59 protein-coding genes and 1 pseudogene (2 of these 60 only partly in view) are annotated in these 56,068 nt (G+C 52.4%); 34 read left to right on the top strand and 26 right to left on the bottom strand.

Annotated features, from left to right (window positions below; genetic code table 11):
* A protein-coding gene (locus V8L73_RS08580; protein WP_027273365.1) for an MAPEG family protein crosses the window boundary here: on the bottom strand, window positions 1–69 show its 5' end (the start). The gene continues 327 nt to the left of window position 1, outside the view; only the first 69 of its 396 coding nucleotides appear in the window; it begins with the start codon at window positions 67–69; the stop codon falls past the left edge of the window.
* A gap of 373 nt (window positions 70–442) precedes the next feature.
* Here V8L73_RS08580 and V8L73_RS08585 point away from each other — a divergent pair, with 373 nt between their 5' ends.
* The 7 genes from V8L73_RS08585 (at window position 443) to ruvB (ending at window position 6,415) form a co-directional block, all read left to right on the top strand.
* Window positions 443–703 (top strand): FmdB family zinc ribbon protein, encoded by a 261-nt coding sequence (locus V8L73_RS08585; protein WP_071783254.1) that lies wholly within the window; start codon window positions 443–445, stop codon window positions 701–703.
* A 12-nt stretch (window positions 704–715) separates the two neighbouring features.
* The gene (aspS, locus tag V8L73_RS08590; RefSeq protein ID WP_347254636.1) at window positions 716–2,485 is read left to right on the top strand and encodes an aspartate--tRNA ligase; all 1,770 of its coding nucleotides are present in this window, start codon (window positions 716–718) and stop codon (window positions 2,483–2,485) included.
* A gap of 1 nt (window position 2,486) precedes the next feature.
* A complete protein-coding gene (nudB, locus tag V8L73_RS08595; protein ID WP_261831064.1) occupies window positions 2,487–2,930 on the top strand; it encodes a dihydroneopterin triphosphate diphosphatase in 444 nt (147 codons plus the stop codon).
* A 355-nt stretch (window positions 2,931–3,285) separates the two neighbouring features.
* A complete protein-coding gene (locus V8L73_RS08600) occupies window positions 3,286–4,029 on the top strand; it encodes a YebC/PmpR family DNA-binding transcriptional regulator (RefSeq protein ID WP_027273362.1) in 744 nt (247 codons plus the stop codon).
* Entirely contained in the window at window positions 4,029–4,553 is a 525-nt protein-coding gene (gene ruvC / locus V8L73_RS08605) for a crossover junction endodeoxyribonuclease RuvC (protein WP_027273361.1), read from the top strand. The genes V8L73_RS08600 and ruvC overlap by 1 nt, the downstream gene beginning before the upstream one ends.
* Window positions 4,554–4,756: 203 nt before the next feature.
* Complete coding sequence (gene ruvA, locus V8L73_RS08610; protein WP_027273360.1) at window positions 4,757–5,368, top strand: Holliday junction branch migration protein RuvA; 612 nt, start codon at window positions 4,757–4,759, stop codon at window positions 5,366–5,368.
* A gap of 39 nt (window positions 5,369–5,407) precedes the next feature.
* Window positions 5,408–6,415 carry a Holliday junction branch migration DNA helicase RuvB gene (gene ruvB, locus V8L73_RS08615; protein ID WP_027273359.1) on the top strand — a complete coding sequence of 336 codons (1,008 nt, stop codon included), beginning with the start codon at window positions 5,408–5,410 and terminating at the stop codon, window positions 6,413–6,415.
* A 61-nt stretch (window positions 6,416–6,476) separates the two neighbouring features.
* On the opposite strand, the gene V8L73_RS08620 is transcribed toward ruvB, so the two are convergent.
* Window positions 6,477–6,746: a GrxA family glutaredoxin gene (locus tag V8L73_RS08620; protein ID WP_027273358.1), complete on the bottom strand. Its 270-nt coding sequence runs from the start codon at window positions 6,744–6,746 to the stop codon at window positions 6,477–6,479.
* Window positions 6,747–7,206: 460 nt separating this feature from the next.
* On the opposite strand from V8L73_RS08620, the gene nfsA reads away from it, so the two are divergent.
* Entirely contained in the window at window positions 7,207–7,929 is a 723-nt protein-coding gene (nfsA, locus tag V8L73_RS08625; protein ID WP_347254637.1) for an oxygen-insensitive NADPH nitroreductase, read from the top strand.
* Here nfsA and V8L73_RS08630 read toward each other — a convergent pair.
* On the bottom strand, window positions 7,919–8,116 hold the full coding sequence (locus tag V8L73_RS08630; RefSeq protein WP_347254638.1) for a DUF4250 domain-containing protein: 198 nt from the start codon (window positions 8,114–8,116) through the stop codon (window positions 7,919–7,921). The two genes, nfsA and V8L73_RS08630, sit on opposite strands and share 11 nt — an antisense overlap.
* 115 nt (window positions 8,117–8,231) lie before the next feature.
* Here V8L73_RS08630 and V8L73_RS08635 point away from each other — a divergent pair, with 115 nt between their 5' ends.
* Both V8L73_RS08635 and rlmC read left to right on the top strand, forming a co-directional pair.
* The gene (locus V8L73_RS08635; protein WP_027273355.1) at window positions 8,232–8,726 is read left to right on the top strand and encodes a YbjN domain-containing protein; all 495 of its coding nucleotides are present in this window, start codon (window positions 8,232–8,234) and stop codon (window positions 8,724–8,726) included.
* A gap of 25 nt (window positions 8,727–8,751) precedes the next feature.
* Complete coding sequence (gene rlmC, locus V8L73_RS08640; protein WP_347254639.1) at window positions 8,752–9,909, top strand: 23S rRNA (uracil(747)-C(5))-methyltransferase RlmC; 1,158 nt, start codon at window positions 8,752–8,754, stop codon at window positions 9,907–9,909.
* Between the two features lie 6 nt (window positions 9,910–9,915).
* Here rlmC and V8L73_RS08645 read toward each other — a convergent pair whose 3' ends face one another.
* From V8L73_RS08645 to znuC, 7 genes are all read right to left on the bottom strand, one after another.
* Window positions 9,916–10,410 (bottom strand): methylated-DNA--[protein]-cysteine S-methyltransferase, encoded by a 495-nt coding sequence (locus V8L73_RS08645; protein WP_347254640.1) that lies wholly within the window; start codon window positions 10,408–10,410, stop codon window positions 9,916–9,918.
* 108 nt (window positions 10,411–10,518) lie between these two features.
* Window positions 10,519–11,250 carry an arginine ABC transporter substrate-binding protein gene (gene artJ, locus V8L73_RS08650; protein WP_027273352.1) on the bottom strand — a complete coding sequence of 244 codons (732 nt, stop codon included), beginning with the start codon at window positions 11,248–11,250 and terminating at the stop codon, window positions 10,519–10,521.
* A gap of 196 nt (window positions 11,251–11,446) precedes the next feature.
* Window positions 11,447–12,766, bottom strand: a complete 1,320-nt coding sequence (gene rimO, locus V8L73_RS08655) for a 30S ribosomal protein S12 methylthiotransferase RimO (RefSeq protein ID WP_347254641.1) — start codon at window positions 12,764–12,766, stop codon at window positions 11,447–11,449.
* 134 nt (window positions 12,767–12,900) lie between these two features.
* On the bottom strand, window positions 12,901–13,470 hold the full coding sequence (locus V8L73_RS08660; RefSeq protein WP_027273350.1) for a DUF1523 family protein: 570 nt from the start codon (window positions 13,468–13,470) through the stop codon (window positions 12,901–12,903).
* Window positions 13,471–13,829: 359 nt separating this feature from the next.
* The gene (locus V8L73_RS08665) at window positions 13,830–15,515 is read right to left on the bottom strand and encodes an aspartate:alanine antiporter (RefSeq protein ID WP_027273349.1); all 1,686 of its coding nucleotides are present in this window, start codon (window positions 15,513–15,515) and stop codon (window positions 13,830–13,832) included.
* 212 nt (window positions 15,516–15,727) lie between these two features.
* Window positions 15,728–16,516, bottom strand: coding sequence for a zinc ABC transporter permease subunit ZnuB (gene znuB, locus V8L73_RS08670; protein WP_027273348.1), 789 nt, complete (start codon window positions 16,514–16,516; stop codon window positions 15,728–15,730).
* Entirely contained in the window at window positions 16,516–17,271 is a 756-nt protein-coding gene (gene znuC, locus V8L73_RS08675) for a zinc ABC transporter ATP-binding protein ZnuC (protein WP_347254642.1), read from the bottom strand. The genes znuB and znuC overlap by 1 nt, the downstream gene beginning before the upstream one ends.
* A gap of 120 nt (window positions 17,272–17,391) precedes the next feature.
* Between znuC and znuA the strand changes: the two genes are divergently transcribed.
* From znuA to lpxM, 3 genes are all read left to right on the top strand, one after another.
* Window positions 17,392–18,363 carry a zinc ABC transporter substrate-binding protein ZnuA gene (znuA, locus tag V8L73_RS08680; protein ID WP_027273346.1) on the top strand — a complete coding sequence of 324 codons (972 nt, stop codon included), beginning with the start codon at window positions 17,392–17,394 and terminating at the stop codon, window positions 18,361–18,363.
* 20 nt (window positions 18,364–18,383) lie between these two features.
* Window positions 18,384–19,715 carry a murein DD-endopeptidase MepM gene (gene mepM, locus V8L73_RS08685; protein ID WP_027273345.1) on the top strand — a complete coding sequence of 444 codons (1,332 nt, stop codon included), beginning with the start codon at window positions 18,384–18,386 and terminating at the stop codon, window positions 19,713–19,715.
* A 274-nt stretch (window positions 19,716–19,989) separates the two neighbouring features.
* The gene (gene lpxM, locus V8L73_RS08690; protein ID WP_027273344.1) at window positions 19,990–20,970 is read left to right on the top strand and encodes a lauroyl-Kdo(2)-lipid IV(A) myristoyltransferase; all 981 of its coding nucleotides are present in this window, start codon (window positions 19,990–19,992) and stop codon (window positions 20,968–20,970) included.
* 67 nt (window positions 20,971–21,037) lie between these two features.
* Here lpxM and pyk read toward each other — a convergent pair whose 3' ends face one another.
* Both pyk and V8L73_RS08700 read right to left on the bottom strand, forming a co-directional pair.
* Entirely contained in the window at window positions 21,038–22,480 is a 1,443-nt protein-coding gene (gene pyk, locus V8L73_RS08695) for a pyruvate kinase (protein ID WP_347254643.1), read from the bottom strand.
* Window positions 22,481–22,728: 248 nt separating this feature from the next.
* Window positions 22,729–23,565, bottom strand: a complete 837-nt coding sequence (locus V8L73_RS08700) for a MurR/RpiR family transcriptional regulator (RefSeq protein WP_347254644.1) — start codon at window positions 23,563–23,565, stop codon at window positions 22,729–22,731.
* Window positions 23,566–23,933: 368 nt separating this feature from the next.
* On the opposite strand from V8L73_RS08700, the gene zwf reads away from it, so the two are divergent.
* The 6 genes from zwf (at window position 23,934) to V8L73_RS08730 (ending at window position 29,042) form a co-directional block, all read left to right on the top strand.
* Window positions 23,934–25,409 (top strand): glucose-6-phosphate dehydrogenase, encoded by a 1,476-nt coding sequence (zwf, locus tag V8L73_RS08705; RefSeq protein WP_027273341.1) that lies wholly within the window; start codon window positions 23,934–23,936, stop codon window positions 25,407–25,409.
* Between the two features lie 83 nt (window positions 25,410–25,492).
* Entirely contained in the window at window positions 25,493–26,188 is a 696-nt protein-coding gene (gene pgl, locus V8L73_RS08710; RefSeq protein WP_347254645.1) for a 6-phosphogluconolactonase, read from the top strand.
* Window positions 26,189–26,287: 99 nt separating this feature from the next.
* A complete protein-coding gene (locus tag V8L73_RS08715; RefSeq protein ID WP_027273339.1) occupies window positions 26,288–26,929 on the top strand; it encodes a bifunctional 4-hydroxy-2-oxoglutarate aldolase/2-dehydro-3-deoxy-phosphogluconate aldolase in 642 nt (213 codons plus the stop codon).
* A 511-nt stretch (window positions 26,930–27,440) separates the two neighbouring features.
* Window positions 27,441–27,809: a multidrug/spermidine efflux SMR transporter subunit MdtJ gene (gene mdtJ, locus V8L73_RS08720; RefSeq protein WP_027273338.1), complete on the top strand. Its 369-nt coding sequence runs from the start codon at window positions 27,441–27,443 to the stop codon at window positions 27,807–27,809.
* Window positions 27,796–28,128, top strand: coding sequence for a multidrug/spermidine efflux SMR transporter subunit MdtI (gene mdtI, locus V8L73_RS08725; RefSeq protein WP_347254646.1), 333 nt, complete (start codon window positions 27,796–27,798; stop codon window positions 28,126–28,128). The genes mdtJ and mdtI overlap by 14 nt, the downstream gene beginning before the upstream one ends.
* Window positions 28,129–28,154: 26 nt before the next feature.
* Window positions 28,155–29,042 carry a DUF1848 domain-containing protein gene (locus V8L73_RS08730; protein WP_347254647.1) on the top strand — a complete coding sequence of 296 codons (888 nt, stop codon included), beginning with the start codon at window positions 28,155–28,157 and terminating at the stop codon, window positions 29,040–29,042.
* Between the two features lie 291 nt (window positions 29,043–29,333).
* Here the strand turns inward: V8L73_RS08730 and V8L73_RS08735 are convergent, their stop codons facing one another.
* On the bottom strand, window positions 29,334–29,801 hold the full coding sequence (locus tag V8L73_RS08735; RefSeq protein ID WP_027273336.1) for a DUF1348 family protein: 468 nt from the start codon (window positions 29,799–29,801) through the stop codon (window positions 29,334–29,336).
* 89 nt (window positions 29,802–29,890) lie between these two features.
* On the opposite strand from V8L73_RS08735, the gene V8L73_RS08740 reads away from it, so the two are divergent.
* Window positions 29,891–30,457 (top strand): TetR/AcrR family transcriptional regulator, encoded by a 567-nt coding sequence (locus V8L73_RS08740; RefSeq protein ID WP_027273335.1) that lies wholly within the window; start codon window positions 29,891–29,893, stop codon window positions 30,455–30,457.
* Between the two features lie 73 nt (window positions 30,458–30,530).
* On the opposite strand, the gene V8L73_RS08745 is transcribed toward V8L73_RS08740, so the two are convergent.
* From V8L73_RS08745 to V8L73_RS08765, 5 genes are all read right to left on the bottom strand, one after another.
* On the bottom strand, window positions 30,531–31,757 hold the full coding sequence (locus tag V8L73_RS08745) for a hypothetical protein (RefSeq protein ID WP_347254648.1): 1,227 nt from the start codon (window positions 31,755–31,757) through the stop codon (window positions 30,531–30,533).
* 455 nt (window positions 31,758–32,212) lie between these two features.
* Window positions 32,213–33,460, bottom strand: coding sequence for a fimbrial protein (locus V8L73_RS08750; protein WP_347254649.1), 1,248 nt, complete (start codon window positions 33,458–33,460; stop codon window positions 32,213–32,215).
* A 344-nt stretch (window positions 33,461–33,804) separates the two neighbouring features.
* Complete coding sequence (locus V8L73_RS08755; protein ID WP_347254650.1) at window positions 33,805–35,070, bottom strand: fimbrial protein; 1,266 nt, start codon at window positions 35,068–35,070, stop codon at window positions 33,805–33,807.
* A 479-nt stretch (window positions 35,071–35,549) separates the two neighbouring features.
* Complete coding sequence (locus tag V8L73_RS08760) at window positions 35,550–36,785, bottom strand: fimbrial protein (RefSeq protein WP_347254651.1); 1,236 nt, start codon at window positions 36,783–36,785, stop codon at window positions 35,550–35,552.
* Window positions 36,786–37,222: 437 nt separating this feature from the next.
* On the bottom strand, window positions 37,223–37,567 hold the full coding sequence (locus V8L73_RS08765; protein ID WP_027273330.1) for a RidA family protein: 345 nt from the start codon (window positions 37,565–37,567) through the stop codon (window positions 37,223–37,225).
* A 245-nt stretch (window positions 37,568–37,812) separates the two neighbouring features.
* Here V8L73_RS08765 and V8L73_RS08770 point away from each other — a divergent pair, with 245 nt between their 5' ends.
* From V8L73_RS08770 to V8L73_RS08790, 5 genes are all read left to right on the top strand, one after another.
* Window positions 37,813–39,735: an ATP-dependent DNA helicase gene (locus V8L73_RS08770; RefSeq protein ID WP_347254652.1), complete on the top strand. Its 1,923-nt coding sequence runs from the start codon at window positions 37,813–37,815 to the stop codon at window positions 39,733–39,735.
* A 75-nt stretch (window positions 39,736–39,810) separates the two neighbouring features.
* Window positions 39,811–40,512, top strand: coding sequence for a tRNA (adenosine(37)-N6)-threonylcarbamoyltransferase complex dimerization subunit type 1 TsaB (gene tsaB, locus V8L73_RS08775; protein ID WP_027273328.1), 702 nt, complete (start codon window positions 39,811–39,813; stop codon window positions 40,510–40,512).
* Between the two features lie 107 nt (window positions 40,513–40,619).
* Window positions 40,620–42,302, top strand: a complete 1,683-nt coding sequence (fadD, locus tag V8L73_RS08780) for a long-chain-fatty-acid--CoA ligase FadD (RefSeq protein ID WP_347254653.1) — start codon at window positions 40,620–40,622, stop codon at window positions 42,300–42,302.
* A gap of 87 nt (window positions 42,303–42,389) precedes the next feature.
* On the top strand, window positions 42,390–43,514 hold the full coding sequence (rnd, locus tag V8L73_RS08785; RefSeq protein ID WP_347254654.1) for a ribonuclease D: 1,125 nt from the start codon (window positions 42,390–42,392) through the stop codon (window positions 43,512–43,514).
* Window positions 43,515–43,535: 21 nt separating this feature from the next.
* Entirely contained in the window at window positions 43,536–44,069 is a 534-nt protein-coding gene (locus V8L73_RS08790; protein ID WP_347254655.1) for an O-acetyl-ADP-ribose deacetylase, read from the top strand.
* Between the two features lie 70 nt (window positions 44,070–44,139).
* Here V8L73_RS08790 and minE read toward each other — a convergent pair whose 3' ends face one another.
* From minE to minC, 3 genes are read right to left on the bottom strand one after another with little or no spacing between them, the layout of a single operon-like run.
* Window positions 44,140–44,409, bottom strand: coding sequence for a cell division topological specificity factor MinE (gene minE / locus V8L73_RS08795; protein ID WP_027273324.1), 270 nt, complete (start codon window positions 44,407–44,409; stop codon window positions 44,140–44,142).
* A 3-nt stretch (window positions 44,410–44,412) separates the two neighbouring features.
* Complete coding sequence (gene minD / locus V8L73_RS08800; protein ID WP_027273323.1) at window positions 44,413–45,228, bottom strand: septum site-determining protein MinD; 816 nt, start codon at window positions 45,226–45,228, stop codon at window positions 44,413–44,415.
* Window positions 45,229–45,251: 23 nt separating this feature from the next.
* Entirely contained in the window at window positions 45,252–45,938 is a 687-nt protein-coding gene (minC, locus tag V8L73_RS08805; protein WP_027273322.1) for a septum site-determining protein MinC, read from the bottom strand.
* A gap of 253 nt (window positions 45,939–46,191) precedes the next feature.
* On the opposite strand from minC, the gene V8L73_RS08810 reads away from it, so the two are divergent.
* From V8L73_RS08810 to V8L73_RS08830, 5 genes are all read left to right on the top strand, one after another.
* Window positions 46,192–46,449, top strand: a complete 258-nt coding sequence (locus V8L73_RS08810; protein ID WP_347254656.1) for a YcgL domain-containing protein — start codon at window positions 46,192–46,194, stop codon at window positions 46,447–46,449.
* 73 nt (window positions 46,450–46,522) lie between these two features.
* Complete coding sequence (locus tag V8L73_RS08815; protein ID WP_422655625.1) at window positions 46,523–47,533, top strand: lytic murein transglycosylase; 1,011 nt, start codon at window positions 46,523–46,525, stop codon at window positions 47,531–47,533.
* A gap of 48 nt (window positions 47,534–47,581) precedes the next feature.
* Window positions 47,582–47,830, top strand: coding sequence for a hypothetical protein (locus tag V8L73_RS08820; protein WP_347254658.1), 249 nt, complete (start codon window positions 47,582–47,584; stop codon window positions 47,828–47,830).
* A 199-nt stretch (window positions 47,831–48,029) separates the two neighbouring features.
* Window positions 48,030–48,686: a fumarylacetoacetate hydrolase family protein gene (locus V8L73_RS08825; protein WP_261831039.1), complete on the top strand. Its 657-nt coding sequence runs from the start codon at window positions 48,030–48,032 to the stop codon at window positions 48,684–48,686.
* A 93-nt stretch (window positions 48,687–48,779) separates the two neighbouring features.
* The gene (locus V8L73_RS08830; protein ID WP_027273318.1) at window positions 48,780–49,226 is read left to right on the top strand and encodes a YcgN family cysteine cluster protein; all 447 of its coding nucleotides are present in this window, start codon (window positions 48,780–48,782) and stop codon (window positions 49,224–49,226) included.
* A 63-nt stretch (window positions 49,227–49,289) separates the two neighbouring features.
* Here the strand turns inward: V8L73_RS08830 and V8L73_RS08835 are convergent, their stop codons facing one another.
* The 3 genes and pseudogenes from V8L73_RS08835 to V8L73_RS08845 all read right to left on the bottom strand — a co-directional run.
* Window positions 49,290–50,165, bottom strand: a complete 876-nt coding sequence (locus tag V8L73_RS08835) for an SdiA-regulated domain-containing protein (protein WP_347254660.1) — start codon at window positions 50,163–50,165, stop codon at window positions 49,290–49,292.
* A 282-nt stretch (window positions 50,166–50,447) separates the two neighbouring features.
* On the bottom strand, window positions 50,448–50,687 hold the full coding sequence (gene yedF, locus V8L73_RS08840) for a sulfurtransferase-like selenium metabolism protein YedF (RefSeq protein WP_347254661.1): 240 nt from the start codon (window positions 50,685–50,687) through the stop codon (window positions 50,448–50,450).
* Window positions 50,687–50,917: pseudogene (locus tag V8L73_RS08845) on the bottom strand (hypothetical protein); the annotation flags it as partial. The gene yedF and the pseudogene V8L73_RS08845, both read right to left, overlap by 1 nt.
* A gap of 183 nt (window positions 50,918–51,100) precedes the next feature.
* Here V8L73_RS08845 and V8L73_RS08850 point away from each other — a divergent pair.
* Together V8L73_RS08850 and V8L73_RS08855 are read left to right on the top strand one after the other, a co-directional pair.
* On the top strand, window positions 51,101–51,511 hold the full coding sequence (locus tag V8L73_RS08850; RefSeq protein WP_347254662.1) for a hypothetical protein: 411 nt from the start codon (window positions 51,101–51,103) through the stop codon (window positions 51,509–51,511).
* A gap of 42 nt (window positions 51,512–51,553) precedes the next feature.
* Entirely contained in the window at window positions 51,554–52,237 is a 684-nt protein-coding gene (locus tag V8L73_RS08855) for a hypothetical protein (RefSeq protein WP_347254663.1), read from the top strand.
* Window positions 52,238–52,287: 50 nt separating this feature from the next.
* Here V8L73_RS08855 and V8L73_RS08860 read toward each other — a convergent pair whose 3' ends face one another.
* Window positions 52,288–53,469 (bottom strand): MFS transporter, encoded by a 1,182-nt coding sequence (locus V8L73_RS08860; protein ID WP_347254664.1) that lies wholly within the window; start codon window positions 53,467–53,469, stop codon window positions 52,288–52,290.
* A gap of 200 nt (window positions 53,470–53,669) precedes the next feature.
* Between V8L73_RS08860 and V8L73_RS08865 the strand changes: the two genes are divergently transcribed.
* The gene (locus V8L73_RS08865; protein WP_347254665.1) at window positions 53,670–54,557 is read left to right on the top strand and encodes a LysR family transcriptional regulator; all 888 of its coding nucleotides are present in this window, start codon (window positions 53,670–53,672) and stop codon (window positions 54,555–54,557) included.
* 75 nt (window positions 54,558–54,632) lie between these two features.
* On the opposite strand, the gene dsbB is transcribed toward V8L73_RS08865, so the two are convergent.
* Window positions 54,633–55,160, bottom strand: coding sequence for a disulfide bond formation protein DsbB (dsbB, locus tag V8L73_RS08870; protein ID WP_027273311.1), 528 nt, complete (start codon window positions 55,158–55,160; stop codon window positions 54,633–54,635).
* Between the two features lie 284 nt (window positions 55,161–55,444).
* On the opposite strand from dsbB, the gene fadR reads away from it, so the two are divergent.
* Window positions 55,445–56,068 carry the 5' portion of a fatty acid metabolism transcriptional regulator FadR gene (gene fadR, locus V8L73_RS08875; protein WP_027273310.1) on the top strand. It continues 96 nt past the right edge of the window, so 624 of the gene's 720 nt are visible here — the first part of the coding sequence; its start codon is at window positions 55,445–55,447; its stop codon lies beyond the right edge, outside the window.

The following is a 56,068-nucleotide window of genomic DNA, read 5'->3' on the forward strand; positions in this document are numbered from 1 at the left end:
CTTTACGACGTTTAGAGACAGTTTGAACAATAGTAGTGCACCCAATACCGCATACAGTGCGCTAACCATTTTTTTACCTCGCTACCCGCTATTTTTACAACAGAATCATAACTCGCTATGTGAAAGATTTCCGCCATAAAACGCCAATAAGAAGTTATTTCATGTTTTATAAAACAAAAAACATACTTCTTGCCAGATCTTAGCCTTTTGCCTTATCGTTTTTGCCCTATGCAACCGACGGGAAAGGGGCTAATTGCTTAAACGGCAGGGTAGAACGGCTGTTTTTTGTTCGCTTAGTCGCGAAATGCAACGCATCTTTTCTTCGTACGGCGATGTGCTCTTATCGGCGGTGATTATTTCCATTATAATAACCGGCTTTTGGGCAAGGTTTAGCGTGTCCTGAACGGTTCGTAAATAACTCAGCGTTTAAAAAGCGATAATTATGCCTATTTATGAATACGAATGTGGCGCTTGCCACTATCGTATGGATAAACTACAGAAGTTTGCTGATGCGCCGCTGGTGGAATGCCCTGAGTGCGGTGAAGCAGCGTTGAAAAAACTGGTCTCCCCCGGAAGCTTCAGTTTGAAGGGTTCCGGCTGGTATGCGAGCGATGCCCCGCAAAGCCGTAAGAATAGCCCATCAGACACCCGTTGTGCCAAAGCCTGCCAGGCTAACTGCCCGGCGAACGGTTCGGCTGAATAAAAGGATAGCGTTATGCGTACTCATTATTGTGGTCAGCTCAACACCTCTCACGTTGGGCAGGAAGTTACTCTGTGCGGTTGGGTCAACCGCCGTCGCGATTTGGGCGGGTTAATTTTTATCGACATGCGCGATCGTGAAGGCATCGTGCAGGTGTTTTTCGACCCGGATTGTAAAGCGGCGTTTGAGCTGGCGTCCGAGCTGCGCAATGAATACTGCATTCAAATTACCGGCACGGTGCGCGCTCGCCCCGATAGCCAGGTTAATAAGGATATGGCGACCGGCGGCGTAGAGATTTTCGCCCAGTCGTTGAATATCATTAACCGTTCAGAACCGCTTCCGCTTGACTCCAACCAAAACAACAGCGAAGAACAGCGCCTGAAGTATCGCTACCTTGACCTGCGCCGCCCAGAGATGGCCGAGCGTCTGAAGACCCGCGCCCGCATGACGGCGTTCGTACGTCGCTACATGGACAGCAACGGCTTTTTGGATATCGAAACGCCGATGCTTACCAAGGCCACGCCGGAAGGCGCCCGCGACTATCTGGTGCCAAGCCGCGTACACAAAGGGAAATTCTACGCGCTGCCGCAGTCACCTCAGCTGTTTAAGCAGCTTTTGATGATGTCCGGTTTCGATCGCTACTATCAAATCGTGAAGTGCTTCCGCGATGAAGACCTCCGTGCGGACCGCCAGCCGGAATTTACTCAGATCGACGTGGAAACCTCCTTCATGACCGCAGATCAGGTGCGTGCGGTGATGGAAAAGATGGTGCGCGAAATGTGGCAGGAGATGAAGGGCGTCGATTTAGGCGACTTCCCGGTAATGACCTTTGCTGAAGCTATGCGCCGCTATGGTTCGGACAAGCCCGATCTGCGCAACCCGATTGAGCTGGTCGACGTCGCCGATTTGGTGAAAGACGTCGACTTCAAGGTCTTCTCCGGCCCGGCAAACGACCCTAAAGGGCGCGTTATCGCCATGTGCGTCCCCGGCGGCGCTGCGCTTACCCGTAAGCAAATCGACGAATACACCCAGTTTGTGTCTATCTATGGCGCGAAAGGGCTGGCCTGGGCCAAAATTAACGATCGCCAGGCGGGCGTTGAGGGCGTACAGAGCCCGGTAGCCAAATTCCTGACGCCGGAAATCATTGCCGAACTGCTTGAGCGCACTCAGGCAAAAGACGGCGACATTATTTTATTCGGCGCGGACACCAGAAAGATCGCCACTGACGCCATGGGCGCGCTGCGCCTGAAGGTTGGCCGCGATCTGGGCATCACCGAAGAGCAGCGCTGGGCGCCGCTGTGGGTTATCGACTTCCCGATGTTTGAAGACGACGGCGAAGGCGGCCTGACGGCGATGCACCACCCGTTCACCTCAGCAAAAGATCTCACGCCGGAACAGCTGAAGAGCGATCCAGAGTCTGCGGTGGCTAACGCTTACGACATGGTGCTTAACGGCTATGAAGTCGGCGGTGGCTCAGTGCGTATCCACAATTCACAGATGCAGCAGGTGGTTTTCGGCATTCTGGGCATTACCGAGCAGGAACAGCGCGAAAAATTCGGCTTCCTGCTGGACGCGCTGAAGTTCGGCACGCCGCCTCACGCCGGCATCGCCTTCGGCCTCGACCGTCTGGTGATGCTGATGACCGGTACGGAGAACATCCGTGACGTTATCGCGTTCCCGAAAACTACGGCGGCGGCCTGCCCGCTGACGGACGCGCCGAGCTTCGCGAACCCGGCGGCGCTGCAGGAGCTGGCTATCAGCGTTATCCCGCAGCAGGACAAGTAATGTGAAAACCTATAAGCGCCCGGAATCCGTACTGGTCGTTATTTTTAGCCACGACGGCGGGCGGGTGCTTATGTTACAACGTCACGACGATCCTGACTTCTGGCAGTCGGTTACCGGCAGCCTGGAAGAGGGGGAATCCGTGGAACAAACGGCGCGTCGTGAGGTCAAGGAAGAAACGGGCATTGATATCGAGGCGGAACGCCTGCCGCTGCACAACTGTCAGCGCAGCGTAACGTTTGAGATTTTTACCCACTTTCGCCATCGCTATGCGCCCGGAACGACGCACAATCTTGAACACTGGTTCTGTCTGGCTTTGCCTGCGGAACGGGAGGTTGAGCTGTCAGAGCACGATGCTTACCGGTGGGTTGACGCGCGGCAGGCGGCTTTAATGACCAAGTCATGGAGCAACCGGCAGGCGATTGAAGAATTTTGTTGTGATTGTTGACAAAGGTCTTGAATAAAACTTACGGAGTCAAACGGCGGGAGAGGCCTCCGTTGGGGTCGACTTGGCGTAAGCCAACGACAAATTAGCGTAAGCTGATTTGAACAGCGCTTGCGCTGGCCCTGAAAGGGTGAAGCCGAAGGCTTCATAACTGCCCGTAGGAGGGCTAGGCCCGCCGCACTCCCAATGCTAATACAGGCGCTCTTCCGGCCGAGCACAGTGGTGATATAAGTAGGTTGTATTTTCGGCCGGAATATCCTCTGAAGTTTATTGGGACGGTTTGTCAGCAGTCTGAATTTTGTTGTTAATTGACTGTTGATTAAGATTAAGCCACAGGGCTTTCTACTGGAGATTTTTTATGGCAGGTCATAGTAAATGGGCCAACACAAAGCACCGTAAAGCGGCACAGGATGCCAAGCGCGGTAAAATTTTTACAAAAATCATTCGCGAACTGGTAACGGCCGCCAAGCTCGGCGGGGGCGATCCTGGCTCCAACCCGCGCCTGCGTGCAGCTATCGATAAGGCGCTGTCAAACAACATGACGCGCGATACGCTTAACCGCGCTATTGCTCGCGGCGTTGGCGGCGATGACGATGCCAACATGGAAACCATCATTTATGAAGGTTACGGCCCGGGCGGCACCGCCGTAATGGTTGAGTGTCTGAGCGACAACCGCAACCGCACCGTATCCGAGGTTCGCCACGCTTTTACCAAGACCGGCGGCAACCTGGGTACCGATGGCTCGGTGTCCTACCTGTTTACCAAGAAGGGCGTCATCTCTTATCCGGCCGGGACGGATGAAGATATGGTAATGGATGCCGCGCTGGAAGCGGGCGCCGACGACGTCGTGACCTATGACGACGGCGCTATTGACGTGTTCACCACGCCGGAAAGCTTCGGCGAAGTCAAAGATGCGTTGGATGCAGCCGGCCTGGTCGCCGAAGCGGCGGAAGTTTCCATGGTTCCCTCCACTAAGGCGGAACTGGATGCCGAAACGGCGCCTAAGCTGCTGCGTCTTATCGATATGCTGGAAGACTCTGACGACGTTCAAGAGGTTTACCATAACGGTGAAATCTCTGACGAGGTGGCGGCAACGCTGTAATGGCCATCATTCTTGGCATCGACCCCGGCTCGCGGATAACAGGCTACGGCGTTATTCGCCAGCAGGGGCGAGTTTTGACCTATCTCGGCAGCGGATGTATCCGCACCGCTGTCGACGATCTTCCCACTCGGCTGAAGCTGGTTTATGCCGGCGTAAGCGAGATTATTACTCAATTCCATCCCGACTATTTTGCCATCGAGCGCGTATTCATGGCGCGCAACGCCGACTCGGCGCTTAAGCTCGGCCAGGCGAGGGGGGCTGCGATCGTGGCTGCGGTGAACGCGGACCTGCCGGTATTTGAATACGCGGCGCGTCAGGTTAAGCAAACGGTGGTTGGCACGGGAGCCGCCGAAAAGTCGCAGGTGCAGCATATGGTGAAAACGCTGCTCAAGCTTCCCGCCAATCCGCAGGCGGATGCCGCCGACGCCTTGGCTATCGCCATTACTCACTGCCATCTTTTTCAAAATACGCTTCGCATGGGTAACGGAAGGCTGACCCTGGCCCGCGGCCGCGTGGCGGAGTAGGTTTTTCTTCAAGGCGTACAGAATACGCGCCGTTTTTGAATAAAAGCCCGCAAACGAATATAAACAAAAACGCACAATTGACATATTTATCTGGATATTTATCCAGCTTTTGTTTGTAATAGGCGAAATGACAGTGCGCGCCGCAGTTTTATGCAAAGAGCTGCGCGCCGTTTCCCCAACCGGTGAGTTAAGGAGTTCAAATCGTGATTGGTCGTTTACGCGGCATTATTCTGGAAAAGCAGCCGCCTGAAGTGCTTATTGAAGTTAACGGCGTCGGCTATGAAGTGTTTATGCCGATGAGCTGCTTTTATGAGCTGCCGGAACGCGGCCAGGAAGCGACGATTTTTACTCAGTTCATCGTGCGTGAGGACGCTCAGCTGCTGTACGGTTTTAACGATAAGCAGGAAAGGGCGCTGTTTCGTGAACTGATTAAGGTGAACGGCGTTGGCCCCAAGCTCGCCCTGGCGATCCTTTCCGGCATGTCGGCGCAGCAGTTTGTACAGGCCGTTGAGCAAGAGCAGGTTAGCATACTGGTGAAGCTGCCGGGCGTCGGAAAGAAAACCGCAGAGCGTCTGGTCGTGGAGATGAAAGACCGCTTTAAGGGGCTAAACGGCGATCTGTTCAACGGCGGCGGCACGCTGCCTCCGGTTGCCAGTGCGAAAAACGCAGACGGCGACGCTGAGGCCGAGGCCGTTTCCGCGCTGGTGGCGCTGGGCTATAAGCCTCAGGAAGCCAGCCGTTTAGTGAGTAAAGTGGCCAAGCCGGGAAGCGGTTCTGAAACTCTGATCCGCGAGGCGCTGCGCGCTGCGCTATAGCCGCCGATAAGTGTCGACGCAAGCTGAAAGAGACAAACTATGATTGAAGCCGATCGCTTAATATCTCCCGTCGAGCAGTTTTCTGAAGAGGACACGGTCGATCGCGCCATGCGGCCAAAGCTGTTGAGCGAGTATGTCGGCCAGCCTCAGGTGTGCGAGCAGATGGAAATCTTCATCAAGGCCGCCAGGCTTCGAGGCGATGCGCTGGATCACCTGCTGATTTTCGGGCCGCCGGGGCTAGGGAAGACGACGCTTGCCAATATCGTTGCCAACGAAATGGGCGTTAACCTCAGGACCACGTCAGGGCCGGTGTTGGAAAAGGCGGGCGATCTGGCGGCTATGCTGACCAATCTGGAACCTCACGACGTGCTGTTTATCGATGAGATCCACCGCCTGTCGCCGGTCGTTGAGGAAATTCTCTATCCGGCGATGGAAGACTATCAGCTGGATATCATGATAGGAGAAGGGCCGGCGGCGCGCTCCATCAAGATAGATTTGCCTCCCTTTACGCTTATCGGCGCGACCACCCGCGCCGGTTCCCTAACGTCTCCTCTGCGCGACCGCTTCGGCATCGTGCAGCGGCTGGAGTTCTATCAGGTAGGAGATTTGGCCTCTATCGTTTCTCGCAGCGCGCAGTGCATGGATCTCGACCTTTCGCCGGAGGGGGCTAACCATATCGCTCGCCGAGCGCGCGGAACGCCGCGTATCGCCAACCGCCTGCTGCGCCGCGTGCGCGATTTTGCCGAAGTGCGCGCCGACGGTCTTATTAGCGCTGAGGTTGCGACCCGCGCGCTGGACATGTTGGACGTCGACGCCGAAGGGTTCGATTTTATGGACCGTAAGCTGCTGTTGGCGATTATCGACAAATTTATGGGCGGGCCGGTCGGATTGGACAACCTGGCGGCGGCCATCGGCGAAGAGCGGGAAACCATTGAGGACGTCATTGAGCCTTACCTCATCCAGCAGGGCTTTATACAGCGTACGCCAAGAGGACGAATGGCGACGCAGCACGCCTACCGCCACTTCGGTATCAGTCGGGAAGAGTAGAGGGACTGCGATAGAAATAGAAAACGGCGCCAAGGCGCCGTTTTTTCTGCATTACCCGCTCTTATGAGTTGGTGTAAAGACCCAGATGTTCTTTGGCGTAGGCTTCGAAATCGGTACAACCGCCAATGTGTTTCTGGTCAATAAAGATTTGCGGAACGGTTTCTACCGGCTTACCGACGGTTTTTTCCAGATCGGCTTTAGTAATGCCTTCAGCGTGAATATCGACATAGTTGTAGCTGAAGTCGTCGCGCTCTTGACTCAGTTTTTCTGCCAGCTCTTTTGCGCGGACGCAGTAGGGGCAGCCGGGGCGCCCAAAAATGACTACAAACATGAAATCTCCTTAGAGGTTGACCGGAGCGGCGGGATCGCCGTTAGCCATATGATAAATTGTCGATACTATGCCCGCAATTGGTGATAAAAAAAAGTAGGAATTGCCTGTTGGTTTGATAAATATGGCCTATCTGAGGAGGCTTCGCGGACGGTGAGCGATGTTTTACGCGTTTTCTCAGTCGGATAGGTCTGTAGCCATCGGCGGCGCGTTTTTCCAACCGTGAGGGCATTCGCTGCGAAGGCTTTCCATGAGGACTACCGCTTCACGGCTGCGCTTACCGCGCGTTTAGCATAGGTATCTTGAAGTCTTGGCGCAGCTTAGGCATGCAGTGAAGCGTTTTAATATCACTTTTTGCTGAGCCAAAATAAAAATGCGTGGTTAAAATAGCAAATTCCGCGTAGCGCTCTAAAGTAGGGCAGCAACAGGCTGTCAGCGCGTCGAGACTCAAAAAGGAAATCCCATGACTCCAACTATCGATCTTCTCTGTGCACATCGCTCCATCCGCGCCTTTACGCCTGAACCCATAGGCGAGGAACAGCGGCTGGCAATTCTCCGTGCTGCGCAGAGCGCTTCCAGCTCGAGCTTTTTGCAGTGCTCGTCGGTGATTCGGGTGACCGATCTTCAGTTACGTCAAAAGCTGGTCGCGTGCAGCGGCGGGCAGGCTTACGTCGCCCAGGCGGCTGAATTCTGGGTGTTCTGCGCCGACTTTCATCGCAATCAGGAAGTGTATCCAGAGGCCCAGCTTGGCTATGCGGAGCAGCTGCTTTTAGGCTGCGTTGATACCGCCATCATGGCGCAAAATGCGCTTATCGCGGCGGAGTCTCTAGGATTAGGCGGCGTGTATATCGGCGGATTGAGAAACCATATCGCCGACGTGACGGCGCTGCTGGCATTGCCAAAGCACGTTTTGCCGCTGTTTGGGCTCTGTCTTGGGCATCCGGCGCAGGATCCGGAGCGTAAGCCAAGGCTGCCTACGGCGATTACCGTTCATGAAAATCGCTACCACCCGCTGGATAAAGCGGCGTTGGCCGATTATGACGCACAAATAACGGCCTATTACGCGTCCCGAAGCGACAACAAAAAGCACGTCAACTGGAGCGGACAGATCGCAGCGACGCTGGCTAAAGAAAGCCGCCCGTTTATTCTCGATTACCTGCATGAGCAGGGCTGGATCACGCGTTAGCGATAAACTGATTGTTGGATGGCTGATAGCGATATCCGGCGTCCAACAGCTTTTCATACAGCGCGTCTGCGTCGATGTCATAGCTGCGGGCCAGTTCTTCGAGGGAGTCGAACTCGTCCCTGAGCTTCATGTTGACTATACTCAGCAGCATGTTGGGATCCATCGTTGAAAAGCGGGTTAGCGGCATTTTTTTCTCCGGCCTGTTGTAAGAATCGGTAATAACTTACCTCAATGGGCTCAAAATAAGGTAATATGGACGACGTATATGCACTGTTTTTTGATTTTATCGAGGAAATACCATAATGGGTAAGCTTTATGTCCCTGATTTGGCGTTAATGCGCAGCTGGCTGGGTCAGTTGGGTATCTCTTTCTTCGAGTGCGATTCCTGTCAGGCGCTGCATTTACCGCATCTGCAAAATATTAACGGCATATTTGACGCCAAGGTTGATTTGGTCGACAACGTTATTCTTTTTTCCGCCGTGGCGGAAATTCGCCCCGTGGCGCTTATTCCTTTAGTTGCCGATCTTAGCCAAATCAATGCCTCATCGTTAACCACCAAAGTGTTTGTCGACGTGCAGGATGATAACCTGCCCAAGCTGGTTATCTGTCAGTCCTTAAGCATCGGTGCAGGCATTGCGATAGAACAGTTCCATCTTTTGCTGCAGGAAGCGGAAGAGCAAACTGCGCAAATCATTTTTGAAGCGGGAACAAACGAGCTGTTAACCAGCTCTGAAACCGATCGCGAAGCCGAAGAAGAAATTCAGATCGCTCGTCCAATCACCCATACGCTTCATTAAGCGTTCGTTCGAAGACTCGTCTTAAATGATAGCGACAGAACAGACGCTCTGTGAGCTTTATGCATCGGGGCTGTGCCGTTCATGCCAGTGGCTTGACCGTCCCTATGAGCAGCAGCTGAGGGATAAGCTTCACGATTTGAGTACGCTGTTAAGCGGCCTTCCCGTAGAGCAGACGCTTGCGCCTTTTACCAGCGATGCGCTGGGCTTTAGAAACAAAGCTAAAATGGTGGTCAGCGGTAGCGTTGAGCGTCCGATCTTAGGGCTGCCGATGAAAGACGGAGCAGCGGTCGATCTCTGCGGATGCCCGCTTTATCCCGAAGCGATCCAAGCGCTGTTTCCCTCTCTTAAACGCTTTATCGCCAAGGCGGGGCTGGTTCCTTACAACGTAGAGAAGCGGCGCGGCGAGCTAAAGTTCATTCTGGTTACCCAAAGCCGGCATGACGGAAGCGCTATGGTGCGCTTCGTGTTACGTTCTGAAAACAAACTGCCCCAGCTTAGGCAGGCGCTGCCGGAGCTGCTGGCGGAGCTACCTCAGCTGCGCGTCGTTTCGGCTAACGTTCAGCCCGTTCATATGGCGATTCTGGAAGGCGAAAAGGAAATTATTCTGACCGCAAGCGATGCGCTGGAAGAACGGTTTAACGGCATCCCCCTGTTTATTCGCCCGCAGAGCTTTTTTCAAACTAATCCTGCCGTCGGCGCAGCGCTGTACGCCGAAGCGCAACAATGGGTTAGTGAACTGGACGTTAGCAGCATGTGGGATCTGTTCTGCGGCGTAGGCGGCTTCGGCCTGCACTGCGCCAGCGTGCCGGGAAAGGCGATATCGCTTACGGGGATAGAAATCAGCGCTCAGGCCATTGAGTGCGCCAAGCGCTCTGCAAAAGCGATAGGGCTAACGGATATCCGCTTTGACGCCTTGGATTCGACGGCGTTTGCTAAAAGCCATCTTCAACCGCCCGATTTGGTGCTGGTGAATCCGCCAAGGCGGGGGATTGGCAAGCCGCTGTGTGACTATCTGCGCGAAACGGCGCCGGGCTACATTCTGTATTCCAGCTGTAATGCCGTGACCATGGCTCAGGACATTCGCCACTTGGCGGACTATCGCATCGTTAAAGTTCGCCTGTTCGATATGTTTGCGCACACTGCGCACTATGAAACGCTGGCGCTACTGCAGCGTCAGCGTTAATTCACCTCAGTTGCGCTCTTTATAGGGAATACCTTCCAGCGCCAGCAGCGCCTTTTTGACGTCCAGCCCGCCGGAGTAGCCGGTTAAGGTACCGTCTTTACCCAGAACGCGATGGCAGGGCAGGACGATGGCGATAGGGTTAGAGCCTACCGCGCCCCCGACGGCCTGAGCGCCTTTAGGCCGGCCCACGCTTGCGGCAATGGCGCCGTAGTTGATGACGTCCGCGTAGTCGATATCTCTTAACCTCTGCCACACCGCCCGCTGGAATTCGGAACCTTCCGGTTCGCAGGGAATGACGTTGAAATCAACTCTCTTGCCCGCGAAATATTCCGTCAGTACGCGGATAACGGAAGCGATAATGGGATGTGCTTCATTTTCCATCCAGCCGTTTTCAGGCCTGCGGCTTTTAACCTCATTGGGAAGCCAGAGCTGCTTGAGGGCGGCATCGTCGGCAACGATGCGAAGCGGCCCTACCGGAGAATGGTAGAGGGCATGGTACATAGGGGACTCCTTGTCGGACGGTCGTTGGCACAGGGGGTTATCCTATCACCGCGCCGATGAAAAACAAAAACGGCCTCGTGATGAGGCCGCCGTGAGGTTTAATTTAGATCAGTTAGGGAACCACTTGTCGTTAATCTTCTGATAGGTTCCGTCTTTCTTCAGTGCGTCCAGCGCGCCGTTGATCTTCTCCATCAGCGCCGCGTTGTCCAGACGAACGGCAATACCGAGGCCCGAACCGAAATAGGCGGGATCGGCGATGTGCTCACCCAGCGTTTCTAGCTCCGGGTTGGTTTTCAGCCATTCGTTTACCGCCGCCGTATCGCCAAACACCGCGTCAAGACGGCCATTCTTCAGGTCGATCACCGCCGTTTGATAGCTGTCGTAGGGGACGGTCGTGACTTCAGGGTGCTTCTCGTTCATATATTTCTGGTGCGTCGAGCCGTTTTCCATGCCCACCTTTTTACCCTTTATCTGGTCAGGCGACGTGATAGTGCCTTTACGTACAATAAGCACCGCCGAGTTGGCGTAGTAAGGCTGGCTGAACAGCACCTGCTTGCTGCGCTCGGCCGTAATGTCCATTCCGGAAATAACGGCGTCATAGCGCCGGAATTTTAACGCCGGGATCAGGCTGTCAAACGGATGGTTTGAGTAGGTGCATTCGGCCTTCATCTCTTTACACAGCGCCTTGGCGAGGTCGATATCAAAGCCGGCAATCTGGTTATTGTTATCAATGTACTCAAACGGAGGATAGGTGGCGGATGAGGCAAAGCGGATAGTCTCAGCAGCCTGTACGGACAATGCGGCGCTGGCGAATAACAGGGTAGCTAAAACTTTTTTCATAACGATCGCTCCAGATAAACAAGGGTCTTTTTTGACTGAAAAATCGAATAAAATGAATATATAGTCAATTTGAGCGAATAGGCAAGCAAAATTTTCTTTGATAATGAAAAAGAAAGGGGAAAACCCGGAAAGAATAAAAAATCCCGATGCCGGAAAGGCCATCGGGATTGCATTTGAACCTGAGAGCGCGTTTTACTTAGCGCACTACGCTTCCCCACAGGTCATACTCGTCGGCGTTTTCAATCAGCACCTGAACAACGTCGCCGGGCTTTACGCCGCGCTCTTCGTTGAGGTAAACCACGCCGTCGATTTCAGGAGCGTCGGCCATGCTTCTGCCGATAGCGCCTTCTTCGTCGACTTCATCGATAATAACCGGCAGCGTCATGCCGACCTTTTCCTGCAGGCGTTCAGCGGAGATCTGCTGCTGTAGCTGCATAAAGCGGTGGAAGCGCTCTTCTTTAACTTCCTCTGGAACCTGGTCGTCCAAGTCGTTTGCCGCGGCGCCTTCGACCGGGCTGTACTTAAAGCAGCCGACGCGGTCGAGCCGGGCTTCCCGCAGGAACTCAAGCAGCATCTCGAAGTCTTCTTCCGTTTCGCCGGGGAAGCCGACGATAAAGGTAGAGCGCAGCGTAAGCTGTGGGCAAATTTCGCGCCAGCGCTTGATTCGCTCCAGCGTGCGTTCCACCGAGCCAGGCCGCTTCATCGCCTTGAGCACCTTCGGGCTGGCGTGCTGTAGCGGAATGTCCAGATAGGGCAGAACTTTGCCCGCGGCCATTAGCGGAATGACGTCGTCAACGTGCGGATAGGGATAAACGTAGTGCAGGCGAACCCAGACGCCGAGCGTTGCCAGCTGTTCGCACAGGCTGACCATATCGGATTTTACCGGTTGGCCGTTCCAGAAACCGGTTCTGTGCTTGACGTCTACGCCGTAGGCCGAGGTGTCCTGAGAGATCACCAGCAGCTCTTTAACGCCGGCCTCCGCCAGCCGCTTGCCTTCGTCCAGTACGGAGCCGACGGGGCGGCTCTCCAAATCGCCGCGCATAGACGGAATGATGCAGAACGTGCAGCGGTGGTTGCAGCCTTCTGATATTTTCAGATAGGCGTAGTGTTTGGGCGTAAGCTTAACGCCCTGAGCCGGCACCAGGCTGGTGAACGGATGATATTCCGGCTTTGGCGCGTAGGTATGAACGTGGGCCAGTACCTGTTCATAGCTGTGCGGGCCGGTAATCTCCAACACCTTGGGGTGAACTTCCCTGATTTGGTTTTCTTTTGCCCCGAGGCAGCCGGTGACGATAACTTTGCCATTCTCCGCCAGCGCTTCGCCAATCGCTTCCAGCGACTCCTGAACCGCGCCTTCGATAAAGCCGCAGGTGTTGACGATCACCAGGTCGGCGCCGTCATAGCGGGGAACGATTTGGTAACCCTCCGTGCGAAGCTCGGTCAGAATGCGTTCAGAGTCAACGAGGTTCTTGGGGCAGCCGAGGGAAACAAAGCCGATAGTTGGGGCATTACTCATGAAAACTTTTACTCATTAAGGAAAACTGCGCGGATTCTAGCACAAAGGGAGGGCTGAATTATAGAAGGGAGAAGGGGTAGATCGGAGTAGAGCCGAGAGACAGTAACGGCGACCGAAGCCGCCGTTAGAATGCGTTACTTAACGACCGAGCCGTCCGGGCGACGGAAGTCCTTGCGCTCGCGCCAGCTGGTGTACAGCGAGGGCATTGCGGCCTGCAAAACGATAAGCAGCAGCCAGACGAACCAGCCGAATCCTTTCACTATCGTATAAAAAGAAAAGGTGGACGATTCATAGCTTTCAACCTGCTTGACGGAGACGATATTTTTAAACATGTTGAGCATGTTGAAACGCCAGCCGTAGTAAGTGATGCGGGTCACCTGGTTGGCATCGTTGGCGGCCTGAGCCTGAGCCTGAATGTCGGCGCTGTTGAACTTGAAGTACCAAGGGAAGCTCCAGGCGGTATCTTCATTGCGATAAACCACGATCTTTTTATCTTCATCAATGGTGTAGATGTAGTACACGTCGCGCGTTGGCCCGTCAGCCGGGTTTTCCGCCGAAATAGGGCCGTCGTTATCCACCCGTTTTACTTCAGAGCCAGTGATTTTTACGATATGGCTGGAAGGGAGATAGTAGCTGCAAAGCAGCGCGGTCCCGATGGCGAAACAGACCAGATAGCCGATAAAGATTTTTTTGATTAATGACATAGCAATCACGCTTCCCTATGAGGTTGAACGGCACAAGCCGGACGCGGTATACCATTATTGTATGATATTGTGCGCGCGCATGCCTAAAGAAAAAGTGAACTCCGGGTATACCGGGGCCGTTTGGGGCGAATTAACAGAGAGTAGCGGGGCGGTTTTGACAGAAGGCCGGAAAATGGACAATAAAAAGCCCGATAAGCATGAAACGTATTAAGAGCTTATCGGGCCAACCTCAATGAGGGAAGATTGAAAGTAAAGCAGTGGCACTTATTAAGACGCCGGGCCGTTCGATTAGTTCACCTTAAAATTGAATTTTTAGTACTTTTTTAAAAAATTCAATTATCTAATTGATTTATAATAAATTAAAAAATTCCAGGCCAGATAATGACAATCAACGAACCGGCCAGCGTGAGCAAAACGTTAGCGATAGCATAGGTGCCGGCATAGCCTAATGCCGGTATGTTGCTGCGCGACGTATCGCTGATAATTTCCATCGCCGGCGCACAGGTTCTGGCCCCCATAATGGCGCCAAACAGCAGAGCGCGGTTCATCTTCAGAACGTAGGCGCCAAACAGATAGCAGATAACCACCGGAACCAGGCTGACAATAAGGCCGGCGCCGAGCATTTGCCCGCCGATAATGCCGAGATTATTGCCGATGCCGCTGCCCGCGCTAAGGCCAACGCCCGCCATAAACACCATCAGTCCGAACTCTTTCACCATGTTCAGCGCTCCCTGTGGTATGTAGCCAAAGGTCGGGTGGTTAGCGCGCATAAAGCCCAGCATGATGCCGGAAAACAGCAGCCCGGCGGCGTTGCCGATGCCAAAAGAGAAGCTGCTGAACTGGAAGGTTATTTGTCCTATCATTAGCCCCAAAACAAAGAAGGCGCAGAAGGCCAGCAGGTCGGTCAATTGGCTGTGGATAGAAATAAAGCCGATGCGCTCAGCGACGCTTTTTACCCGATGAGCGTCGCCGCTGACCTGTAAAACGTCGCCCTTATTCAGAACGACGTTGTCATCAATCGGCATCTCTATCTGGCTTCTGATAACGCGGTTAAGAAAACAGCCGTGATCGGTCAGGTTAATTTGGCTTAACCGTTTGCCGACCGCGTTGTTGTTTTTAACCACAATCTCTTCGGTGACGATGCGCATGTCCAGCAGGTCGCGCTCAAAGACTTCTTTACCGTTGCGAAAGCTGGGGTCAAGGCGGGCATGAGCGTCCGGATAACCGACCAGCGAAATTTCGTCATTCAGCTGAAGCACGGCGTCGCCGTCCGGCGATGCGATAATGCCGTTGCGGCGGATTTTTTCTATATAGCAACCGGTTTGGCGATAGATGCCAAGCTCCCGCAGGTTTTTCCCGGCGGCCCATGCTACCAGCTCCGGGCCGACGCGGTAGGCGCGGATCACCGGCAGGTACACCTTACGCTGGCTGTCGTTATCCAGACCGCGCTCGCGGGCGATTTGCTGGGCGCAGGTCGGCAGATCCTGATGCTGCAGCTTAGGCAAATAGCGGGCGGCGAAAACCAGGCTGACGAGGCCGAGCAGGTAGGTCAGCGCGTACCCGAGGCTCAGGTGATCCTGCGCCTGGGCCAGCGTAGCCGAATCGGTCGCGGTATGGCGCAGCGTATCGCCTGCGCCAACCAGTACCGGCGTTGACGTCATGGAGCCGGCCAGCATGCCTGCGGTCAGGCCGATGTCCCATTTGAGCAGCTTGCCCAGGCCCAGCGCAATGAGCAGGGCGCTGCCGACCAGCACCAGCGCCAGCATGAAATAGTTTTTGCCGTCTCTGAAAAATATGGCGAAGAAGTTAGGCCCGGCTTCGACGCCTACGCAGAAAATGAACAGCATAAAGCCAAGGTTCAGCGCCTCGGTGTTAATAGAAAAGTGGAAGTAGCCCAGCAGCAGCGACACCACCAGTACGCCGATGGAGTTTCCGAGCTGGACGCTCCCCAAGCGAATCTTTCCAAGGCACAGGCCGAGTGCCAATACGACGAACAGCAGCAATATATAGTTGCTGTTTAACAGGCCGATAATATCGATATTCACAGTGTTGACTTCAACGTTGTCTGCAGCGGTTAAGTAGTGAAATATTTTACAGCATCGCTATAAAAAAGCGCCTTGCTCTGAGTCTTTATCAAACTGGAGCAAGACGTTTTTCACCGTCGGGCGATATTTTAGATCTTATTGCGCCGCTATTCACTCTGAAAATATGTGTTTTCGTAAACAGACCGCAATAAATGAATAATAAGAGGAGGGCGTCAGTCTCCAAGCTGCTTTTTAAACAGGCTGAGCAGGAACAGGCAGCAGGAGCACAGCACCACCGACGGCCCGGCCGGCGTGTCGTGGTAGGCGGAAAGCGTCAGCCCGCCGCTGACGGCGATGATGCCGACAATCGCGGCGAAGCCCGCCATCTGTTCCGGCGTTCGGGAGAAACGGCGCGCGGTGGCGGCGGGAATAATCAGCAGCGACGTAATGATAAGCGCCCCGACAAACTTCATGGCCACGCCTATCGTCAGCGCGGTAATGAGCATCAAGAGCAGACGCGAGCGTTCAGGATTGATACCGTCGACGTGCGCCAGCTCGGCGTTAATGGTGACGGACAGAAGGTTGCGCCACTGCCACCAGAGCGTAAGCAGCACTACGGCAACGCCCGCGCCGATGGCCCACAGGTCTTCGGCGGTGACGGAAAGCAGATCGCCAAACAGGTAGGCCATCAAATCTACCCGAACGTTTGACATCAGGCTTATGGTGACCAGGCCGAGAGAGAGCGCGCTGTGCGCCAAAATGCCCAACAGGGTGTCGACGGCGAACTGCGGCCGTCTTTCCAGCCAGACCAGCCCGATAGCCAACAGCAGGGTAATCACGATAACGGCATAAAATGGATTTACGTTGAGCAACAGGCCGAAGGCGACTCCTAGCAGGGAAGAGTGCGCCAGCGTGTCGCCGAAGTAGGACATACGGCGCCAAACCACAAATGAGCCCAGCGGACCCGCCGCGAGTGATAGCAGCACGCCCGCCATCCAACCGGGAAATAACAGTTCAATCATTATTTATTACTGCCTGTCTGCTTGAGCACGATACGGCCGTGAAGGTCGTGGTGGTGATTGTGATGATGGTGATAAATCGCCAGCTGCTGCGCGCCTCGCTGGCCGAACATGGCGATGAATTCAGGATGATGAGACACCGCTTCCGGCGCGCCTGAGCAGCAAATATGCTGATTTAAGCACAGCACCTCGTCGGTTTTTGCCATCACCAGGTGAAGATCGTGAGAAACCATGAGCACGGCGCAGTTCAGCTCGCTCCTCAGGTGGGCGATAAGGTCGTACAGCGCCAGCTGGCCGTTGACGTCTACGCCCTGGGTCGGTTCGTCCAGCACCAGCAGCTGGGGCTTATTCAGCAGCGCTCTGGCCAGCAGCACGCGCTGGGTTTCACCCCCGGAGAGCTTTTGCATCGGCATGGAAATCAGGTGTTCCGCCTGTACGCGCGCCAGCGCCGGTAGAATATCGTCCTTTTTTACGCCCGGACGCAGAGTCATAAAGCGCGACACCGTCAGGGGAAGCGTCGGGTCAAGATGCAGCTTTTGCGGCACGTAGCCAATGCGTAGGTTTTTACTGCGGCTAACGGAACCGGACGTGGGTTTTATGAGGTCGAGTACGACGCGCACCAGCGTCGATTTACCCGCGCCGTTTGGGCCTAGAAGCGTCAGAATGCGGCCTTCGTCAAGCTTGAGCGAAACGTTGGACAGCACTTTACGATGACCAAAAACGACGGAAATGCGGTCTAGCTTAAGCAAAGTGGACATAGTTCATTTTTCTTGCACAACCTTTGATTTGTTATATTATAACATACCAGAGGCGATAGTCATCTACCAAAATAGTCAAACACTCGTTTACAAAATAGCTACCTATAGTGAGGCATACACATGCAGCAAATACGAAAATCTAGCGGATTACGGCGTCTTTTTCTCGTTGGCGTCCTATGCGCCGCCGGCGTAAGCTCAAGCGCGTTCGCGACCGTATTAACCTCGACCAAGCCGCTGGGATTTATTGCTGCAGCTATTACGGATGGCGTAACGGATACGGACGTTTTGCTTCCCGATGGCGCTTCGCCGCATGATTATGCGCTTCGGCCGTCAGATGTCCAGAAAATACGCTCGGCCTCTCTAGTCGTTTGGATTGGCCCCGATATGGAAGCTTTTTTAACCAAGCCTCTTTCACAAGTGGACGTATCTAAACAAATCGTGCTGACCGAACTGGCGTCGGTTAAGCCTCTGCTGGCGGAGGGAACCGAGGGAGACGAACACCACGATCATGACCACGACCACGATACGCAATCTACTGATAATAAAGAACATGATGATGAACATGGACATCATCACGGCGGTATGGATATGCACATTTGGATGTCGCCGGAGATTGCAAAACGCTCAGCTATCGCAATCCACGATAAATTATTGGAACTTATGCCGCAAAATAAAGACAAATTAGATGCTAATCTGGCACAGTTTGAAAAAGAACTAGAGAAGACAAAAGAAAATATTGCTAATATAATGCAGCCGTTGCGGGGTAAAGGATATTTCGTTTTCCATGATGCCTATGGCTATTTCGAGAAAGCGTTCGGATTAACCCAGTCGGGTCATTTTACTATTAATCCGGAAATCCAACCCGGCGCGCAACGATTGCATAGTATAAGAACAGAGTTGGTTGAGCATAAAGCGCAGTGCGTTTTTGCTGAGCCACAATTCCAGCCAGCCGTCGTCAACGCTGTCGCTAAAGGGACCGATGTCCGAATTGGCGTGCTTGATCCGCTCGGCAGCAATATAACGTTAGGTAAAGATAGCTACTTACAATTTCTAACTCAGCTATCCCAACAGTTTGCGAGCTGCCTGGAATGAAACAATGAGGAATATTCGTAGTGCTGCAAGTGGTTCGCTCGATTGCCGTAAAGTATAACAATTTACCTATGCCCCATAAGCTGACTTTTGGGGCTCTTCTGTTTCTCACCTGGAGTGCACTCGTTTGGCAGGCCGCTATTTATAAGCCTGCTTCAGAGGGCGAGAGGTTTATTCCGCTCCCGACTATCCCCATTCCCAATGAGTCCGCCAATGGTTCGACGGCCGCGGTAGACAACTCCGAGCCGATGGACCAGCCGACGCCGGATGACGATATTCCTAAAGACGAGCTGGACGAAAAGATTGGCGACGCGGGTGCGCCCAACGAGTACGTTGTGTCCAGCGGCGATACGTTAAGCAGCATTCTTACCCAGTTCGGCATCGATTCCTCCGACGTCTATTTGCTGACGAACAAAAACAGCGCGCTGGCTAACCTGAAGATTGGTCAGCAGCTGAGCTGGACGCTGAACGAAGAAGGCGATTTGCAGGCGTTGACCTGGGTCGTTTCTCGCCGGGAAACCCGAACCTATCAACGCGTCGACGGCGCGTTTAAAGAAACGGTAGACGTTTTAAAGGGAGAATGGAAAAACGACGTAGTTGTCGGCACTCTGGACGGCAGCTTTGTTTCCAGCGCGCGCGCCGCGGGCTTAACGAACGGCGAAATCAACGCGGTAACGAAGGCGCTGCAGTGGCAGCTCGACTTCCGCAAGCTGCGCAAGGGCGATCGCTTCTCCGTTTTGCTTTCCAGAGAGAAGCTGAACGGCAAGAATGAAAACAGCCAGCTGCTGGGCGTCAGAATGCAAAGCGGCGGCAAAGACTATTACGCTATCCGCTCTACCGACGGCAAGTTCTATAATAAGGACGGGGCCGGGCTGGCGAAGGGTTTCCTGCGTTACCCGACCACCAAGCAGTATAAGATTTCATCCCAGTTTAACCCGCGTCGCCTGCACCCGATCACTGGCCGAGTCGCTCCGCATAAGGGCGTTGACTTTGCAATGCCTATCGGATCTCCGGTATTGGCCGTCGGCGACGGCGAAGTGGTGGTCGCCAAGTTCAGCGGCGCAGCGGGCAACTATGTCGCTATCCGCCACGGCCGTCAGTACAGCACCCGCTATATGCACCTGAATAAGATTCTGGTGAAGCCGGGACAGAAAGTGAAGCGCGGCGATCGCATTGGGCTATCGGGCAATACCGGACGTTCAACCGGGCCGCACCTGCACTATGAGCTGTGGGTCAACGAATTGGCGGTTAACCCTCTGACCGCGACGCTGCCTCGTTCCGACGGCCTGGCGGGTAAAGATCGCGCTGAATATGTCGCTCTGGTGAAAGAAGTTGTGCCGCAGCTAACTTTCTAGATCTTGGAGAAAAAGAGAAAACGCTGCTAACGATCCTGGCAGCGTTTTCTTTTGTGTCTTAAGGACACGGCCTATACTCGAAATAATTCAAGTTGCAGGAAGGCGGCAAGGGAGAGAGTCCCGATGAGCTTACATAAGTAAGTGATTCGGGTGAACGAGCGTAGCCAACGCACCTGCAGCTTGAAGTATGAAGAGTATATACTCGAAGTATAACGAGTAATAATTCAATAATGATAAAGGCGGACGCGGTTCGTCGACTTAATGAGCTTTTGGCATGCAGAAACAATCTCGTTCAAACGTTGAGTTTATTCCGGTTTTCAAGAAGTCTTTCTTTCTTCCCAAATATTGGGGAGTCTGGCTTGGCGTCGGCGCCATGCTGCTTTTGGCTTTTGTTCCAGCCAAGATAAGAAATCCGCTGCTGGGGGCGCTCGGCAAGTGGGTTGGCCGCTTTTCGGGCGACGCTCGCCGAAGAGCGCGAATTAACCTTTATTACTGCTTTCCCGAAATGGAAGAACGCGAGCGGGAAGCCTTAATTGACGATATGTTTGCCACCGCCTCCCAGTCAATGCTGCTGATGGTTGAGCAGGCCGTGCGCAGCCCGGACTATCTGCTTAAAAGGGTACGCTGGCACGGCGAAGAGGTGATGGAAGAGATGCGCGCCGCCGGTCGCAACGTGATTTTCATGGTGCCTCATGGCTGGAGCGTCGACGTACCCGCTATGCTATTGGCTGCGAAGGGGCAGAAAATGGCGGCCATGTTTCATAATCAGAAAAACGAGCTGGTCGATTGGCTGTGGAACGCGGCCCGCCGCCGCTTCGGTGGCCGACTGCACGCCCGGGACGACGGCATAAAGCCCTTCATCAGTTCGGTTCGTCAGGGATTCTGGGGCTATTATCTCCCCGATCAGGATCACGGTCCGGAGCACAGCGAGTTTGTGGATTTCTTTGGCACCTATAAGGCCACGATGCCCGCGGTGGGGCGCCTTATGAAGGTGTGCCACGCGGCGATCGTTCCGCTGTTTCCCGTGTATCGTGCGAAAGAGGGGATTTTGGATATCTATATCCATCCGCCGATGGACGACATCGCCGATGCGGATTCGCCGACCATTGCCCGTCGAATGAATGAAGAGCTGGAAAAGCTGGTGATGCCAAATCGCGAACAGTACGTTTGGATCCTCAAGTTTATCAAGACGCGCAGAAACGGGGAGATCCAGCCCTATAAAAGAAGGGATCTGTGGCCGAGAAAGAAAAAGTAGCCAACGAGATTAACTATAAAGAAAAGGGCCGAAATCGGCCCTTTTCTCATTATAAGCAGAACAACAATTATTCAACCCGCAAAATACGGCAGGTGTTGGTGCTGCCGACCAGCGCCATCACGTCGCCCTGGGTGATGATGACCAGATCGCCGGACATCAGGAAGCCCTTTTCCTTCAAAAGATTGGTTGCGGCCATTGCGGCGGTAAGGCCGTCGCAGTCACCGGGGAACAGCACCGGCGTTACGCCACGATAAAGCGCACACAGGTTCAGCGTTTGCTCATGGCGAGACATAGCGAAAATCGGCAGGCCGGAGCTGATGCGGGACATCATGAGCGCCGTGCGGCCGGACTCGGTCATGGCGATAATCGCGCTAATGCCCTTCAGGTGGTTAGCGGCGTACATGGTCGACAGCGCAATGGTGTCTTCAACGTTGTCGAACTGAACGTCCATACGGTGCTTGGAGACGTTAAGACGCGGCATCTTTTCCGCGCCGATGCAAACGCGGGCCATAGCAGCGACGGTTTCTGCCGGATATTGGCCGGCGGCAGTTTCCGCCGACAGCATCACGGCGTCAGTACCGTCAAGCACCGCGTTGGCGACATCCATCACTTCCGCACGGGTCGGCATTGGGTTCGTGATCATCGACTCCATCATCTGCGTGGCGGTAATCACGGTGCGGTTGAGCTGGCGCGCGCGAAGGATAAGCTTCTTCTGTACGGCAACCAGCTCCGGATCGCCGATTTCAACGCCGAGATCGCCGCGGGCCACCATAATGGAATCCGAGGCGAGAATGATGTCGTCAATCGCTTCATCGGTTGATACCGCTTCGGCACGTTCGACTTTTGCGACGATTTTGGCGTTACAGCCGGCGTCGCGCGCCAGTCGGCGGGCGTAGTGGAGGTCTTCGCCGGTGCGCGGGAAGGAAACGGCCAGGTAGTCAACGTTGATTTTAGCCGCGGTAAGAATGTCGGCCTTGTCTTTATCGGTCAGCGCTTCTGCCGACAGGCCGCCGCCCAGCTTATTGATACCTTTATTATTGGAAAGCGGGCCGCCGACGGTCACTTCAGTGAACACCTTCATACCCTGAACGTCTAATACCTTGAGCTGTACGCGCCCGTCGTCCAGCAACAAGATATCGCCGGGAACTACGTCGGACGGCAGCCCTTTATAGTCGATGCCGACCTTTTCTTTATCGCCATCGCCAACGGAAAGGTTAGCATCAAGCAGGAATTTATCGCCGATGTTAAGAAAAACTTTGCCTTCCTTGAAGGTGGATACGCGGATTTTGGGGCCCTGGAGGTCGCCGAGGATAGCGACGTGTTTGCCTAGCTTGGCGGCGATTTCTCGAACTTTGTTAGCGCGGAGGAGATGATCTTCTGGGGAACCGTGGGAGAAATTGAGGCGAACAACGTTGGCGCCTGCTGCAATGACCTTTTCTAAGTTATTGTCACGGTCAGTTGCAGGGCCTAACGTGGTAACAATCTTGGTTCTTCTAAGCCTTCTGGACATGAGTAACTCCATTTATGCGGCCGATAGCGCTTGACCGCCATTTTCTAGCTGTTGGTAGAAAATCAGGTAGGGTGATACCTGAGGTTGCTGCTTTTTGTCGTATATTTCTCGTTTCTCGTATGGCGGGCCCGTTTAAACAGGCTCTAATACCGTCAGGCTTTATACCATTATCTCAATCACTTCACAAATCGATGCTGCCTCGTTTCACGACGCGCCGCGACCCGATCGAAAACGTTAATGACAAAAGGTTACTTTTTGTCGAAGCGAGACTCTTTCAGGGCGTCTTTTACCCGCCTCAGGCTGTCCTTGGCCTGTGAGTTGCGTAGCGTAAAGCCGGTGGCCAGAACGTCGATAATCGTGAGCTGAGCAAGGCGAGAGACCATCGGCATATAAACGTCGGTATCTTCCGGCACGTCGAGCAGGATGGCAAGATCTGCCGCTTTTGCCAGCGGCGTTCCCTGAGAGGTTATGGCAATAACGGTGGCGCCGTTTTTAATGGCGATCTCCGCCAGCTCAACCAGGTTTTTCGTCCTGCCGCTGTGTGAGATCAGCACCACGACGTCGCCGGCGTTCGCGTTCATGCAGCTCATCTGCTGTAAAACGATGTCGTCAAAGTAGATGACCGGCACGTTGAAGCGAAAGAACTTGTTCATGGCGTCATGAGCGACAACGGAAGAGGCGCCGTAGCCGAAAAACGAGATTTTTTTCGCCGCGATCAGCAGGTTAACGGCGCGATTAATGGCTATAATGTCAAGGCTGCTTTTCGCCATATTAAGGCTGACGACGGCGGAATCAAAGATTTTGTAGGTAAAGGCGTCGGTGGCGTCGTTTTCGCTCACGTTGCGGTTAACGTAGGGCGTTCCGTTCGCGAGGCTTTGGGCCAGCGCCAGCTTAAAGTCAGGGAACCCCTTCGTATTTAGCCGTCGACAAAAGCGGTTAACGGTAGGCTCGCTGACGTTTGCTATCTTGGCCAGCGTCGCAATGCTGGAATGAATGGCCGTTTGAGGCGCGGCGAGGATGGCATCGGCGACTTTCTGCTCCGATTTACTCAGTGAATCTTGGCATTGATGAATTCTTTCCAACATCTCTTTTCTGCCTCGCGCTCTTTTACCTATTACATTTAAAGGAGAAACCAATCTTGGTTTTATGAAAATATACTATGGCGTAAAAGCGCGCGTCGCGACAAAAACGCATTTTTGTAATTTTTTTTCACGAACTTTGATCGCGGTCTTATTTTGACAAGAACGCGATAAAAAATAGGGCGAATACGAGATAAAACTCTTGCAGTTTTAACGCATTAAGCCTATTGAAACGGCGTTTTATTATATGAGGCACGCTTTTTCTTTTGACTGTTTACGTCAGTAAAGTAAAAGAGTAGAGTACTTATGTAATAAAATTACAAGAACTTCAGACCGCAAAAGAGACAAAGCTGCGGTCGATTGAGGAGACTGTCATGGTGGATGATTCAATCGCTCAGGCGTGTGACTTGGTTATTTTTGGCGCAAAGGGCGACCTGGCCCGCCGCAAGCTGCTGCCTTCCCTTTATCAGCTGGAGAAAGCGGGGCATATCCATATCGATACCCGCATTATCGGCGTGGGAAGGGCAGACTGGGATAAGGCTGCCTATATTGAGGTCGTTGAAACCGCGCTGAAAACCTTCATGAAAGAGGCGGTTGACGCCGAAGTCTGGCAGCGTTTGAGCCAGCGTCTGGACTTTTGCAATCTGGACGTTAACGACGGCGCCGGCTTTACTCGCCTGGGAGAGATGCTCGATCAGGAAAGCCGAATTACCATCAACTACTTCGCTATGCCGCCAAGCACGTTCGGTGCCGTTTGCCGCGGACTGGGCGAAGCCGGCCTAAGCAAGTTTCCCAGCCGCGTGGTGATGGAAAAGCCGCTGGGAACAGATTTGAAGTCTTCTCAGGAAATCAACGATCAGGTTGCGCAGTATTTTGACGAATCGCAGGTTTACCGCATTGACCACTATCTCGGTAAAGAAACGGTATTGAACCTGTTGGCGCTGCGCTTTGCCAACTCGCTGTTTGCCGCCAAGTGGGACAACTCGGCCATCGATCACGTGCAGATCACCGTTTCTGAAGAGGTCGGCATTGAAGGCCGCTGGGGCTACTTTGACAAAGCGGGCCAGATGCGCGACATGGTGCAAAACCACCTGCTGCAAATTCTGACGATGATTGCCATGTCGCCGCCGGTCGATCTCAGCGCCGACCGCATCCGCGACGAAAAGGTTAAGGTGCTGCGTTCGCTTCGGCGCATCGATCACACTAACGTACGTGAAAGAACCGTTCGCGGTCAGTATACGGCGGGCTTCGTTCAGGGGCAGAAAGTGCCCGGTTATCTGGAAGAAGAGGGCGCCAACAAGCGCAGTAATACGGAAACCTTTGTCGCTATTCGCGTCGACATCGACAACTGGCGCTGGGCCGGCGTACCGTTCTATTTGAGAACCGGTAAGCGTCTGCCGACCAAGTGTACCGAAGTGGTGGTCTACTTTAAGAATCCGCCGATGAACCTGTTCCGCGACTCTTACCAGTCGCTGCCGCCGAATACGCTGACCATTCGCCTGCAGCCGGATGAAGGCGTTGAGGTACAGATCCTTAATAAAGTGCCGGGGCTCGATCACAAGCATCGCCTGCAAACCACCAAGCTTGACCTGAGTTTCTCAGACACCTTCCACGAGCAGCGCGTCGCCGACGCCTATGAGCGCCTGCTGCTGGAGGCCATGCGCGGCATTCAGGCGCTGTTCGTGCGCCGTGACGAAGTAGAAGAGGCCTGGAAGTGGGTTGATTCTATTATGGACGCTTGGGCTGCGGATAACGAACCGCCCAAGCCGTACCAGTCGGGTACCTGGGGGCCGGTCGCTTCTGTTGCGATGATTACTCGCGATGGCCGCTCGTGGAGCGAGTTCGAATAGCAAAATCGCCGAGCCGATTTATGCATCGGCGACCGACGGATCGCCGAAATCAGGTGGATAAAAAGAGATAAAGGGTGAACGCCATGGCCAATTTAACGAGCTTTCCTACCGCAGACGAGTTAAACCGCCGGCTGGCTCAGCGTATCGTTGCTACGTTACAGCAAGGGATTAAGGAAAAGGGACAGGCAAGTCTGGTGGTTTCCGGCGGAAAGACGCCGCTGGGGTTGTTCAAGCTGCTCAGCCAGCATCCGCTAGACTGGACGCGAGTGACGATAACGCTGGCGGACGAACGCTGGGTAGATGAAGACGATGAGTCAAGCAACGGACGTCTGGTTCGTGAAAACCTGCTGCGCGATGCGGCAAAGGCGGCGCGCTTTGTGCCGTTAAAGAACGCCAGCCCAACGCCGTTTAGCGACGTGGACGACGTTGAAAAGGCGCTTGAAGAGATAGCCAAACCGTTTGACGTCGTCATTTTGGGGATGGGCGACGACGGCCATACCGCGTCGCTGTTTCCCGGCGCGGACAATCTTGCCGCCGCGCTGAATATGACGTCCAAACGCCTGTGCATTGGCATGACGCCGCTGACGGCGCCGTTAGACAGGCTGACGCTGACGCTGCCCGCGCTGCTTAACAGCCGCCAGATTTTTCTTCACTTAGTCGGTGAGAATAAGCGGGCCGTTTATCATCAGGCGCAGGCGGGAGACGACGTTAACGAGATGCCCGTGCGCGCGATACTGCATCAAACTAAAACGCCGGTTGACGTGTTTTGGTCGGCCTGACGTAGAGTATGAACCCCGCGTGCGGCCGCCCGCCGCGCGCTATTTTTAACGGCTGCGGCATACCAAGAGTATCAACCGGCCACCTGGAGAACTCAATAAATGAAAAATTGGAAAACGAGCGCAGAAAGCATTTTATCCGCCGGGCCGGTTGTGCCCGTCATCGTGATTAAAGAGCTAAAGGACGCGGTTCCTTTGGCAAAGGCGCTGGTTGCCGGCGGCGTACGCGTTTTAGAAGTGACGCTGCGTACTCCCTGCGCCCTCGACGCGATCCGCGCCATTGCCAAAGAGGTACCGGAAGCCATTATCGGTGCGGGTACGGTGCTTACTCCGCAGCAGCTGGCCGACGTTGCGGCAGCCGGCGGCCAGTTCGCCATCAGCCCCGGTTTGACAGAACCCCTGCTGCAGGCGGCGGTTGACGGCGACATTCCGCTTATTCCCGGCGTTAGCAGCGTGTCTGAACTGATGCTCGGTATGGACTACGGCCTGCGCGAGTTCAAGTTTTTCCCAGCCGAGGCCAACGGCGGCGTGAAGGCGCTGCAGGCTATCAGCAGCGTTATTCCGCAGGTTCGCTTCTGCCCGACAGGCGGGATTTCGCTTGCCAACTGCCGCGACTATCTGGCTCTGCCTGGCGTGCTGTGCGTCGGCGGTTCATGGTTCGTTCCAACTGACGCTATCGCCAAAGGCGACTTTAAGCGCATCACCGAGCTTGCCAGCGAAGCGGTAGCTCACGCTAAAGGCTAAGCGCCGCTTGTCAATAAAAAGCCGCCTGACGCTAAACGCAGGCGGCTTTTTTATGCAGCAAAGCAGCCGTTTCATTAAATTGGCCACGGAACAGGCGGTGCTTTTATAAATAAAATGCGTTTCTTTATTTGATTTCGCCATTTTGGCATGGTAGAAATAGAGTCGCTAACCATATTACGGGAGGGGTAAGAGCAAATCGTGGTTTTTTACACGACTGACAACCAACTTATTATGACGTCTATACAACGTTCTTTACTGCAAACATCTACCTTCGTTTTCTTCATTTCTTCTGTACTCGCCAGCCTGCTCAACTGGAGCGCCGAGCGTTAGCGTCTTTCTCCTGGCTTTTGGCTAACGAATTATTTTTTAATTTATTCATTAGCTAACGAATAATTAAAAAGCGTTTTTCTGCTATAAAAACGATTGGTCTCTATTTGTTTCTTATTCGAAATAAATTCGCTAATTCTTTTTTGCGGAAATATGCCTATAAAAATTTAGCGGAGAAAATAACATGATTTATTGGTTCTTTTTATTTCTGGCGATCGTAAGCGAGGTTATCGGTACGCTATCGATGAAATATGCCAGCGAAACCGGGCATATTTCTGGGCACGTCGTTATGTATGTGATGATAACCCTTTCTTATATCCTGCTGTCGCTTTCCGTTAAGCGCGTCGCCCTAGGCGTTGCCTACGCGCTGTGGGAAGGCGTAGGCGTGGTGCTGATTACTCTGTTTAGCGCCCTGATTTTTGACGAAGCGATTTCACCGATGAAGGCGCTTGGGCTCGGTACGCTGCTGTTAGGTATTATGCTTATCAAGCAGGGTACCCGCGTTGCTAAAACGCAGGGTAACAAGCGGGAGAGCAATCATGCAGCAGCTTGATATCTACCACGTTGCGTTTTTAGCGCTCGCTATCGTTTTGGAAATTGTCGCCAACGTATTTTTAAAACTGTCTGACGGCTTTAAGCGAGTCTGGCTTGGCCTGCTTTCCCTTACCTGCGTGCTCGGCGCGTTCAGCGCGCTGGCGCAGGCAGTGAAGGGGATGGACCTAGCCATTGCCTACGCGCTGTGGGGCGGATTTGGTATTGCGGCTACCGTAGCCGCCGGCTGGATAATGTTTGGCCAGCGCCTAAACGGAAAGGGCTGGGCAGGGCTTGCGCTGTTGCTTGTTGGGATGGTAATGCTTAAAGTGGCCATCTGACGCAAAGCGATAAACAAGAAACTCGCATGATTATCAGCGCAAGCCGCCGAACGGACATTCCCGCTTTTTACTCCGACTGGTTTATCCAGCGCGTCAGGGCGGGTTTTTTGTTGAATCGAAACCCGTTTAATCCGCGCCAGATTAGCCGAATTTCTCTGGCCGTCGAAGACGTTGACGCTATCGTCTTCTGGACTCGCAATCCAACCCGGCTGATGTCGTATTTGCCGGAGCTGGACTCGCTGGGCTATCGATACTATTTTCAATACACGCTGACCGGCTATCCGCGCGCGCTGGAGGCCAAGACGCTGCATCCTTTAAAAAGCCTTGAGGTTTTTAAGCGGCTTTCCGACCAAATAGGCAAAGAAAAGGTAGTGTGGCGCTACGATCCCATTCTTCTTTCCAACCTGCTGCCGTTTGACGAGCATCTGCGGCTGTTCGGCAAGCTGGCTGAAAGCCTGAACGGCTACTGCCGGCGCGTTGTTATCAGCTTTGCCGATATCTACGCCAAAACGGCGAGAAATTTAAAGGCGACGCCTTCGCTTATTTATACCGATATCGCTCAGGATGCCAGCCTGTGTCAGTCGTTGGCGCGGGAGCTTGCCGAGATTGCTCGCGCCAACGGTATGGAGATTTTTAGCTGTGCAGAGCCGATGGATTTAACCAACGTAGGCATTGCGCACGGCAAGTGCATCGACGAGGCGCTTTTAAAGCAGCTGTTTGCGATAGAGGTAAGCTCGGCAAAAGATAGAGGCCAGCGGAAGGGATGCGGCTGCGTGAAAAGCGTCGATATCGGCGCCTATAACACCTGCCTGCACGGCTGTCGGTATTGCTATGCGACGTCGAATCACATTTTGGCGACGGAGAATTATAAAAGGCATTCAGCGATGAGCCCGTTTTTATTAGGGGATGAATAATATAAATAAAGAAAAAGGGCCGATACGTTATTCCTGTTCCGATACAGGATCCGCAGTAATAATGCGCCTCGTTCGATTTTTGAGGCGCTTTCATTTTTTACTATGGATTAGCTCGCACTGTGGCTAACAATAGACCGCATGCATGTTAAGTTAGCCGGTTACTAGCCCTCATCAATTGATATAAAGCCTTATGAGGCGTGAAGAGCGTTTCACGCCGTTGCCGGCAATCGGTATTAGAGGGGCAAAACCTGGAACGCAGATCGCCTACAGTGACATCTTAATATTGATGCGCTATAAACCGAGGTCGCTCAGGCCTGGGTGGTCGTCAGGACGACGTCCCAGAGGCCAGTGAAAAAGGCGTTCCGATTCTTTAATCGGCATATCGTTGACACAGGCGTAGCGGCGTTGCATTAATCCGTCTGCTGCAAACTCCCAGTTTTCATTGCCGTAAGAACGGAACCAATTGCCAGAGTCATCGTGCCACTCATAGGCATAACGAACGGCAATCCTATTACCTTCGAAAGCCCACAGCTCTTTGATCAGCCTATACTCCAGCTCTTTTTTCCATTTGCGCTGAAGAAATGCTTTGGCCTCGCCGCGATTGCTAGCAAACTCCGTACGATTTCGCCACTGGGTGTCCGGTGAATAGGCGAGGGAGACGCTTTCCGCATCGCGACTGTTCCAGCCGTCTTCGGCCAGGCGAACTTTTTGACGTGCGGTTTCATGGGTAAATGGGGGAAGTGGAGGGCGGTTATTCATAACAAAATCCTCGTTAGTTGTATGTAGACAGATCTGTCTACATGGTGGTAATCTAGGCCCATTGCATAAACGTGTCAATGGTAAAAAAGATGAACGTCAAAACAGATGTGTCGGATAAGCGCAGTGCGAAAGAGAAAATCATGCATACAGCGCATGAGCTTTTTTATCTGCATGGGATACGAGCCACTGGCATCGATAAAATTATCGAGCAGGCCCAGGTAACGAAGGTAACGTTTTATCGTCACTTCCCCAGTAAAAATGCCCTGATTCTGGCGTATCTCGAATACCGACACGCTCTCTGGATGGACTGGTTTAACGGCGAGATGGTCCGGCATATACAAGCGGGAGTCGGTAATATCAATGCGCTGCTTTACACGCTTAGGGACTGGGGAGGTATGCCTGATTTTCGCGGCTGCGCGTTTTTAAATGCGACGTCAGAAATAGGTGAGATGTTGCCTGACGTTGAGCGACTGACCCGCGATCATAAGCTTGCCGTTCAGGAAGCCTTGGGCGTTCATTGGAAGATTGCCGATCCGACGCTGCTGGCGGCCAGCGTCATGGCGCTGGATGGCGCCACGATACATATGCAAATGGGGAGGTCGACTGATGACGTTATCGCCTGCCTCGGTACGGCTTTAACATCGCTGTTTCGTTAGAGAAGATTCTATATTCGATCTGAATGAACGCCTGATATTTCGAGCAGTAGATTCACAGCCTTTGGTACGGTCGTTAGTAATAGGTCACATACATATTCACCTTCCCCGTCACCGGCCCGGTGTAGCTGACGCCGTTTCTTTGAATAGGCGCACGCTGGGCGTAATAGGCAGTAAAGCGGGCAATGGATGGTTTGAATGAAGTATCTTTGGGATTGGTATTTGTTTCTCCCCAGCTGCCAAGACCAACTTGGGATACGTTATCTGCATTTATCTTGTTGCTGCCGTAAAACAGGACGATTTCCAGTCCGTCAATTTTAGTGCCGCCGCTGTCATACAGGCTAATGTTGTTATTGGTCAACGGAGATGAGCCAACGTCTTCAAACCTAAAGGAAATGTTGTCCACGCGACCAGAACACTCCAGATTGATGTCGACAGGCACGATCGGACCATAGGCAGGTAGAGATACGCCCGGCTGGCGGCTTCCTGGGCCGCTGTGAACCCAGCGCCCCATATTAATGGTGTAGTCGGTGGAGGCTTTTAGTCGACATGCGGGAGGAATGACGGTGATACCCCCACCGCCAATGACGTTGGGGACGGGAAGATTGCCGCTAAGACCACCAACTTGAACGGTAGAAGCACGAGACATCGATAGCGGTGTTGAGCTGTAACCTATGCTGCCTGTTTTAACCAATACAGCCCGAATGGAATAAGCGGCGTTATTAGCCTGCTGGGAAAGATAATAATTAGAAGAGTTTTGAATGTCATTGTAGAACCGCGAACCTATCATGTCCGCGGTAAAAGAGTATTCTATGTTGAGCGGTTCATTGGCTGCCAACCAATTACCCGTTCCCCCAAGTAGGCTCGTCGTCGCATAGGGACTCGAATAAATGCTGGTTCCTTTGGACGTATAGGTAAAATAAAATTTTATGCCAATGCCAGAAATAGAGGTTGGATAAACGCCATTAGCGTCCGGAGCTATACCCGTCACGGGGAAAAAATACATAGATATAATACCAGTAGGCGTTGGAAGTTTTCCGCTTGACTGGCAGTAGGCGTTAATATTGGGAATAAACTCGTTATATCCCCAATGATATAGCTCAGCACCGACGGGTAATGTGTTGTCAACAACCAACGTCCTTGGCGCCGATAAAGGGGCAAGTTCAGGTAGATTGTAGTAGCAAATGCTTGTCGCATTAGGGTTATAGGTGAACGTCACCGATTGAGCCGTATGGATAAATGAAAAATAACACAGCCCGACAGAACCTAATATATAAATGATCTTGGCATAAGATTTCAACATAATCTATCATCCCTTTGTGGAAGGCTCCGGAGAGGTTAATAATGATGGCCTGGTCATTGGAAATAATGACGCGTTACTTTTAATTTATCTCAACCTGTGCTTTATCGTTTACGGTTATTAGAAAATTAATGAGTCTTTTAACCCTTTCCAGCCCTTTCTATGGCAGCTATTAAATCTATCGAGCTGCCGATATGTCAATTTGAGAGATAAATAGGATGTTGCTATCTTATTGATAAGAATAAATGCGCCAGGTTATTTTTTCTATTTTGGAACGTAATGGCGCAATGATTAGCTCGTTATGCGCTTATTTAATGGTAAAACTACCTGTTTTGATAGATAGATTCACTTGTTTACTCTGAAGTGCGAATTGTTGGCGGCCTATTGCGCTGAATTTTATAAGATATTTAAGTCGAAAATACAGATTGGGCGGATATGCGCCGCCCATAATGTAGGGATTACTGGTAGGTCACATACATATTCACCTTGCCCGTCACCGACCCGGTATAGCTGACGCCGCCTTTTTGAATCGCGCTACGTTGCACGTAGCGGGCGGTGAAGGGGATGGTGGATTGGCTGTTGAAGGTAATCTCTGCAGGATTGGTATTAAGCGTTCCTTGACTGCCTACATTAGTCTTGGTTGAGTTGTCCACGTTGATGCGGCTGCCGTTGTAAAGCATTTCGATTTCTATTCCATCAATTTTGGTTCCATTATCGTCGTAGAGACTGATATTTTTATTACTCAGCTTTACTGTACCGGTGTCTTCAAATCGGAAGTAAACATTGTTCAGCTTGCTGGAGCATTCAAGGCTAATGTTGATAGGTTTGGTCGGACCGTAAGCGGGAAGAGATATGCCGGGTTGGAGTGTGTTGGGGCCGCTGTGAAGCCAACGGCCCATATTGATGGAATAGTCGGTTGAGCTTTTTAATTGGCAGGACGGCGGAACAATTCTAATTCCTCCACCGCCAATTACATTGGATACGCTAGTGTAGCTGTTATTTACCCTGACTGAGGGGGGATTATTCATGAATAGGGGAGATGATAAGAGTGTTGAACTGTAAGGTATGGTTCCTATTTTAATCAGTTCAGCGCGAATTGAATAGTTTATGTGGTTGGCCTGTTGGCTATAAGAATAACTAAGTGGGTTGGAAGATATTATGTCCGACCTGAATTCAACACCAACAGGTGGAAACATAATGTTATAGAGCAAAGTATATTCAACGTTGAGTGGTTCTGAAGGTGAAAGAATAGAACCGTTTGCCTGTGCTGCAGATGTGTTGAGTGTAGTGCTTCTGGCGCTAGCGCCTCTGGCCGTGTAGGTAAAATAAAATTTTATTCCAATACCAGGGATCCGCGTTGGGTAAGCGCCGTTACTTCCGCCTGAAAAGGCATGTTGCCCTGCAGGGTAAAAGAATAATATGGTGGAAGGGAGCGTAGATGATACTGGCAATCCCGTACAATAACTATTAATGTTGGGAATGAACTCATTATATCCCCAGCTATATAGCACGGTGCCGTTTGGCAGATTATTATCCACGACCAAGGTTCTTGGAACGGACAGAGGAGCAAGCTCTGGTAAGTTGTAATAGCAGGAGCTTGTAGCGTTGGGATTGTGTGTGAAAGTTATTGCTTGGGTTGAAAAACAAAAAAAATATAACCATAAAACCCCAAAAATATGAGTGGTTTTAATATCAGATTTCAACATGATTATATCCCTGTCCGTCGAAGAATTAACTATTGTCGCCTTAATGAATGCTGGCTATTAAAAATAGTGCGGTGCGACGTGTCAATTTTAGGTCAGAGAACGTAGGTCATATCCTATTGATATTCATAAATTACTCAGGTTAAATTTTCTGATTTAGTTTAAAAATATTTCCCTAATAGATCGTGATAAGATCGCCGTTTGGAGTAATATCTTGTTTTTAATAAAAAAATTATCTCATTGTTTTTAATGTTGAATTGTTGGTGGTATATTGCCTTGATCGTTCCGTTCTACTCTAATTTAATGTCTGACGGTTGGCGGCAAACTCGCCGCCTCCGATGCCATCATCATTGATAGGTTATGTACATATTCACCTTGCCCGTCACCGACCCGGTATAGCCGACGCCGCCTTTTTTAATCGCGCTGCGCTGCACGTAGCGGGCGGTGAAGGGGACGGTGGATTGGCTGTTGAAGGAGAAATCCTGCGGATTGGTTTTGACTGTGCCATGGGCGCCTACATCGGTCTTGGTTGTATTATCCACGTTAATTCGACTACCGCCGTACTGCATTTCGATTTCCAGTCCGTCAATTCTGGTGCCGCTACCGTCATACAAGCTGACGTTTTTGTTGCTCAGCGGTGAAGTTCCTGCGTCTTCAAATCGGAAGTAGACGTTGTCCAGAGAACCTGAGCACTCAAGGTTGATGTTGATAGGTTTGGCCACGCCGTAGGCAGGGAGAGCAATACCGGGTTGGTGGCTGCCAGGGCCGCTGTGTACCCAGCGGCCCATATTGATAGCATAGTCAGTTGGCGTTTTTAATCTACAGGTAGGGGGAACAATGGTTATTCCGCCGCCGCCGATAAGGTTTGGAAGGTTGGTCGTATTTCCAAGATCTATCGCCTTAAACTCAGCCGATTGGGGAATAGATAGCGGTGTGGTTGTATAAGTGATATTGCCCGTTTTCACCAACACGGCGCGGATAGAATAACCTACGTTATTAGCCTGTTGTGAGAAGTGATGCGTTGCTGGTGAGGTGGTAGTAACGTCGGTATAAAACCAAACGCCCGAACCATTGCTATTCATTATAGGGTATTCGATATTGATAGGCGTTGAAGCCGGGATCCAGCCAGCATAGCTGACTAAACGGCTCGTTTGGGATGAGGCTGCGGGGCGGTAGGCGCTAACGCCTCTTGACGTATAGGTTATAAAAAACTTTATTCCGATACCAGGTATGGAGGTCGCAAAAGCACCGTTGGCATCGGCGAAAGCGTTTCCCGCCAATACGGTGAAAAAACGACCGTAAGACGAAACGTTATTAGTGCCGTTCGGAATACAGTAACCGTTAATATTGGGAATAAATTCACCGTATCCCCAATGAAAAAGTTCGCTACCTACCGGTAGGTGATTATCTACGACAAGCGTTCTTGTCACAGAGAGAGGGGCCAGTTCAGGAAGAGTGTGATAACAGGTGCCGGAAGTGCCGCTAGCCGCTCCGCCAGCAACCCACTGGGGATAGTGCACTAGCGTTAAAGCCTGAACCGAAAAGCTAAATGAAAAGTAGCATAGCCCAATAACGCTTAGCGTATAAGCCGCTTTAAAATGAGATTTCAACATTATTTCCTGTCCCTTTGCTGAAGGTTCCGAAGGTATTACTGAGCGTTGCTTTAATTGAGGCCGGCTATTGCTGCGGAGCTTTAAATTTTACTCTGAGAATTAATGCGTGTTTTAGCGTTTATATCCATTCGAAAACTGTGGAATTTTCCGCCTGTTTGACTTATAGAACCAGCCTTTGGTATGGCGGTTAAAATATAGCGTTTAGTCAACGTGTCAATTGTTAGAGGAAGTGCAATGATTCTATCTTATTGATATTGATAGATGACAAGGGGTATTTTTTCTACCTCTAAATGGCTTTGTTTAATGATTAGATCGTGATGTTATTATTTTTTAGCGAATTGATCTTTTTTGATTTGTAACATCATTGAAATATTCTGAACTGCGAATTGTTGGTGAATTATTTCCCTGAATTTCACGGAACAGTTGAGATTTGAGACGCTTTGGATTTGGCGACTGGAGCGCCGCCAACGGTGCGGTCATTACTGATAGGTGACGTACATATTTACTTTTCCGGTGACCGGCCCGGTATAGCTGGCGCCGCCTTTTTTAATCGCGCTGCGCTGAACGTAGCGGGCAGTGAAGGGGATGATGGACTGGCTGTTGAAGAGGGTATCCGCAGGGCTCGTATTTATCGTACCCTGCGGGCCGACATTGGTTTTGGAAGAATTATCCACGTTGAGGTGATTACCGCGGTACAGCATTTCGATTTCTAATCCGTCGATTTTGGTACCACCGCTGTCATACAAACTAATATTATTATTGCTCAACGGAGAGGTGCCCGCGTCTTCAAATCGGAAATAGACGTTGTTCAGCTTGCTGGAACACTCAAGGTTGATGTTGACGGGCTTGGCAAGGCCATTGACTGGCAGAGATAGACCAGGCTGGAGGCTGCTGGGGCCGGCATGGAGCCAGCGGCCCATGTCAATAGTATAGTCGGTCGCGCCTTTCAGGCGGCAGGAAGGGGGAACGATGGTAATGCCCCCACTGCCAATAAGGTTGGGAACCGAAGTCCAGCCATCTTTATTATTGCCAAAGAATACGCCTGCCCGAAGTGATAATGGTGTTGAGGTATACGTCACATATCCCGTTTTAACTAATACGGCGCGAAGGGAATAACCGATCCGATTAGCCGTCTGAGAAAAAGAATATTTAGTCTTAGGCATAGGTACCATGTTGCCGTCGGGGGCAAAGTGGCTTCCGAAATAAGCCCCTTCCCACAGGTATTCAATATTAAGAGGCGTTGTCCCTGGTAGTAGAGCGCCGTCATGATACCATCGCGTTGTCTCCGTGTTGCCGTCCTTTCCCACGCCACGGTCAGTATACGTGTAATAAATTTTTAGCCTAATTCCAGGAACGTTGGTCTCAAAAGCTCCAAATTGAGGAAGGAGAGACGTCGAAAGGACAGCCATATCGCTGCTATTGCCTAATCTTTCACCATTAGGCATACAGTACCCGCTTATATTGGGTACAAACTCACTGTAGTTCCAGTGGAACAACTCAGTATCGTTAGGCAGGTTGTTATCAACAACCAGCGTTCTCGGTACTGATAGTGGCGCAAGATCGGATAGACTATAAGTGCAGGTACCCGCATTGTCAGTAGAGCCTGTCCACACGGGATAATGATAAATCACCGTTGCTTGAGTTGACGTAGCGAATAAAATATAGCTTAAGCCTACAGTGAGGAATAGGCGAGTAGTGGTTAGATAGCGTTTCAAAATCGTAGTCCCTTATCTTTTTGACGACGCAGAGAGACTTTTTGGGGCTCTTGGACCATGAAGTCTGCTTTTACTGTGGCAGCTATTAAAAATAACGCGTTGTAACGTGTCAATTTTAAGACGGGGGAGCGAAGGGGCTATCTTATTGATATTAATAAATCTCTTAGGTCATATTTTCTGCCTTAGTCAGGCCGAATATTCCTAATAGATCGTTATGCCGTCGCTGTTTGGTGAAATATTCTATTTTTAATTCTATTTTTGCCTCATTGATTTGAATTGTGAATTGTTGTTGGCTTATCACATTGATTTTTATGTTTTATCCGATCTTGTTGTCTATTTGTCTCTGTTTAGAAAACGGCTGTATCTCGCCTAAAAACAAAAAGCCGAAAGAAGGATTAACGTCTTCCGGCCATCGTCATTAATATAAGTTCGGCTGCTCAGCGGGCGGCAACAATCTTGATTTCCACCTTATATTTCGCATTCATCAGCGCCGCCTCAACGGTGCAGCGCACCGGCGCCTTGCCGTCGACGACCCAGGCGTCCCAGGCGGCGTTCATCGCGGCGAAGTCCCGGCGATCGGCCAGAAATATGGTCGCATCGATAATGCGGGTTTTATCCGACCCTAGCTGCGCGAGCATTCTGTCGATATCGGCCAGCACGTTGGCGGTTTGTTCGGTGGCGTCGGCGTCCAGATTTTCCGGCACGCTGGTGTAGTAAATCGTATCGTTATAAACCACGGCGTCCGACCAGCGCTTGGCCGGGTTGATGCGTTCGAGAGTCATAGGGCATTGCTCCTGAAGGGTGAGTTCAACAATAAAACCGTTCTACATATTCGGTTTAGAAAACGGATAGGGCGAGAGGTTAACATAACCGCCCGCGGGAATACATTTTCACAAGAACTCGCGATATCAAAGCAGTGGAAATGGAAATCCGAGTGGTGATAGGTGGGGAGCCTTGGCATAATAGTCGACAGTTTTGTTTTTTACTTTCCGTCATACGATGGCGGCCACAATGACGGACAACTGATTTGACGGACGATTTCTCTCCCAAAGGCGCGCTGGCCAAGGCGATTGACGGCTTCAAGCCGCGTGAACCCCAGCGGGTAATGGCGAAAGCCATCACGACGGCTATAAAAAAGGGCCAGGAGCTGGTGGTTGAGGCCGGCACCGGCACCGGTAAAACCTACGCCTATCTGGTTCCTGCTCTGCGTTCTAAAAAGAAGGTCATCGTTTCGACCGGCTCCAAGGCGTTGCAAGACCAGCTGTTCGCCCGCGATTTGCCGACGGTCGCTACCGCGCTGGAGTTTAGCGGCAAGCTGGCGCTGCTTAAGGGGCGCTCCAACTACCTGTGCCTGGAGCGCATGGAGCAGCAGAGCATGACCGGCGGCGAGCTGTCCGACGCATCGCTTAAGGATCTCGTCAAGCTTAGACGCTGGTCTTCCAGCACCGTAGACGGTGATATCAGCACCTGCACGCAGGTGGCGGAAGACAGCTTCATCTGGCCGCTGGTGACCAGCACCAACGACAACTGTCTGGGCGGCGACTGCCCCAACTACAAAGAGTGCTTCGTGGTCAGGGCGCGGCGTAAAGCGATGGAGGCCGATCTGGTGGTGGTTAACCATCACCTGTTTTTAGCCGACGTGGTGGTGAAAGAGACCGGCTTTGCCGAGCTTATCCCCGACGCCGACGTGATGATTTTCGACGAGGCGCACCAGCTGCCGGACATCGCCAGCCAGTATTTCGGCCAGCAGCTCTCCAGCCGCCAGCTGATGGACTTGGCCAAAGACATCACTATCGCCTATCGCACGGAAGTGCGGGACATGGCGCAACTGCAAAAGAGCGCCGATCGCCTGACGCAAAGCACGCAGGATTTTAGGCTGGCGCTCGGCGATCCGGGCTTTCGCGGCAACCTGCGAGACCTGCTTGAGCAGGCTTCGGTTCAACGGGCGCTGCTGCTGGTAGACGACGCGCTGACGCTGTGTTACGACGTCATTAAAATGGCGCTTGGGCGTTCGGCCCTGCTGGACGCCGCCTTCGAACGCGCGACCCTTTACCGTTCGCGCTTAACCCGCCTGAAGGACGTCTCGATCCCCGGCTACAGCTACTGGTATGAGTGCAGCGCCCGCCACTTTATTCTGGCGCTGACGCCGCTGTCGGTCGCGGAAAAGTTTCAGGAAGTGATGAAGGACAAAAAGGGTAGCTGGATATTTACCTCCGCCACGCTGTCGGTCAATGAGTCGCTGGAGCACTTCAACCAGCGCTTGGGGTTGACCAAGTCGGAGACGCTGCTGCTGGCCAGCCCCTTTGACTACGCCAACCAGGCGCTCTTATGCGTGCCGCGCTTTTTGCCGTCCCCCAATCAGTTCAACGGCGCAAAGCAGCTGGCTCACATGCTGCGCCCGCTGATTGAGGCCAACGACGGACGCTGCTTTTTCCTCTGTACGTCGCACAAGATGATGCGCGACCTGACGGAGGTCTTTCGTGAAACCATGACGCTGCCGGTTCTGATGCAGGGAGAGACCAGCAAAGCCAAGCTGCTGTCGGAGTTTGTCGCTTCGGGCAACGCGCTGCTGGTCGCGACCAACAGCTTCTGGGAAGGGGTAGACGTACGGGGCGATGCGCTGTCCTGCGTGATTATCGACAAGCTGCCCTTTACCGCGCCGGACGATCCGCTGCTTAAGGCGCGCATTGAGGACTGCCGGCTGCGCGGCGGCGATCCGTTTCAAGAGGTTCAGCTTCCCGACGCGGTCATTACCCTTAAGCAGGGCGTAGGGCGGCTTATTCGCGACACAACCGATCGCGGCGTGATTGTCATTTGCGATAATCGCCTGGTGATGCGCCCCTACGGCGAAATCTTCCTCAATAGCCTGCCGCCGGCGCCGCGCACGCGCGATTTGGACAAAGCGATGGCTTTTCTAAAGCAGGGAACGCCGTCGAATGACGATAAATAGAGGCGAATGGTGCCTATATGATACTATTGCCCACTTTAGTTATATTCAAAAAGAAGGTCCTGCCTGAGGTTTTCTATGTCTACACGAATTCTGGCCATTGACGCTGCTACTGAAGCCTGTTCCGTCGCCGTTTGGAACGACGGCGAGGTTCATTCGGTTTATGCCGAGTGTCCGCGTGAACATGCCCAACGCCTGCTTCCTATGGTGCAGCAGGCGCTTGATGAGTCCGGCCTGACGCTGCAAAACCTTGACGCTCTGGCGTTTGGTCATGGCCCCGGCAGCTTTACCGGCGTACGCATTGCTATTGGCATTACGCAAGGGCTGGCGCTGGGTGCTGAGCTGCCGGTCATTGGCCTGTCAACGCTGGAAACCATGGCGCAGGGCGCTTACCGCATTAGCGGAGCAACGCGAGTGCTGTCGGCGATTGATGCCCGCATGAGCGAAGTTTACTGGGGGCGCTATGAGCGCTCGGCGCAGGGCGAATGGCTGGCCGTTGGCGGTGAAAGCGTACTTGCTCCCTTGAGCGTGAGCGAGTCGCTGAGCGCCGTCGGCGGCGAGTGGGCGACCGTCGGCACCGGCTGGCAAACGTATCCCGATATGGGGAACGGCAGCCCGGCCAGGCTTCGGGACGGTGGCGTTTTGTTTCCCCACGCGCAGGATATGCTGCCTCTGGCGCTGGCGCGCTGGCAGCGAGGCGAAACGCTGCCGGCGGATCGCATAGAACCCGTTTATCTGCGTAACGAAGTGGCTTGGAAGAAGCTGCCGGGTCGAGAATAGAATTGTTATTGCATTAAGCCCTGAATAAATATTGCACTGTGGCGCGCTCTTAGCCTTTCCGATGAGAATAACAACGGGAAAAGGACGCGGTCGTAAAGGAGTTAAAATTGGAAAAAATCTGGCTATCTCGCTATCCCAAAGACGTTCCGTCGGACATCAATCTGGATCGCTATAACTCGCTGGCGGATATGTTTGAGAACTCGGTCAGGCGCTTTGCCGATCAGCCTGCCTATATCAATCAGGGCAAGGTGATGACCTTTCGCCGGCTGGAAAAGCGCAGCCGCGCCTTTGCCGCCTACTTACAAAATACGCTGGGCCTGAAAAAGGGCGATCGGGTCGCGCTGATGATGCCCAACGTGCTGCAATATCCGATAGCGCTGTTTGGCGTGCTGCGCGCAGGCTTGGTGGTGGTTAACGTAAACCCGCTCTATACGCCGCGGGAGCTGGAACATCAGCTAAACGACTGCGGCGCCAAGGCCATCGTCATCGTTTCCAACTTTGCCCACACGCTGGATAAGGTGGTTAAGAACACCGCTATTGAGCACGTTATTTTGACCGGCCTGGGCGATCAGCTCGCCGTGGGCAAACGTTCGCTGGTCAACTTTGTCGTGAAATACGTTAAACGGCTGGTGCCCAAATACAGCCTGCCCGGCGCGGTGTCGTTTCGCCGCGCGCTGCGCACAGGTCGCCACCAGCAGTACGTCAAGCCGCAGCTGGGCCATGACGATCTGGCGCTGTTGCAGTATACCGGCGGAACGACCGGCGTCGCTAAGGGCGCCATGCTGAGCCACCGCAACCTGCTGGCTAATATGGCGCAGGCGTGTGCCAACTACAGCCCGCTGCTGACCGTCGGCGGCGAGATGGTGGTGACGGCGCTGCCGCTTTATCACATCTTCGCCCTTACGGTGAACTGCCTGCTGTTTATGGAAATCGGCGGCTGTAGCCTGCTTATCACTAACCCGCGGGATTTAAAGGGCATGGTGAAAGAGATCTCCCGCTATCCGTTTACGGCCCTGACCGGCGTAAACACGCTGTTTAACGCCCTGCTTAATGATGAAGACTTCCGCGAGTTGGACTTCAGCCGCATGCACATTACCGTCGGCGGCGGTATGTCAGTGCAGCGCAGCGTCGCCGAGCGCTGGCACCAGCTCACCGGCACGCACCTGCTTGAAGGCTACGGCCTGACGGAGTGCTCGCCGCTGGTGGCGGGTAACCCCTACGACCTGAAAGAATACAGCGGCAGCATCGGTCTTCCCGTCGCATCGACCGAGGTTCGCCTGGTGGACGACAGCGGCAACGACGTTGCTAAAGGTGAAGCCGGAGAGCTGTGGGTAAAGGGGCCGCAGGTGATGGAAGGATACTGGCAGCGCCCGGAAGCAACGCGAGAAGTGTTGAAAGACGGCTGGCTGGCGACCGGCGATATCGTGGTGATGGATGAACAGGGCTTTATGAAAATCGTCGATCGCAAGAAGGACATGATTCTGGTTTCCGGCTTTAACGTGTACCCCAACGAAATCGAAGACGTCGTGGCCCACCATCCGAAAGTGCTGGAGGTGGCCGCCATCGGCGTGCCGCACGAGGTTTCCGGCGAGACGGTAAAAATCTGCGTGGTGAAAAAAGATCCATCCCTGACGCGCGAAGAGCTGCTGGCGCACTGTCGTGAAGGGCTCACCGGCTACAAGGTGCCGAAGATTATCGAGTTTCGCGAAGAGCTGCCGAAGTCCAACGTGGGCAAAATTCTGCGCAAGGCGCTGCGCGACGAGGCGATGAAGCCTAAAGACGACAAGTAGGGCGGCATAGCGCTCTGCGTATTTATCTATTCATAGCGCCGGATTATCCGGCGTTGTAGTTAAGAAATTCTATAAAAGAGAACCGTTTTGAACTATCAACTGATTACGACCGATGAACAGCTGAAGGGCATGTGCGACAGCGCTTCCCAGAAGTCGCTTATTGCGCTGGACACCGAGTTTGTCCGCACCCGAACCTATTACCCTCAGCTGGGGTTGATACAGCTGTATGATGGTGACAATGTCACTTTAGTTGATCCGCTTAATATTAAAGACTGGTCGCCGTTCGTCGCGCTGCTGACCAATAAGCAGGTGATTAAGTATCTTCACGCCTGCAGCGAAGATCTGGAAGTGTTCCAACATGAATTCGGCGTGATGCCGGATCCGATGATTGATACGCAGGTGCTGGCGGCGTTTAACCAGCGTCCGCTGTCTACCGGATTCGCCACGCTGGTGGCCGAGTATCTGGGCGTTGAGCTGGACAAAAGCGAATCTCGCACCGACTGGCTGGCAAGGCCGCTCACGGAGAAGCAGTGTGTTTATGCCGCTGCCGACGTTTACTACCTGCTGCCGATCGCTGAAAAGATCCAAAACGAAACGCAGGAGCGAGGCTGGCTGGCTGCGGCAGAGGACGAGTGCATCATGATGAGCGCCCGCCGCGGCGAAACGCTCAGTCCTGACGCGGCCTACTTTGAAATCAACAACGCCTGGCAGCTGGACGAGCGCCAGCTGGGCGTACTTAAGCTGCTGGCCGCGTGGCGCTTGAACTACGCGCGCGAGCGCGATATGGCGGTCAATTTTGTCGTACGAGAAGACAGCCTCTGGCAGGTGGCGAAACGTCAGCCGACGTCGATGTCCGAGCTGGAGTCGCTTGGTCTGAGCGGGCCAGAGATCCGCTTTCACGGGCGCACTCTGTTAAAGCTGGCGGCAGAAGGCGCGGCGCTGGACGACGCTGAACTGCCCGAAAGGATTATCCGCATCGTTGACTACCCGAACTATAAAAGGGTCTTTAAAGAGATTAAGACGCTCGTTCAGACGATTTCAACGGAGTGCGGCCTGAATGCCGAGCTGCTGGCCTCCCGCCGGCAGATTAACCAGCTGCTGAAGTCCTACTGGCAGTCCCGTGAGGAAACGTGTACGCCCGAGCTGTTGCAAGGCTGGCGCGGCGAGCTGATGGGAGAGCGGCTGAGGGCGTTTATGGCGCAGCAGCAGTAGCCCCGTTAAGGTAATCACCCTATGAAAGAGAAAATCCACGTCCTGAAAGGCGACATCACCCTTATCGCCGCTGACGCGATTGTGAATGCGGCGAATACCTCTCTTTTGGGCGGCGGCGGCGTTGACGGCGCCATACACCGAGCCGGCGGGAAGGAGATCCTCGACGAATGCCGCAAAATCATCGCGCGCCAGGGCAAGTGCGATGTGGGCGAAGCGGTTGTCACCTCGGCGGGAAAGCTGCCCGCTAAATACGTGATCCACACCGTTGGGCCGTTCTGGAGCGGCGGGCAAAGAAATGAGGCCGAATTGCTGCAAAAGGCCTATCGCAGCTGTTTTCAACGGGTGAAAGCGCTTGGCATAGCCAGCGTCTCTTTCCCCAATATCAGCACCGGCATTTATCGTTTCCCAAAAGAAGCGGCGGCGGAAATCGCGCTGGCGGCGATTTTTGATGCGCTTGCCGACAATCCGGCGATTGAGAAGGTGAACGTTGTCTGCTTTGAGCAGGAGAATGCGGATATTTATCGGGCGCTGTTGGCGGGGATAAATGACGCCTGAATAAAAAACGCCGTTTATTCAACAAGCAATAAACGGCGTTTTTTCCATTTAGTAAAAGAGAAAAGGGGATTTAGCTCCGCTTCTCTTCGGCTTCCGGCAGGGTCACGTTCAGCTCCAGCACGGAGATGTCGTCGCCTTTTTGCTCCAGCTGCACGCTAACCATTTCAGGGTCGATCTGCACGTATTTACAGATAACCTCAAGAATATCGCGCTTGAGCTGCGGCAGGTAGTGCGGTTCGCTGTCGCCGCGGCGGCGTTCGGCCACGATAATCTGCAGGCGTTCTTTGGCGATGTTGGCCGTCTGCTTTTTACGCGACAGGAAAAAGTCTAACAGTGCCATGTCTTAGTTCCCTCCAAACAGACGCTTTAAGAAACCTTTCTTCTCTTCGGTTAAAAAGCGGAAGGGTTTTTCTTCGCCCAGCAGGCGGTCGATGGTGTCAGAGTAAGCCTGACCCGCGTCGGATTCCGCATCCAGAATGACCGGCTCGCCCTGGTTCGAGGCGCGCAGCACGGACTGGCTTTCCGGAATGACGCCCAGCAGGGGAATGCGCAGGATTTCAACCACGTCTTCCACGCTCAGCATATCGCCGCGGGTAACGCGTCCGGGGTTGTAGCGGGTGAGCAGCAGGTGCTCTTTAATCGGATCCTGACCGTTTTCTGCGCGGCGAGACTTAGAGGCAAGGATGCCCAGAATGCGGTCTGAGTCGCGAACGGAGGAGACTTCCGGGTTGGTGGTGATCACCGCTTCGTCGGCGAAGTAGAGCGCCATCAGCGCGCCGCTTTCAATACCGGCCGGAGAGTCGCAGACGATAAAGTCGTAACCCATCTCGTCGAGTTCGTTCAGCACTTTCTCCACGCCTTCGCGGGTCAGCGCGTCTTTGTCGCGCGTTTGCGATGCCGGCAGAATGTACAGGTTTTCAGTACGCTTGTCCTTGATTAACGCCTGATTCAGCGTCGCGTCCCCTTGGATTACGTTGACAAAGTCATACACGACACGGCGTTCACATCCCATGATCAAATCAAGATTACGTAGTCCGATATCGAAATCGATAACGACGGTCTTCTTACCTCTTTGTGCTAAACCGGTAGCAATGGCCGCGCTGGAGGTAGTTTTACCAACGCCACCCTTACCGGAAGTAACAACAATAATACGTGCCATAGCGTGTTCCTTGTAAAAGGGCTTCAATTTAGTGGTTCAATGGTGAGTATATTTGATTTTAAAAACAGTCTGGCGCTGCGTTCATAAAATTCTTTTGGTATTCGGTCGCTCAGCCAGTACTGGCCCGCGATAGATACCAGTTCGGCAGCCAGCTGTGTGCAGAATATCTGACAGCCAGAGTCGCCGCTGGCGCCGGCCAAGGCGCGGCCGCGCATCGTGCCGTAAACGTGGATATTGCCGTCGGCAATCAGCTCAGCGCCGGCGCTGACGTGGCTTACCACGATCAAATCGCTGTTGCGGGCATAAATTTGCTGCCCGGTGCGAATCGGTTTATCGATGATTTGAGTTTTTGCCAACGGGGGTTGAATAGGGGCCGCTGCCGCCGCTTTTGACGCCTTGGGGCTTTTCCCTTCGGTCAGAAGCGGCAGGCCTGCTGACTGAATCGCCTGCTTTTGCTCATCGCCCTGATAGCCGCTGACGCCCACGACGCGAAGGCCCGCCTCGCTCACGGCGCGCTGAAGCGCAAGCCAGTCTGCACCCGGCTCCAGCGTGGCGACGTTTAACACGACGGGCGCATTTTGTAAAAATGCCGGCGCCTGCTTGACCTTCTCCGTTAGCGCCTCGCGAATAACGTCGGGCTCTGAATGATGTAGATGGACAACTGACAGCGTAAAGCTGCTGCCTTTCAATTCAACGGGCGATTGTGACATCGATTCTGACTCAAGTTGGGCTCAATCATCGTTAAATAGAGCCGTATCTGTAAAATACACCAATATATGGCAGCATGTTATAGTTAGCGGCATATCTAGGCAAGCCGATGAAAGAATTAATTCGCAGTGAATCAAACGGTGGGCGCGTTTATTCGTTTAGATTACGCGACTAAATGATTCACTTAGTCGCTTCTTTCAGACTCATCGGTCCGTCGATTTTTTAATGATTCAGGCTATTAGGAACCCTACACGCATGCGATGCGCTATTTATCGAAGCAGTAAAAAAGAGGGTACTTACCTCTATATCGAATCCCTGGACGACTTTTCCCGCGTGCCGGAGGAGCTGATGCGAACGTTTGGCCCCCCCACGCTGGCGATGACGCTGGATCTTGCCAAAAGAGAGGCGCTGGCGATGGCCGATATCGAGCGCGTTAAGCAGGCGCTGTCCGAGCAGGGTTTTTACCTGCAGGTGCCGCCGCCGGTAGAAAGCCTGTTGAAAACCGAACTTTGACTCCAAAGGCGCCGACGTGATGAACAACGCGGGATACCCCGCTGATAAAAAACGGAATTCAGGATTAGGCATGATGAAACTATCAGCCGCGCGGCTTTTGTCCGCGGGAATGCTCCTGGCGGCCAGCGCCTTGAGCTGCGCTTGGGCGCAGTCGACTTCGCCTGTAGAGGCTCAAGAAGAGGCGAAGTTTCGCGCCTATGTCGAAACGCTAAAGGAAAAAGCGCTGACGCAGGGCATCACGCAGCAGACCGTTGAACGGGCGTTTGCTAACGTCTACTACCTTAAGCGGGTGGTCACGGCGGATCAAAACCAGCCGGAAAAAAAGCTGACCTTGGATGATTATCTGCGCCGCTCTCTGTCGGCAGCGAAGATAAAGCGCGCCCGCGCCGCGTACGTTGACTATAAAAAGCAGCTGGATGCCGTCAGCAAGCGTTCCGGCGTACCGGCAAACTATATTGTAGCGCTGTGGGGCTCAGAGAGTGGATTTGGGCGCTTTCAGGGAAAAGAGGACATCGTTTCCGCACTAAGCACGCTGGCCTTTGACGGACGTCGCGAAGCCTTTTTTACCGATCAGCTAATGGCCGCACTGCAGATTTTGCAGCAGGGCCACATCGCTCCCGAGCGTTTTAAAGGCTCGTGGGCCGGTGCGATGGGGCAGTGTCAGTTTATGCCGACGTCGTTTTTGAAATACGGCATGGACGGAGACGGTGACGGAAAGGTCGATATTTGGCAAAACACGGACGATGTATTTGCCTCTATCGCCAATTACCTTGCGACCGAAGGCTGGAACGCGAAGGAGGGCTGGGGCATAGAGGTCACGGTTTCCAAAGACTTTAAGGCCGAGTGGGTAGGGTTGGAGGATGAGCGCGGCAAAACGGTCGGGCAGTGGAAAAAGCTCGGCATTAAGACCGTATCTCCGGCGAAAATCCCCAACGGGCAGCGTGCCTGGATAGTTCAGCCAGACGACGCGCAGGGGCGAACCTTTATGGTGTTTAACAACTTTCGTACGCTGATGCACTGGAATCGTTCGACCTATTTTGGCATTAACGTCGGCATGCTGGCGGACAGCGTAGTGAAGAAATAAAACAAATTCCAATGCGGCAGGAGGCCCATTTTGCGTATTACAGGCTTTTTGAGTGTTGTCGTCCCGGTGGTTGTGATTGGCTACGGGAGCTATTGGGCGGGAAAGGGCTCCGCCCGATTTGACGATAACATCTGCTATTCCAACGTCATCGGTGAGTTAACCGATGGAGTCGGCCGCGTGGCGCGTTCGTCTTCTCCAGGCGAGGCGGCACAGGCGCTGGAGGAGAAAGCCAGAGCGCTGCCCGTCTACGGCTATGAATCCAGTTGCCAAGACATTCTGGAGGCGCTGCTCCGATAGCGGTTGTTTTTTAATCTATTGATTGAATCAATTTGGAAAATTGCGAGACTTGGCCTAGATTTTTGGTAGCAGCATAGTGTTACTATCCAAAACTTAATCTATAAAAAAGTCTCAGCCGACGCCGAGTCAGGTTGATAAGCGACAACATCTGATAAAACAGGCGCACCGATTACGGTTGCGTTAAAGGAGTAGCAGGCATATGTATCAACATCGCGACTGGCAGGGCGACCTGCTTGAACTGCCGGTAAATAAAGTGGTTTGCGTAGGCAAGAACTATTCTGATCATATCAAAGAGATGGGCGGCAATGCGCCCGTGCAGCCGCTGTTATTTATCAAGCCGGAAACGGCGCTGTGCGATATCAGTCAGCCGGTCGCCATTCCTGATGGGCTTGGCTCTGTGCACCATGAAGTCGAACTGGCCGTGCTTATCGGCCTGCCGCTAAAAAATGCGGAAGAAAGCCGGGTCGTTAACGCCATTGCCGGCTACGGCATTGCGTTGGACCTGACGCTAAGAGATTTACAGGCCGAGTGTAAAAAAGCCGGCGAACCATGGGAAAAGGCCAAGGGGTTTGACGGTGCCTGCCCGATTTCGGGCTTTATTCCCGTAAGCGAGTTTGGCGATGCCCAGCAGGCGTCCTTGTCCCTTGTGATTAATGGCGAGGTGCGTCAGGAAGGAAATACGCGGGATATGATTTTGCCCATTCTGCCGCTGATCTCCTATATGAGCCGCTTCTTTACGCTGCGCCCTGGAGACATTGTCTTAACCGGCACGCCTTCCGGCGTCGGGCCGCTGAACCACGGCGATAGCTTTACCGTCGCTCTTAACGGTAAAGAAATTCACAGCCGCGTGCTATAATCCCGCCATTGGTATTAAATCGAACGCCCGTACTGACGCTACGGGCGTTCGCTTTTAACGTTGTTCACGCTTTTGGTTAGAGATACAGGCTATATGAATCAGCTCCCCTTTTGGCAGCGCAAGACGCTGGCTGAAATGAACGATGAAGAATGGGAATCCCTATGCGACGGGTGCGGCCAGTGCTGCCTGCACAAGCTGATGGACGAAGATACGGATGAAATCTACTTCACCAACGTCGCCTGCAATCAGCTGAATATAAAAACCTGTCGCTGCCGTCAGTACGAACGCCGCTTCGAGCTGGAAGAGGACTGCATCAAGCTGACGCGTGAAAACCTGTTGACCTTCGAATGGCTGCCGGAAACCTGCGCCTATCGCCGGATACACGAAGGGAAGGGGCTGGCGCCGTGGCATCCTCTGATTAGCGGCTCAGCGTCTGCGATGCACGCAGCCCGCATTTCCGTGCGTCATATTGCGGTCCCTGAGAGTGAAGTTGAAGACTGGCAGGATCATATTTTAAATCGGCCCGAATGGCTGGACTAAGCGCCTGGCGGGGTAAGACAGGCGCGAAGCTATATCAGGCCGTTTTAACGTCTGTCGTGAGCGTTAGCGGCTTTTTTTGACAAATTTATACAGCAGGTTTGGCTCACCGACTATGTACAGGTCGCCGTTATCATCCATGGCGAGCCCTTCTGCCTGCCTGATGTCTTCTTTCAGGCCGTGCCATCCTTTACGTAAATACATTCTGTCGATGACCTTGCCAGAAAGAGAAATCTCTTTGACGAGCTTGGACTCATGAGAGGCGATAAGCAGCGTGTTGTTCGGGGCATAAAAGTCTGCGGCGGAAATGTCCTGCGTCGTTAAGTTACTTTGGAGCGCCTTGTCGTCGATAATGTGTAAATCATCAGAGCCAAAGAAGCCTTTTACCTTATAGATAACGATCGGATCCTTTTCTTTAAATAAATAGAGGATTTGGTCAGTTGGCGAATAGGCGAGGCCTTCAAATCCGCTGTTGGTCGGTGATTTGTCCAGAGATATTCTTAGCTTCTTAAGAACGGTTATCTCTGAATCTTCACCTAGCTCGATTGCGTAAATGGTATAGTCTTTTTCATCTGCCAGGATGAAGATATTGCCTTCAATATGCTCGATGGTTTCCGCATCCTTCATGAAATTTAAGGGAATGGTTCTGATTAAGCGACCGTCTTTGCTTAATTCAACGATAGAAGGCGGAAAGTTGATCGTGCTGAAGAACGTGTTGCTGACCTTTGAGTAAGTGAGCGATGAAATATTTCTTTTAATGCCATCAATTTTTCTGGCTTCTATTTCAACCTGGTAATGTCCTATTTCGGAACTATTGGCCGGGTCGCCGAGTTTCAGCACTGACCTGTAGGCGTGAATGACGTTATCTTTAAACAGAAAACCAATAAGGACGACAAGGACAAAAAGTAATAGAGACTTCTTTTTTATATTAGATATCTTCATCAAAATTCCATTTATCTGCAATGGTATAAATATAATTAAAACCTGAAGCGGGAGCTTTTTGAGAAAGATAACAGCTTTTATAAACGACGTCAGCCTGTTTTTTTACTTTATTGAAAATTAAATAAATATGTTAACGGTATGATTGTTTGTCATTGAAATTATTATTTTTATTGTTCTTGATGTTTTTTGTATTAATTCTATTTAAATAAGATTTTGTTAAGGTTTTTATGTTTGGAAATAAACCTCCCTCTATTTGTTATTTTAAATAAAGGGAGGAAATAATTAACGCTGAATTAAATAGCGAATAGTTGGGCCGTCCTGTTGAATATCCAACACGGTATAGCCGTGATTTTTCGCATCAAGCGGAATGTTATTAATTGATTGGGGGCAGTCGCTAACCACCTCAAGAATCTCTCCCGGTTTCAGAGAAGGCATTGCCTCTAACGTAGCAACGGCGGGATAAGGGCAGGGTTCGCCAACCATGTCCAGGCGATAGTCAGGAACGATCTCTTTTTTATTCATTACGCGCTCTCCTTAAGGGACACTAACGGCTGTGCTTTATTTAGGAAAAATCGTCTTTCCCACATAACAACCGAAAGAAATGCGGCCAACAGCATTAAATAGGTGACGAGCAGCCCGCCATAGGGGCCGAACGTTTCCAGCAAATTGATCTTATCGTAAGAGACGGCCAGCGACGGAGCCAGCACGTCCCAATAGTCGGCAAGGATCGTCGCACCGATAACGTTGCCCAGTTAGCTTAGGCGGTGTTTTTTGATTGCGCCTGCCGTTATCGCCAGCTTAAAATCCGTCGGCCAAGGCAAAGGTTTATTTTATTTAGTGTAAATACGAAGAGAAGATGAGCGACATAAGCCGCTTAGCGTAACGCTTCTCACCGCTATATTCCTAATTAGAAAGGTAGAATAGAAATAATGGTTATGGAAAGACCAACACTAGGACGCCGCGTTTTCTCTGAGGCTTTTTTGGGGCTGCGCAACGCTCAAATGCGCAGAAGGCCGTTTTTAATTTATCAATTGGCCTGCGTTGCCGCGCAGATAGCCTTAGCTTCTACTATTGTTTCTTTTTATGAAATACTGTCGCTTAAGGTTCTGTGTATTTTCCTCATTGTTGCGATCTTACTATTTTGGGTTTGGGTCAATACGCTAGCGAAAAGGTTTCGGGATATTGGTATGAAGTATGCACGGCTGCTTGCGTTGGCGCTTTGTGGCGCTGAGCATGTGGTCATCAATTATCTTATAGACAGCGGGCTTTGGGCGCGTATTTTTTCAATTCTGCTTATTTTAGCCATTGGGGCGATTCCCAGTAACTATGCCCGCAGGCATCAGTAGCGACAATAATTTGTAGGAATTTACTGTGTTAAGGAGATGCGCGTGCTGTCATTTTTTTCTTCGCTATTCGGTTCAAAAAAGCCCCGCTTGACGGACCTTACGTTAAATACCGAAGGCTGGGAGCTACACCATCAAAATGAAGCCAGCATTGCATGGTTCGCACCGCAGCGTGAAGCCGTGCGAATTCAGCTTTTCCCCGCCTGCGAATGGCCATTCTCCCTAAGCGACGTTGAGGCCGCGAAAGAGTATTGGCAACGCGAAACGGAACGTCTTTCTGGCGCGTTGATAGACATTGAAACGCTGAATATTCAGAAGGTTCCTGCGCTGCGGGCGATTTTTAAGTATCGGGATCCTACGCCAGGCTCACTGGGCATCTATTACGTCGGCATTATCTGGCTGCCGTTTAAGGACGCCCTGTTTCAAATTAACGTCGAAGACGTGGAGAGGGGAACTACCGGCGTTCGGGAGGCCATAGTTGCAAACCTTCTGCTCCACAAAGGGGAAATCGAATTCAATGAGGAAGAGCCGGAAATGCTGAACTCCGGTGAGGAACTTTTCGCGCGGCTGCGGGAAAGCAAACTGCATAGGATCCCCAGCGATGACAGACAGTACGATGAGGCGCTTCCCGAACATCCGTTGAGCCGCGTAAGGAAGCTGCTTGATTTTTGTGCGTCAGAGATCCAGCTATCGCGAAGCCTGCAAAAAACGACCCCGCTATCGGGTTAGCCTGTAGTGCCAAGCGCCCTGAGGTCGCTATCGACGACCTCAGGAATTCATCAGGCATGCGCTACCGCACGCGCCGCCTTCATTTGCCGTATATAAAGAATGCCTGCAATAACCACCAGCACGGCGCCCGCAAGATAAATAACGCGATATCCAGCGCCTTCAACGGTCATCCCCATGACAAACGCGCCAATGGCTAGCCCTGCATCCATCGCATTAAAGAACAGCGAATTGGCAACGCCGATTTTATGGTGCTCAACGGAGCTGATGATCTGCGTTTGAAACACCGGCGTGACTGAGCCGTAGCCAATGCCTATGAGCGCGCCGGAAATTACCATCGTCATATTGTCGTGCGCATATCCCAACAGCGCCAGCCCGACCGTAAAGGCAATCAGGCAGGGGTAGATAACGTACTTAGGCCCTTTTTTATCGCAGATATGACCGGTAAACAGGCGGCAGAACATCAGCAGCGCGGCGTAGCACAGCAGGAAGTTACTCGCAGCCTCCATCAGGTTTAACTCTCTGGCATACAGCGCGAGAAAGGCGGATACGCCGGAATATGAGAACGTCATAAAAAAGGTCACGATAGCGAACGGCATAGCGGCGCGATCGAACATGGCGCTAAAGCTGATTTTAGGGGCCGCGCCGTGTTCATTCTCCGCGGCGGAATGCAGCAGAGGAACGCGCATAATGAGCGCTAAAACAATGCCGATAGCGCTAACGGCCGTGCACAGCATAAATGCGAAAGAGAATGCGCCTGTGCGCGCCATGTTTAGGCCAATCCAAGGGCCCACAACCATCGCCAGCCCCATCGCCAGAGAGAAAAAGCTGATCCCTTCACCTCGACGAGATAGGGGAATAAGCCGGGCGGAGATGGTTCCCTTAACCGTCGTGAGAACGCCAAACGTTATGCCATGAAGTACGCGAATAAATAGAAGCGTTTCGATGCTGGTGCAAAAAGGATATAGCGCCGTAACGATCAGAAAAGCAAAAGAGGAAATAACCAGAATTTTTTTATTTGAATATTTTCCTACCCACAGTCCGGAAAAAGGGCGAATGGCAATCGCTGCAATTAAAAACAGCGTCACCAGCAAACCCGCTTTATCCGCCGTGGCGTGCAGCCTGTCTGATATATAGATAGGCAATAGCGTTAAGAGAATATAAAACACGAAGAAAATAATGAAGCTGATGACCGTAATGGCCCAAAAATCTTTTGTCCACAGTTTGTCTTTCATAATAGCCTGTCTAAACGGAGAGCAGGTCCGCTTTCATCCCGAGAACTTTTGGGCGTAACAGGGGGAAGTACGCTTATTAAATATCTATGAATAAATCGAAACCATGCATCATTTTGTGATTTAAATAACGGAAAAATTCTAGTCCCTCACTCAGTATTAGTAAAATTAATCATTTTAATAAATATCATTAGTTATTCATTATGACATTGACGCAAATGAACGTGCTTATTGCCGTACTGGAGTACGCTAGCTTTACGGAAGCGGGGAGGCGGTTACATATGACGCAGTCCGCCGTCAGCCAGGCCGTCCTGGCTATGGAGGATGAGCTCGGCGTGGCGATCCTGACGCGTGAAAAGGGTAAGCCGCTGCGCCTTACGGCGTTCGGAGAGCGCATCGTTGCCCACGTTCGTACCGTTATGCAGGAAGTGGCGACGATCCGCGAACTGGCCGAACAGGAAAAAGAAGCGCCCAGCAGAACGCTTAGCGTAGGCTGTTTTCCCAGCGTGTGCTCACGCATTTTGCCTCAGGTTGTTCGTTACTTTGAGACGCACCACCCAAAAATCAAAATTACTCTCTATGAGGCCAACAGCGTAGAGATTATGAGCGCGCTCCAGCGGCAGGAGATTGACGCCGGATTTGTTCACTTCCCCGTCAACGATATGAGCAGCACGCTTGTTTATAAGGACCGATTCACCGTCGTCGTGCCTGACTCACATCCGTTTGCCGAACGTTCCGCAGTCAGCGTAGAGGAGTTAAGCAAAGAGCCGCTGATAGTCAGCAAGGGGCGCTATGAGCTGAGCATTATGACGCTGTTTAAGGAAAGGAACGTCATACCCAACGTTCAGTACGAATTTAACCACCCCAGCACGGCGCTAAGCTTTATTCGTCAAGGATTGGGGATCGCGCTGCTGCCGGGGCTGGCGCTCAATTCGCTGGCAGCCGATATGCGCGCTATTGCGCTCGAGCCCGCGTTTTACCGAGACATCACGCTGGTGACGTCAGAACAGCCGGTTGAGAACAGTCCCGTATGCTGCTTGCTACGCTGCATCGAGGCGTTGAAAATGCAAGAAAGCCTGGAGGCGCAGTAGGCTGTGAGTGAAGCGCTTGGTCGTTGGATAAGACAACGGCGCCATTGGCGCCGTTACATAAAAGATTGTGACTAGTTAAGAAAAATAGCGTCTTTTCGGTTTAACGAACTGGGCGAGAACGACCAGCAGAGCGATTAACAGGTAAACGCCGAAAATGATCAGCAGCCACTGGGGCATTTCCATCGACAGGAAGGACCACTGCTTTTCCGAGCAGTCGCCGTTAGCGACAAATACCGACGGGATCCATTTATCCAGAGGTAGCCAGGAAGGGAAGCTGACGAAGAAATCGCACACGTTCATTGGTGAAGGGTAAAGCTGCATCATGGTGTGCTTCCAGGTCAGCAAAACGCCTTCGATTGCGCTGTAAATCCAAACGATAATGGCCAGATAGCGAAGCACCGTCGACGATGGCGCAATCATACCGATGAGAGCTGCGCCCAAAATGCCGAACAGAGCACAGCGTTCATAAATACAAAGGACGCAGGGGCGAAGCAGCATGACGTGCTGAAAATAAAGGGCGACACCCTCAAAAATAATAACGCTGAGAGCCAGCAGAAACCACGCGCCGCGCCCTTTAGAACAGCCATTCAGAAAAGATAACATGATTCCTTCACTTTATTGCGTTTGTGCAATTGTTCATGCGGCCTAGTGTAAACCAGATTTATACTAAAACCATCTTTCAAATGTCATTTATGTTAAAGAATTATCGTTCCTGTCTGAAACTATGGTCGCTAATGTACCGTTTTAGCGAGAGCCTTTTCAAAAAAACATATTTTTGTAATCCAATCCACAGTTTGTTCCAAAGGCTTCTATTGCCGCTATGTCCGGCTATAGGCTTCTGATATGATGCAGCCTATCTATGTGTACCCTGATGGAATAACGCTTTTATGGTGATTAAAGCGCAGAGCCCGGCTGGATTTGCGGAAGAGTATTTAATTGAAAGCATCTGGAACAATCGCTTTCCACCCGGTTCTATTCTTCCCGCTGAACGGGAGCTGTCCGAACTGATTGGCGTAACTCGAACCACGCTGCGAGAAGTACTTCAGCGCTTGGCCAGAGACGGTTGGTTGACGATTCAACACGGTAAGCCGACGCGAGTGAACAATTTTTGGGAAACGTCCAGCCTGAGCCTGCTGGAGACGCTGGCGCGCCTGGACCACGACAGCGTTCCCCAATTGATGGACAACCTGCTGGCGGTAAGAACCAATATCGCCGCTATTTTCATCCGCGCGGCGGTGCGCCAAAACCCGGAAAAGGCGCAAGAAGTGCTGGCGCTGGCGGATTTGTCGGAAGAGCGGCCGGAAAGCTTTACCGAGCTTGATTACAATATTTTCCGCGGACTGGCGTTTGCCTCCGGCAATCCTATTTACGGCCTGATCTTAAACGGCATCAAGGGGCTGTATATGCGCGTGGGGCGTCACTATTTCGCCAACCCGGAAGCAAGGCAGCTGGCGCTGAATTTTTACCGTCGCCTGGCGGATATCAGTCGAGAAAAACTGCACGATCAGGTG

Origin of the sequence: Leminorella grimontii (assembly GCF_039789245.1) — a bacterium.
Taxonomy (GTDB): Bacteria; Pseudomonadota; Gammaproteobacteria; order Enterobacterales; family Enterobacteriaceae; genus Leminorella; species Leminorella grimontii.

Bases quoted from the DNA above. Each gene is read 5' to 3' on its own strand.
- V8L73_RS08585 (WP_071783254.1), top strand. From the start codon at position 443: ATGCCTATTTATGAATACGAATGTGGCGCTTGCCACTATCGTATGGAT.
- aspS (WP_347254636.1), top strand. From the start codon at position 716: ATGCGTACTCATTATTGTGGTCAGCTCAACACCTCTCACGTTGGGCAG.
- V8L73_RS08600 (WP_027273362.1), top strand. From the start codon at position 3,286: ATGGCAGGTCATAGTAAATGGGCCAACACAAAGCACCGTAAAGCGGCA.
- ruvC (WP_027273361.1), top strand. From the start codon at position 4,029: ATGGCCATCATTCTTGGCATCGACCCCGGCTCGCGGATAACAGGCTAC.
- ruvB (WP_027273359.1), top strand. From the start codon at position 5,408: ATGATTGAAGCCGATCGCTTAATATCTCCCGTCGAGCAGTTTTCTGAA.
- V8L73_RS08620 (WP_027273358.1), bottom strand. From the start codon at position 6,746: ATGTTTGTAGTCATTTTTGGGCGCCCCGGCTGCCCCTACTGCGTCCGC.
- nfsA (WP_347254637.1), top strand. From the start codon at position 7,207: ATGACTCCAACTATCGATCTTCTCTGTGCACATCGCTCCATCCGCGCC.
- V8L73_RS08630 (WP_347254638.1), bottom strand. From the start codon at position 8,116: ATGCCGCTAACCCGCTTTTCAACGATGGATCCCAACATGCTGCTGAGT.
- V8L73_RS08635 (WP_027273355.1), top strand. From the start codon at position 8,232: ATGGGTAAGCTTTATGTCCCTGATTTGGCGTTAATGCGCAGCTGGCTG.
- rlmC (WP_347254639.1), top strand. From the start codon at position 8,752: ATGATAGCGACAGAACAGACGCTCTGTGAGCTTTATGCATCGGGGCTG.
- V8L73_RS08645 (WP_347254640.1), bottom strand. From the start codon at position 10,410: ATGTACCATGCCCTCTACCATTCTCCGGTAGGGCCGCTTCGCATCGTT.
- artJ (WP_027273352.1), bottom strand. From the start codon at position 11,250: ATGAAAAAAGTTTTAGCTACCCTGTTATTCGCCAGCGCCGCATTGTCC.
- rimO (WP_347254641.1), bottom strand. From the start codon at position 12,766: ATGAGTAATGCCCCAACTATCGGCTTTGTTTCCCTCGGCTGCCCCAAG.
- V8L73_RS08660 (WP_027273350.1), bottom strand. From the start codon at position 13,470: ATGTCATTAATCAAAAAAATCTTTATCGGCTATCTGGTCTGTTTCGCC.
- znuB (WP_027273348.1), bottom strand. From the start codon at position 16,516: ATGATTGAACTGTTATTTCCCGGTTGGATGGCGGGCGTGCTGCTATCA.
- znuC (WP_347254642.1), bottom strand. From the start codon at position 17,271: ATGTCCACTTTGCTTAAGCTAGACCGCATTTCCGTCGTTTTTGGTCAT.
- znuA (WP_027273346.1), top strand. From the start codon at position 17,392: ATGCAGCAAATACGAAAATCTAGCGGATTACGGCGTCTTTTTCTCGTT.
- lpxM (WP_027273344.1), top strand. From the start codon at position 19,990: ATGCAGAAACAATCTCGTTCAAACGTTGAGTTTATTCCGGTTTTCAAG.
- pyk (WP_347254643.1), bottom strand. From the start codon at position 22,480: ATGTCCAGAAGGCTTAGAAGAACCAAGATTGTTACCACGTTAGGCCCT.
- V8L73_RS08700 (WP_347254644.1), bottom strand. From the start codon at position 23,565: ATGTTGGAAAGAATTCATCAATGCCAAGATTCACTGAGTAAATCGGAG.
- zwf (WP_027273341.1), top strand. From the start codon at position 23,934: ATGGTGGATGATTCAATCGCTCAGGCGTGTGACTTGGTTATTTTTGGC.
- pgl (WP_347254645.1), top strand. From the start codon at position 25,493: ATGGCCAATTTAACGAGCTTTCCTACCGCAGACGAGTTAAACCGCCGG.
- V8L73_RS08715 (WP_027273339.1), top strand. From the start codon at position 26,288: ATGAAAAATTGGAAAACGAGCGCAGAAAGCATTTTATCCGCCGGGCCG.
- mdtJ (WP_027273338.1), top strand. From the start codon at position 27,441: ATGATTTATTGGTTCTTTTTATTTCTGGCGATCGTAAGCGAGGTTATC.
- mdtI (WP_347254646.1), top strand. From the start codon at position 27,796: ATGCAGCAGCTTGATATCTACCACGTTGCGTTTTTAGCGCTCGCTATC.
- V8L73_RS08730 (WP_347254647.1), top strand. From the start codon at position 28,155: ATGATTATCAGCGCAAGCCGCCGAACGGACATTCCCGCTTTTTACTCC.
- V8L73_RS08735 (WP_027273336.1), bottom strand. From the start codon at position 29,801: ATGAATAACCGCCCTCCACTTCCCCCATTTACCCATGAAACCGCACGT.
- V8L73_RS08740 (WP_027273335.1), top strand. From the start codon at position 29,891: ATGAACGTCAAAACAGATGTGTCGGATAAGCGCAGTGCGAAAGAGAAA.
- V8L73_RS08745 (WP_347254648.1), bottom strand. From the start codon at position 31,757: ATGTTGAAATCTTATGCCAAGATCATTTATATATTAGGTTCTGTCGGG.
- V8L73_RS08750 (WP_347254649.1), bottom strand. From the start codon at position 33,460: ATGTTGAAATCTGATATTAAAACCACTCATATTTTTGGGGTTTTATGG.
- V8L73_RS08755 (WP_347254650.1), bottom strand. From the start codon at position 35,070: ATGTTGAAATCTCATTTTAAAGCGGCTTATACGCTAAGCGTTATTGGG.
- V8L73_RS08765 (WP_027273330.1), bottom strand. From the start codon at position 37,567: ATGACTCTCGAACGCATCAACCCGGCCAAGCGCTGGTCGGACGCCGTG.
- tsaB (WP_027273328.1), top strand. From the start codon at position 39,811: ATGTCTACACGAATTCTGGCCATTGACGCTGCTACTGAAGCCTGTTCC.
- V8L73_RS08790 (WP_347254655.1), top strand. From the start codon at position 43,536: ATGAAAGAGAAAATCCACGTCCTGAAAGGCGACATCACCCTTATCGCC.
- minE (WP_027273324.1), bottom strand. From the start codon at position 44,409: ATGGCACTGTTAGACTTTTTCCTGTCGCGTAAAAAGCAGACGGCCAAC.
- minD (WP_027273323.1), bottom strand. From the start codon at position 45,228: ATGGCACGTATTATTGTTGTTACTTCCGGTAAGGGTGGCGTTGGTAAA.
- minC (WP_027273322.1), bottom strand. From the start codon at position 45,938: ATGTCACAATCGCCCGTTGAATTGAAAGGCAGCAGCTTTACGCTGTCA.
- V8L73_RS08810 (WP_347254656.1), top strand. From the start codon at position 46,192: ATGCGATGCGCTATTTATCGAAGCAGTAAAAAAGAGGGTACTTACCTC.
- V8L73_RS08815 (WP_422655625.1), top strand. From the start codon at position 46,523: ATGAAACTATCAGCCGCGCGGCTTTTGTCCGCGGGAATGCTCCTGGCG.
- V8L73_RS08825 (WP_261831039.1), top strand. From the start codon at position 48,030: ATGTATCAACATCGCGACTGGCAGGGCGACCTGCTTGAACTGCCGGTA.
- V8L73_RS08830 (WP_027273318.1), top strand. From the start codon at position 48,780: ATGAATCAGCTCCCCTTTTGGCAGCGCAAGACGCTGGCTGAAATGAAC.
- V8L73_RS08835 (WP_347254660.1), bottom strand. From the start codon at position 50,165: ATGAAGATATCTAATATAAAAAAGAAGTCTCTATTACTTTTTGTCCTT.
- yedF (WP_347254661.1), bottom strand. From the start codon at position 50,687: ATGAATAAAAAAGAGATCGTTCCTGACTATCGCCTGGACATGGTTGGC.
- V8L73_RS08850 (WP_347254662.1), top strand. From the start codon at position 51,101: ATGGAAAGACCAACACTAGGACGCCGCGTTTTCTCTGAGGCTTTTTTG.
- V8L73_RS08860 (WP_347254664.1), bottom strand. From the start codon at position 53,469: ATGAAAGACAAACTGTGGACAAAAGATTTTTGGGCCATTACGGTCATC.
- V8L73_RS08865 (WP_347254665.1), top strand. From the start codon at position 53,670: ATGACATTGACGCAAATGAACGTGCTTATTGCCGTACTGGAGTACGCT.
- dsbB (WP_027273311.1), bottom strand. From the start codon at position 55,160: ATGTTATCTTTTCTGAATGGCTGTTCTAAAGGGCGCGGCGCGTGGTTT.